We start from the raw sequence: 57,671 nt of genomic DNA, 5'->3' as shown, positions 1-57,671 counted from the left end.
TCTGACGATGGAGATGGACCAAGGGCATAACTTTAAACTCATGAAGCGCATCATGCTTGCAGCGCAGCAGGCAGAATACATCACATTTAAGTTAATGGTAGCAAGACAGGGCGACTAAAGGCTGCGAGCAGCGGAGTGGATTGGCTTTGACCCAACTGACACAAAAAAAATCTAATGCTGGCGTCCTGGCGCGCGGTCTGCTCTTAGCCTCTGTTATGGCTTTTGGTGCTTTTACACCCGATGCTATGGCAAACGATGATCGCTTCTCAGGGTACGAAATTAGGGTCATTCGCCCACGCTTCATGACCAAATCCAATCGCCTCGAGCTTGGCGGTCAAGGTGTCTTCATTTTGAACCAATCGTTCATCTATTCGCTCATGGCCTCGGGCCTGCTTGATTATCATTTCAGCGAATCTTTGGCCTTTGAGATCAACGGCGCCTTCGGACTGTCCTTCGATAAGCAAGACAAGACCCTCCTGAAGCGCGACTTTCAGATCACAACCCAGATTCTACGCACCTCCTACATGGCAGCGGGAGGATTCTTATGGACACCGATTTACGGCAAGACTCAGCTACCGACCGGGGATGTGGTTTATTTCGATTCTTTCCTGACATTCGAAGCCGGCATGACAGGTATCGCCTATGATTACGCTCAGTGTGTGGCGCCAGATGTGGAGAAGCCGGCTCCCACCACTAAGAGTTACCCAGGTGCGATTATCGGGTTTGGCCAGAAATATTTCCTTAGCGAAGATACTGCGATTCGATGGGACGTTCGCGACAATTTCTTTGTTTATCAGGTTGCCGATGGATCCTGTAATCCGGGTGTATCGACTGGAACAGATTTTCAACAAAACGTGACGTTGCAGTTCGGGATGTCGACTTTTTTCTAAAGTGTATGGTCATCAGAACGGATAGTGGAGAGCGCCACAGTGCGACATGTGTTTAAATACATCACTTGTTCCCTCCTAGCTGTGTCGCTTGGCGCTGGCCCAGTTTTTGCCGATTATCGCGCAGCTACTGCTTATTATGCGCGACGCGATTACATTTCAGCCGCCAATGCTTACTTTCAGGCATCCGGTTACCCCAAAGCCCCAGGTGAGAAGGAACGCTCAGAGTGGGGCTTAGCCCAAAGTCTGACGCGCCTTGGGTTTTACTACTCTGCTTCAAAATACTACTCGGTCATCGTTAGACGCGGACCTACCCAGAATAATGTCTATTTCGTCAAGGCATTGGAAGAGTTAGGGCGTATTAACTCAACGATCAACCTTGGGCAGTCACACATCGTTCAGCTGTTTAAAACCCGGATTGATCCGGCCCTTGTGCCGCAGCAGGCCGCAGGATTTTACTTCTACTATCTCGGAATCGAGGCGTTTAATCAGCGCAAATACGAGCAAGCGTTTGCTTACTTTCAAAAGGTGCCGAGTGGGCCTTATCTAATTAAAGCGCAGTTCCACATGGGAGTGGTCTCTAACTTAAGAGGCGCACACAGTAAGGCTATTTCGTATTTCGAGCGCGTCAGAGCAAGTGCAGATCGGGACGAGGACGGTGCATGGATCAGAGAGCAGGCTAACCTCAACCTTGCTCGCGTCCACTACGAGGTGAAGCGATACCGTGATTCTATTGAGTATTATGCTCAAATTCCACGTAACTCAGATAATTGGCTAGAGGCGCTGTTCGAGGCGGCCTGGGCATTTTTTATGATGCAGAAGCACAACAATACCCTAGGTACGATTCACACGCTGCATTCTCCGTTTTTCGAAAATCGCTTCTTTCCGGAAAGCTACATCCTCCAGGCGATTACCTTTTTACGGCTGTGCCGCTACCCAGCGGTAAAGGATTCGCTCGCCAAATTCAAAACGCGCTACAAAGGCGTCTTCGATGACCTGGCGCGGATGATTGAAAAAAACAAAGCCGACTCCAAGGGATTCTTTAAACTTGTTTACGACTACCGTACGGGTTCTTTAAACGAGTACAGACGGGCGTGGGCTATCCTTGACGCCTTATCGCGCACAGATGTTTACAAAGAAGCCGGACAAACGATTCGCTTTGCTGATAATGAACTTGCACGGTTGTCGCGCTACAGCTCGGTATGGGGGCGCACGGGCCTTCAGGATGATATCAGCGGCTTCCTGCGCAATAAGAAACAGGCTGCCGTGAAAGACGCAGGACGGCGTCTCTTTGACAAGGCAACCGGCTACTACGCTTACCTGAAAGAACTCTCGGACCAGACCATCGGTATCAACACCGAAATGGTCTTAGGACGTGTCGACACTCTGAGGGCGCAACTAAAGGTCGGTACGGCTGATAAAAAAGCTAACTTCATCGGCGGCCTGCAAGAGCTCAATGTGTCACAGGACCTGGAGTATTGGCCCTTTGAAGGTGAGTACTGGGAAGATGAATTGGGCGGCTACGTTTACAACCTCGACAGTAAGTGTGGCAAGGGAGAGGAAGGCGCAGCGCCTACAAAGTAGCAATAGATTTGTTTAGATGTTGCGACGATTAAATTGTGAGGAAGTGATCTTGAAAAGATTATGGCTAACGAAATTGATCCGCATTACGGCAGTTGCGCCGCTATTCTTGGCGCTGTCGGGTACGGTCTTGGCCATTAGTCAAAAGACAGCTCAAGTTAATCTCAATGACGTCAAACAAGAGAAAATCAAGAAGAAGGGCCCAGAAAAGGCGGCATCAAGTAAGCTGTCCGCCAACGAAGCCTTCATGGTGGCCACCGAATCAAAACTCATCGGCGAGATCAATAAAGCGACCAATTATCTTGCCAGTCAGTCCGAGCGGATGCCTAAGAAGAGTCAGACCCGTCTCGACATGAAGGAACGCTTGGTCAACCTGCGGCTCGAGGCTGCGGTTTATTACACCAACCAAGAGATGCGCAAATACGAAAAGGCCTGGGACGCTTGGGATCGCGGGGGGCGCAAAGGGCGCGAACCCAAGCTTGACGAGTCTGAATCTAAAACTCAGTGGCAGACGCTGGCCAAAGATGCCAAGAACCTATTGGCAGAGTTTCCGACGGCTAAAAATGCGGACGTAACCATGTTCAACATGGGTCTTGCCTATAACGTACTCAATAAAGGTACGGAGGCGGCCAAGATCTTCAGCCAGCTCATTACAAAGTTCCCAAATTCGCAAAAGGCTGGCGATGCCTACTACGCCCTGGGTGACTATTACTTCGAGGATATTCAGTACAGTAATGCCATGAGCAACTATAAGAATGCTCTGCGTTTTAAACAGGCAAAGTCGTACGCCTGGTCACTGTTCAAATTAGGTTGGTGTAGCTACAACCTTGGCCAGCACAAACAAGCATTAGCCTACTGGAAGCAGACCGTGACTGAGGCTAATCGCAACGGCAAAGCCGGAATCGCTCTACACGACGAAGCGCTACGCGACATGGTTTATGCCTTTGCCGAATTGCGCGAAATCGAACCTGCCATCGCCTACTACAAGGCCAATGGTGGCGATAAATTCATTGGCAAATTCCTTTTGCTATTGTCTGACACGTTCTCCGATCAAGGCCAGTTTGCCGAAGCGATCAAGGTATTGAGACGCTATCAGCAGGTAGCACCCCTGGCTGAAGATGTGCCGGACACCCAGAAGAGCATCATCGCTCTCTTTTACGAGCTTGGGCGATTCAATGAAGTTTGGGTGGAGCTGGATCGTTACCCCAGACTCTTCGGTCCCAATAGTCCCTGGGGAGACAAGCATAAAGACGACAAAAAACTATTTGATGAAACACAACAAACGATCAAAGATCAGATCGTCTACTACTCTAAACTGACGCACAAGAATGCGCAGAAAGACGACAACAAGCGCGGTTATGCCGAGGCGCTGCGTGGTTATGCTTTATTCCTCAAGAATTATCCCAAAGCCCGTGAAGTTGCCGAAATCAAGTACAACATGGCCGACATTTACTACTTCACCAAGCAGTACCGTGAGGCTGGGAAGCTTTATCTAGACATATGTCTCATGGGCAATGACCGCGCCCTGATCGTGGATCCCAAGACCAATAAATCGACCAACATCCACAAGCAAGCTGCTGAATACATGCTTGAGTCTTATTATCGAAACTTCGAACCGGAGCTCAAAGTTCTGGTCAAGCAAAAGGCCGACTTCTCGAAACCAGCGCGACCAATTACGGAAAACGGGCGTAATTTTGTTAAAGCATGTGAGTACTACACCAAAGCCTATCCGAACGACAAAAAGAACGTAAAGTCTTGCGATACTTATCTGACAGAGATTTTTTATCGCAGTAACGATCGCAAGATGGCCGAGAAATATCTCGTCATGTTGGCCAAAAAGTATCCGAATGAGCGTGAGGGTCAGGAAGCGGTAGAAAACCTCATCCCTCTTTACGCCAAGGACGAGAAGGCCCTAGCTGCTGTGATCACGGAGTTGCGCAAAATCCCGGCATACCAAAAGGGTAAAATTGGCGAAAAACTCGACAATCTCGATCGTGGCCTAGCAGTTGACGCAATCAAGTCGGATAAAAACGCCTGCTCGCGTGCGAAGAAAGCCGAGGATCTCTTTAAAAAGCGTCCAACCGCGAAGGATAGCGATGCGCTGATTTACAATGCTGCACTCGATTGGGAAAAGTGTAACAAAGCTACCGACGCGATTCGTGACTACTCGATAGTGCTCGAAAAATTCCCGAAATCTGAGGGAGCTAAGCCAGCGCTCCTAAGACTCGCTGTACTTCATCAGAACCGCTTTGAGCTCGGATCTGCTGCAAAACTTTTCCACGACTTTGCTCGTCGTTATCCGAAGGAAAAAGAGACGACGACGGCATTGGCTTATACCTGCGAGGTTGAAGCGGCGCTGGGGGCTGAAGCTGCAGTGCCCAGCTGTCTTGAGTTTGCTCAGGCCGATCAGGCAAGTGCTAAGATCATCTTCTTCCGTATGCTCAGGACCGCGTTCTCGGCGGGCGAAGAAGGCCGCGTGGCTCAGATGGCTAAGATCCTGGACGGTAAGTTTAAGTTGACGCCTGAGGAGCGCATTCAAGCCTACGCCGTTGTCATGAATACACGCGGTAGTGCGTCTGAAGCTGCCGCCAAGGAAATCATCACGACCTTCCAGAAGTCGGGCGGTAACGTTTCGGGAGAGGCCCTGCGTGCTGTAGGCGGTCTAGTATTCCGACGCGTCAACAATGTGATCGGACCTTTCCAAAGCCTGCGTCTTAAGGGCGGTACCGTCGATGCCCTGGCGGGCTCGATTCAACAAAAGGTGGGTGCTCTAGCAAAAATTCAAGCCGCCTACGACCAGGTGCTAGCTACGAAAGATGCTTACTGGGGCGTGGCCGCCTTTTACCAACTCGGTTATGCACGCGAGTTGATTGCGCGTGACCTCGAGAATCCTCCTGAAATCAAGGGTGCGCCCCATGCTGATGTGGTGAAGCAACTCTCGGGCGATGCACAGGCCGCGCGTAAGGAGGCCTTGGCCTTCTATAACAAAGCGCTAGAGGCGGTGGGTAAGTATCTGGTGTACAATGAATGGGCTGCCAAGGCGCTGAGCGGTGTGGCACGAATTCAAGGTAAGAAGATCAGCTTTGACGACCTGATAGTCCGCCCTGACTTTGTTGGTGCTGAGGTCCCCGAAAATGTCGCCCAAGAAGTCAAAGGTAAGGGGGATTGATGCCAGTGATCAGAGCACAATCTGTCTATGTGGCTATATCAGCAGCAGTCATGAGTTGGCTGTCGGCTTGTACCAGTGCTGAAAAAAAAGATGCTCCCACTAAGGGCGAGCAAGAACCGGTGAGTGCTGATAAGGACAAAGAAGATGAAGGGCCGGAAAAAGCTTCAGCCAACCGGGTCACTCTCACCAATAGCCTTGGAAACAATCCACTAACGTCACAAACCATCGCGGTCGCCAAGGCAGATGCTGAAATTGCGCGATTCAAGGCTGGCAAGGGAGAGCTCGCTCTGCAAGGTGTCATATCGACGCAACGCTTAGCACGCAAAAATCTTGGTGAAGTGCTTGCTACAGCCAAGAAGCTTGCCGAGACCCAAATGGAAAAAGGCGCGTCGCGTCAGCTAAGCGGTGAAGTAAAGCTTGAGATCGCGTTAGCTGCGCTGCAGGCACGTAATTTTTCTTTTGCCGAGTATCTACTACAAGATCTGACCGAGTCCAAAAATGTGCATGTAAAGGCTGGCGCCTACAATGCGATGGGTGTGGTGGCCCTTAAAGATGATCGGGTGCCAGAGGCTGTGCTGTATTTTAAAGAGGCATTAAAGGCAGTCCCAAGTTACAAGCCGGCTCATCTAAATCTTGGTTTTATAGCTCTCAAAGGTGGCGAGCTTGGCATGGCCAAGCAACTACTTGGTAAAATTGAAAACGATTGGTTCGTCTCGTACGGCCTCATTACCCTGCAGCGCCTCGATGGCGACGTTGGGGGAGCGATTGAGAACTGCGACCGAGTCTTGAAAAAGCAGCCTGAGCACAGCGCTGCATTGTTCAACTGTGGTTTGGTCGAATATCAAAACAAACGGAATTTAGCCAAAGCGAAAGAGTACTTTACCAAAGCCGGTAAAGCGAAGTTGACGGCTGAGGGTTGGAACGAAAAGGCCTTTCTCATGATCGCTCAGATTGACGCTGAGGAAGCCCTGGCCAAGCGCGAAGAAATGCAAGCGAAGGCAGCCAAAGCTGCTGCACATAAGGCAGCCGCAGATAAAGCCGCGGCCGAAAAGGCCGCGAATGAAAAGGCTAAGGGAGCTGGGGCGGCACCTCCTGGCGACAAGCCCAAAGCTCCGGCTTCGAAGGCTGAAGACGGTGGTGGTGACGGTGCCGACGAAGAGTCCGGTGGTGACGAAAAATAATAAGAATGCATCAGTTTAGTTTTGAGTCTTTTCATTTGTTGCGGCAAGCGGGATAATGAAAGTGATTACCTCCAACTACCCATTGAAGTTGACCGATCTGACCGTCTAAGTTCCGGTTCATAGCGCGGGAAGGATTCCCATGTCTCTTGAGTTGCGATTCACGATTCCAGGTCAAGTTGAGCGGCAGGTACCTGTCGATCAGCCTCCAATGAAAATTGGAGCATTGCTGTCGAACCAAGTTGTACTTCGGGCACCTGGTGTCGACCCCATTCACGCTTTGATAGAAGAGCCCAATCCAGGTGAATATGTAGTCACCGACTTGGGTTCGGTATCAGGCATCAAGGTCAACGATCAGCTTGTCGAGGTTGAATCACCGCTAAGGGCCGGTGATGTTCTCACCGTCGGAACCATTCAGATTCAAGTGGTGGGCCATGCGGCTGCGGCCGTGCCCCACGTAGACACCACTGACGGGCAGCGCCACGGTGCCACCGTGAAGGCTCCTGAGGACCGCGAACGACGCGAGGACTCGGTCCCTAGTCGTAGTCCCGAACCAAGTGAAGCGCGCGTCGAAGCATCCGAACGCCAACTGGACTTGCTATTCTCTCCACGTAAAGCTAAGCCCAGTGGAGACGTGCTCGAAGTCGTGGCCTACTGGGGCGACACCGTACTCGATGTGGAACTATTCCATCCATCGACCAAGGGTTACGACCGTGTCACGATCGGTAATCCTACAAAGTCTCACTTGATCGCTGCAGGCAGTTCCGACATAGAAGTACATCCCTTAGCCAGATTTAGTAGCAGCGGCTATAAAATCTCGCTCGTCGACGGTATGACGGCCAGGTTACGTAAAGGCGGCAAAGTCGACAAAGTGACAAAGCCTGGCGATATTTCCCTAGGCAGCCGTGACATCGCGCATATCAAGTACGGCGCGGTGAGCTACTTCCTGATGTTTGTGAAGCCACCGCCACTAGATTTCCCGAAACGCGGACTTCGAGACCCATTCTTCTTCGGGCTGATGTCTGTTGCGATGCTTTTCTACATGATCTTGATCCCTATCGCATGGATTCACGTCCCTGCAGAGAAGAAAGACGAGAAAGAAGACATCTGGCAGGTGGTTTCAGTCCCTGAAAAAGAGCCTGAAAAAGAAAAACCCAAGCCACCAGAGAAGCCAAAACCCGAGGTCAAGATAGCTGAAGTCAAAACGCCTCCGAAGAAGCCACCACCACCGAAGCCAAAACCGGAGGTGAAACCGGCCAAGCCGACGGAGACGGAGAAGCCAGTTCAAACCAAACCTGTTGAGAAGCCCGTTGAGCAGAAAAAGCCAACAGAGGTCTTAACAGAGAACAAACCTACTCCGGAGCCCAAACCAGCGGAGGCGAAGCCGGCGGGACCACCGTCGACTAAACCGAACCTCAATAAGCTGTCGGCTGGTATGCCCTCAACTGGTGCGAAGGATCCAAACTTCAAAGCCGCAGGTCCAACGTTGCCGAACACTGCTATCGGCAAGTCTGGTGGTGCGGTGGGGTCAGGCATGAACCAGGCTGGTGGCGCCATCAAAGGCAACAACAAAGCCAGTGTCATGGGTGTCGAGGGAGCGAACAACGACAAGCCGTCGGGCGTGAACCTGTCTAAACTCGGTTTAGGCGTCGGTAAGATCATGAGCAAGACGGGAGCAGGTGCGATTTCCTCGAACTTCAAGGACTCGGCCGGTGGTGCCGGTGGTGGTATGGGATCCGGAGCCAAGACTTACGGTCTGGGCGGCTTGGGTTCTGGCAAGTCCCTGGGTTTAGCTGGTGCCGGTGGCGCAGTTAACAACTTCGGCTCCGGCTCGGGAGGTTTACTGAGCGGTCAGGGCGGCACCGGTGGTCGCGGAGGCTCGGGACTTGGACCCGGGTTTGGTAACGGTGGCGGTGCCGGTGGTGCTGGTGGTGCTGGTGGTCACGGCAGAGCGAACGTATCGGTACCAGCAGGTGACCCGGTGGTATCGGGTGGATTGACCTCGCAGGAAATTATGGCGGTGATCCGGGCCAACTTAAACCAGATCCGCCACTGCTATGAGCAGCTTCTGCAGAGATCGCCCAGCGCTTCAGGTAAGATGGGAACCTCATTCGTGATCGATACCTCTGGCCGCGTATCTTCCGTCACAGTGTCGCAGGACACCATCAATGACGCGGTCATGAGAGGATGTGTCACCGATAAGATGAGGCGATGGGCGTTCCCCAAGCCTCGTGGTGGCCAGTCAGTATCAGTCAACTATCCTTTCGTCTTCAATCCACTCTAATTTGCAATGCGATGAGCGGGGGCTTCAGCCCCCGCTTTACCATTGTGAATCCCACTTGAGAGTTGCCTCTGCGAAGTTTACTTAACAATGTCGTATTGTTTATGACTTGTGCTGGACTGCTGCATCTACTAGGCGGATGCCAAACGGCTGCAGCCCGCCGTCACCACCGGGTGCAGCATACGCCTGGGATATTCACTGACGGTTTCGACGAGGCGGAGGAAGGCATCGACGAAAGGTCTAGCGAAAGTCGGCCACGTCGAGGACTACTCTTTGGTGACGGATACGATGCCCAGGAAAGTCTGGCTTGGCCCCTCGGTGGAGCCATTAGCTCCGGCTACGGCCGACGTGGTTTTAAATTTCATCACGGCATCGATATTCGTGCGACGACTGGTAGCGCGGTAAGGTCCGCTGCCCCAGGAGTTGTTGAGTTTGCTGGTTGGCAGCACGGTTACGGCAACGTAGTGATTATCAAGCATGCTAGGCTTAAGACGCTCTATGCTCATCTACGCCGTATCTTCGTTGCAAGTGGTGACCAGGTGCAACGACTCGAAGAGATTGGCGCCTCCGGACGCAGTGGTCGCGTCACCGGCCCACACCTGCATTTCGAAGTGCGCGACTCAAACGGTGATTCCATAGATCCACTTGCTGTGATGGACGGAAGGCAGTTACTTTCAAGCCGTCATTAAGTGGAGATATTCAGTGAGTCTAGATAGCGCTAGTAAGGCGATTTTTGGTCGTCGTCTGCCAAATTTTAATATCGCGGATCATTGGGGCCTAGGACTGCAATTGCTCATGGTCTCAGCCCCGATGGGTATGGTAGTGGGTGCCGCCATAGCAGGCTACGACTGGATCGTTAATACCTTAATTTGGGAGCGGCTGAGTGAGCATCTCTCGCCTGGCGTCCTATGCTTGATGCCTGTCGTAGCTATGATGCTTACCTACGCCATCGTCGCCCTGGGGCGCGTGGTCTACACCAGTATGGCTGATGAAGTCGTAAGAGCCTATCATAGTCCCAAGCACGGATTAGACTACCGGCGCGCGGGGGCAAAGCTGGCGGCTTCCGTTGCGACTATGGGTTTTGGGGGCAGTGCCGGGATGGAGGGCGCTAGTAAATGGCTGGGAGCTGTGATTGGCGGCGCCGTCCAGAGTCTGATCAATCGCGTCGGTCGCCTCAAGTTACTCCATGCGCGCGAGGAAGTGACGATGTTAGCGGGTGCAGCCGCAGGTATTAGCGCCATCTTTAGGGCGCCGCTCACAGGCGCTATCATGGGGATTGAATCACCGTACAAACATGACTTAGCGCACGAAGCACTGCTGCACGGTTTAGTTGCCGCAGCGACAAGTTATGTAACGTTTACGGCACTCGGCACGGCGACGCCGTACTTCCCGATTAAGGTCAGCTACGTGCTGAACTGGCGCGATCTACTTGTCTGTATCCCGCTTGGCCTTACGGCTGGGCTCGCTTCACATTTATTTTTAGGTCTTTTGAGTCGCATCAAAGCGGCAACTAAAGATTCGTCGCGGCCCAAGTGGCTCCATTATCTGGTGGGCGGGATCGTCCTGAGCTTCCTAGCGGGACTGACCTATGTCACTACGGGCGAACCGCTAACGCTGCAGGCAGGATTGCCGGTGGCGAGACGCTTACTTTACGGCAACTATCCACTTCTCGTTTGTCTCGTCATCTTCGTCACCAAACTTATTGCGACGGCAGTGACCTTTGGCTGCGGTGGGGTCGGTGGACTGTTTGTACCCTCAGCCACTATTGGAGCAGCTCTTGGCGCCATGTTTGATGTGTTGTTCCCGACGAGTCAACCTGGGTTGTACACGATGGTAGGCGTAGCTGCCTTCACGGGAGCTAGTTATAACAGCCTACTTTTTGCGGCTGTTTTTGTCGCAGAGGCGACGGGGAGTCCTGCCATGGTCGTCCCTGGACTCATCGCCTCATGCATCGCCTTTGTGACTTCAGCTGGTGTTTCTAACTCATCACACCAGAGGCATCATCGCTGAGCTGTTTCGGTGACCAGCCGTGTTGCACGCCTAGCCTTTAAAATCTGTATCATGGCCGGGGTCACCGAAAGCAAAATAATGGCGACGACCACGTAATGAAAATTCGATTTAATCACGGGGTTGTTACCAAAAATAAAGCCTAAGCTTAGAAATGGCACGATCCAAAGACCGGCGCCGATCAGGCTAAAAGATAAGAACCTGGCAAATCGCATCTGACCCACGCCGGCGACAAATGGGGCAAAGGTTCTTATGATGGGCACGAATCTCGCAATGATAATCGTTTTGCCGCCATGCTTGCGGTAAAAAGCCTCTGTTTGATCGAGGTAGCGGCGGTTGAGTATCTTGGCCGTATTGTTATTGAAGAGCTTGGCACCAAAATTTTTGCCAACCGTGTAGTTTGTCAGGTCGCCAAGAAGTGCAGCGACAAAACAGGTAAGAGCTAAAAGCGGCAGCTGCAGCGGTGAATCCTGTAGCGAGGCAAGGGCGCCGACTGCAAACAGCAGCGAGTCACCTGGTAAAAATGGCATCACCACCAGCCCTGTTTCTGCAAAAATGATGGCAAAGAGCACCACATAAAACCAGATACCAACACTAGCGAGGAGAGTCGTCAGATGGGCGTCCAAGTGTAAGACAAAGTCGATCAGAGTATGTATCAAGTCCACGAGCGTCTCCCCTTTGATAGTTCTCTCAATGCCTATGGTAAATGCTATGGTAAGACCTATTGCAAAAACTGTCCAAGTCCCGAGAAATGGTCACGACAAGGTCCAGGCTGCTTCTGTCTGGCGCACCGTTTCGACGCATTTTCTATGGCCTTTTTGATGGGTCGCTGACCAAGAAAGGGCTGGATCGCACTGGCAACTTTAGCGGCAGTGCGTGCATTGCGGCCTTGGAATCCATCCTCCAAGGTGGTTGCGTTCCGATAAAAATCTTTGACAAGTTGCGTGAGTCGGGCCAGTTGCTTGGGATTTTGAATACTGGCCGTCATGGTGATGTCGGCCTGAGTCCACTGAAGTTTGCTCGCGCGGCCTTTTGCCGCCTTACGAGCTTTCGCAATCAGTGCGAGGGCTGCCGTGTCATTTCCGGCTGCTTTTTCAAGGTGCGCCGCGGATGCTAGGAGGTACCAAGGTGTATCCGTGTGTTTGAGTTCATTGGCTAGTAGCGCTCTTGCACCATCTAAATCGCCAATATCCCGCAGCAAGGTGGCGGCTCCGGTGATCACGGCTTTTCTTTCGTAGGACGTTTTAGCGGCCTCGTCACTCCGTGCCACTTCACGCATGACGAGGGCGCGCAGCTCACTTGGCATCTTCTCGCCTGGATGCCGCGCGCGGTATACTTGCATGGGTGCGACGCTGGCCCAAAGGCGCGTGTCCAGGGAGCTTTCTTTGGCACCTGCTACCAAAGTGGCCGCCTTAAGCCAAAGCTGATCGGCATCTATCTCGTGGCTGTCATTAGTTGGGTAGGTCCAAACCAGAACATCAGTTGAGTAGGCGAATAGACTACGAGCCGCGATCGTTGCAACCGGATCGCTAAGTAGCCACTTCAGTTCTTGCGCTGCAAGCTTAGGCGCCTCAGATGCGCCCGCATCTTGCGGATGCGTGCCAGTCAAAGTCGTCAGTAGTAAAGCAACTAGCTTTGCTCGTTCCTCAGTTAGGGCGCGCGGGATGTTGATGACCAGAATCCTGAGTTTAGAGATGAGGTCACCGCTACGCGAAGCGTCGCTTTCCTCGTGCCATGGGACATTGGCGAGCAGTTTCCAATCATCTGGCGTCGCCGTGCCGGCAAGGCCTCGTTCGAGTGCGGCTTGCAAGCCGCCTGGGTGCTTGAGAGCGTTGACGAGAGCAGCCTCAAATTCGTCCATGTTGACGGCCGTGGGTAGTCGCATCAGCTCCTGACCATCGGGTGCCAAGAGCAACACCGTGGGATAACCTTGCACACGAAGTTTCTCGCCCCACGCCTGAGCCTCTTCGCTATCCCCGTCGAGGGCAACGGCAATCATGGGACGCATGAGCGTCGCAAATTTTTCTTGGCTGAATACTTGGCTTTTTAGTTCATTGCACGGAGGACACCAGACAGCTCCCCAGTAGAGTAATACGTGTTTATGTTTAGCCTTGGCCTCGGCTAGTGCCGCGGTCAGACTTCCGCCATACCAGGGTGACCCGGGTATTTGATGCGTTGGGGACGCGGCATTTTCTGAACTTGCATGGGCCCCCGACACCAGTGCTATATGAGCGGCGATTAACGCGACGAACCACTTGGTCGTTGTGGTCACTAGTCGACTTCGATTCATGGCACACTCCTTTGCAAGAGACGGCGCGTGCGGCGTCTCGAGGTTTGCGGCCTAGTACGGTACAAAAAAGGTCTAGTTTTTTATAGATGTTAGGTCAACAGGAGTTAGACGGTTATGACGGCAGAAAACCAAGCGACAGAGCCGGTGAAATTTGTGGAAGCCTCCCCCGATGACCATGTGCACGGTCCCGGCTGCCGCCACCACCATCACAACCATCACCAGGTCGAGACCTACGTGCGTGCCGAACCCAAGGTCGGCCGCAACGATCCTTGTCCCTGTGGATCGGGTAAAAAATCCAAAAAATGCTGTCACTGAACTTCGCTGCTTTTGGCGTAAGTCGCTGATTCAATTGGTTGACTCAAGTGAAATCTGAGTTTAGCCGATGCCTCCTTTAGGGGGGGCGGCAGGTCATGACCGAAGTCAAACTGTCTAGTGCTGAGAAGGCGGCTATCCTGCTCCTGAGTTTAGGGGAGGACGTAGCCAGTCAGATTATCGGGCACCTGCAGCCGGCCGAGGTAAGCCGCATCGCGGCAGCCATGAGTCGGCTGGGACAGGTTGACGGCTCGGTCGTCCAAATGGTGTCGGGGGAGTTTTACCAGACATTAGTCAATTACCGGCCGCAGCTGACCGGCACGCCGGAAGCCGCGCAGCGTATTCTGCAGCTAGCCGGGCGGTCGCGTGAGGCTGCTACCTTAGTGAGTGAGGCAGCGGTCGCATCTCAGGAGTTAGCTGAACTAGTTGGTGAAATGGCACCAGAGGCGATGGCCAAATGGTTACAGGCTGAGGCTCCTCAAACCATGGCTGTGGTGCTCGCGCACTGTCTACCCCAGCAGGCAGCCAAAGCGATCGGTTTACTGCCGCCAGCCCTGCAAACGGAGGCAGTCCATCGGTTGGCCAAGCTTGGTGATGTCGATTTGGCAAGTTTAAGAGCTGTCGCTGAGGCTCTGAAGGAGAGTCGCAGCCGTTCTCAGATCGCCGCACACGCGGTCGGGGGTCCAGCCAAGCTGGTTGGGCTGCTGCATGTCATGCCACAGGCTCAGGCTGAAAAACTTATCGTAGATATAGAGGGGCGTGACCCCACAATGGCGGCGCAACTCCGCAGGCAACTCTTCACTTTCGCCGATCTAACCCGCCTCAGTGATCGCGACATGCAGGCTCTGCTGGCCCAGGTGCCCGCGGCGACTTTGCGCCTGGCCCTGAAACAGGCAGACGACGCTACCAGTCGGCACATCTATAAGAACCTCTCCGAGCGTGCCGCAAAATTACTACGCGACGATGTCGCAGCTCTACCTAAAGTGCGCCTGCAAGAGGTTCAAGCCGCCCAGCAACAACTCGCCGATTTAGCTCAGGCTCTAGCGGCTGACGGCAAGATTACCATTATGAGTAAGGACGAAGTCTACGTTTAGTCTGTGGCGGAGCACAGTTGTACCGAAGCAAACTAATTTCGTAGATTTTTTTCGGACTGTGCATTAGTGACAGGCCTACGGGGCTAGCCATTAGGGTGACCAAAATCCTCAGCTTCGAGGCGCATTTGAACCAAGCGATTCCGGCAATCGAAATCAGCTCGCTTAAGTACTCCTACAAAGCAGGGCGGGAGATTCTTGATATTCCCGCCTTCAAGGTGAGTCGGGGCGAGCGAGTCTTTATTCACGGCCCAAGCGGCAGTGGCAAGACCACCTTGCTTGGGCTTCTGTCTGGCATCATTAGCCCAGACAGTGGCCAAGTCGCCGTCGATGGTGTCGCACTGGGCGGCATGAGTGCGCGATCGAGAGATCTATTTCGCGGCGATCATATCGGTTACATATTTCAGATGTTCAATCTGATTCCTTATCTTGATGTCATGGATAATATCATCCTGCCGTGTACGATCAGCAGAGCACGCCAGGCTAATCTTGCAGGAGCCTCGCCCACTGCAGCTGCCACGGCACTAGCAGTACGACTCGATATCAAACATCTCCTGCATAAGTCGGTAACTGAGCTTAGTGTCGGTGAGCAACAGCGCGTAGCAGCTGCCCGCGCTCTTATCGGAGCTCCGCGACTACTCATTGCGGATGAACCTACTTCAGCATTAGATGTCGATCACCGTGATGAGTTTATCGCGCTCCTCAGTTCGATTGCCGATGACTCCCAGGCGACGGTGATTTTTGTCAGCCATGACCAAAGTCTAGGGCGCCATTTTCATCGCAAGTGCTCGCTTCCTGCCCTGAACCGGATAGCGCAGCGTTTTAGGGAGCAACGTCCGTGATATTGTGCAAACTTGCATGGAAATCCTTGGCCATGCGGCGCCTAGTCACCAGCTTGACGATCCTGTCGATTGGGCTCTCGACGGCGCTTTTGATGCTTGTAGAACGGATTCGCGTCGGTGCCCATGCAAGTTTCACCGGCGCTATCAGTCAGACTGATTTGATCGTGGGCTCGCGCGGGGGCACTTTGCCGCTGCTGCTCAATGCTGTTTTTCATATCGGCAGTCCGACGGCTAACATGAAATTTGCTACTTTTAAAGCGATTCAAGCCGATCCGAAAACGGCCTGGGCGGTGCCGATCACGATGGGGGACAGTCACCGAAGCTACCGTGTTGTGGCAACGACGTCTGATTTTTTCAAACATTTTCAGACGCGACGTCAGCAAAAACTTGAGTTTGCCGCGGGGGGATTTAGTGCCGATGCCGGGAGTGGCGATCTCTTCGCCGCGGTCATTGGCAGTGCTGTTGCGCGCCGCCTAGATTACGGACTTGGTGAAAAGCTAGCGCTCAGTCACGGCGTGGGTGAGGTTTCTTTCCACAAACACGAGGATCATCCGTTCCATGTGACCGGTATTTTGCAGCCGACGGGTAGTCCGGTTGACCGAACAATCTTCATACCTTTAGCGGGACTCGAGGCCATTCATCATGGTTGGGAAGACGGAGCGCCTCCGCGACGTGATCAAGCACTAAGGACGTCTGAGTTGGCGGCAAAGAATTTTGCTATCGAAGAGATTTCGGCCGTCTTTGTTGGTGCTAAATCAAAAATGGATATTTTGACGATGCAGCGTTTTTGGAATGACTTCAAAACTGAGCCACTCACGGCAGTGATGCCTGGTGTGGCGTTGGACGAGCTTTGGCAGGGGTTAGCTTACGGCGAGGATGCTCTAAGGCTAGTTGCTGTATTTGTGGTCTTAGTCGGTCTCACCGGGATGCTGGTATCCGTTTACAATTCCTTAAGCGAAAGGCGTCGGGAGATGGCTATTCTCCGAAGTTTAGGCGCCACGCCCGGACTCATTTTCGGCCTCCTTGTCACTGAAGCTGGGATACTGGTCGGTTCTGGCGCAGTGCTAGGGATCATACTCACGCGGGTTTTACTATGGGTGATGCAGCCCGTTGTGGCTAATCATTTCGGGTTTCATCTTGCGGTTGAATCGTTCTCGTCCGTCGAGATTTTTTATTTTGGCGCCATAATGATGTGCGGACTCATTCTTGGTGCGATTCCCGCCTGGCGTGCCTATCGCCACAGTTTAAGTGACGGACTGGTGATTCGCTTATGATTCCTTTGCGCAAAAAAATGGTTCTTTGTTTACTAGCCGTGATTCCGGTGTTGGTGCTAGCTGGCTACTGGACTTGGCATATACTGAGCGCGGAGTCAGAGCCAGTACTGGCCGATGATGCCTACCAAGAAGTCGACTGGCTGCAGCTGCGTGAGCTTGATTTAGTGACGGGAAAGATCCCAGCAGCCTTAGCTAAACTTGATGGTCAACCGGTCAAGGTACCGGGATTCGTCGTGCCGCTTGAAGACGATGATCAGGGGCTTTCAGAATTTCTATTGGTACCTAGTCCTCAGGCCTGCATCCATGTGCCTCCTCCTCCGCCCAATCAAATGGTCATGGTGCGGATGAGCAGTGGTCAGGCACCCAAGCGTTCTTGGGGTCCAGTGTGGATCAGGGGGCGGCTCTATATCAGTACGACGGACAGCCAATATGGCAAGATTTCCTACAAGATTCGCGGAGATAGCGCAGCTAAATATGAATTAGCCAACTCCCAAGGCTAGGTCTCCACCTAAGTTCCGCCGACCACCCCTCCGATACGGAGTAGGAGGAGTGCAGCGTGATACGGACTTGGTTCAGAAATCCTCCCGATTGGGCATACCGACTGATGGCGATCTCGCCCGCGTTGGTTTTTCTGACCATTGCACTGGTTGCTCCTGATCCGGCCGGTTTTGATGGTACTTACTACCGTGCAGCGCGCTTCGTTGGGCCGTTAGACACGGACATCAGCTCGATTGACGACATAAAAAACCAACCGGAGTCGGCGTGGGAGGCTAAAGAAGCCAAGCATCACTTCGGAGTTATGGGCAGTGTGCGGCCTGTTTGGTACCGGATCCAAGTCCGCTCCCAGGCGGATCCAAAGCCAATCATCGCGGAAATTGGTTACCATCTGATCCGTAAAGTTGATTTTTATTTGGTTGAGGCCCAAGCCGTGGTTGCGTCGGCTTTCGGTGGCTTAGAGCGTCCGGGTCAAACCGAGTCGCCATTTGCTACCATCAAATTCCTCCCTAGTACCACTCAAGATCGTACTTTGTACCTGCGTCTCGAGACAGACGTGGCAATAGTGGCGCCTCTTTTCATAGGCGTGGAAGCGAACCATCGCGCCCTGATGACCCTTCGGAGTTGGGTCCACGCTGCTATGGCGGGGATTTATCTAAGCTTTTGTATGTACAACCTACTCCTACTCTTCACCGTACGTAAACTGATCTACGCGTTGTTGGTAGCCTCACAGATTGGCAACGCATTCTTCCCACTGTTTTTTAGTGGCCAGATTTTTTACATTTGGCCCGATTTCAGTCGCGATATTTCGGTGCACGTCCTGATCATCGCGGAGATCATTCTGATCCCTCAACTTCTACTGATGTTCCTGAACCACAGTTATGTCGTTAGAGACCTCGGCCGTCATCATCTCAGCTCGTGGGCAAAGTTTGTCATAGCCTTCACGGCTTTGGAGGTTGTGCTTGCCCCCATTTTTAGAGCGTCGCCGATTCTGATCGTGATGGTCACGGTAACTAATGTCGCTGTTTGTACAACAGCCATAGTTGATATCATGCGCTGGCCGATCAGAAGTCTGGTTTACTACAGAATGTTTCTGAGCGGATTTCTACCGGCGGTAGTGATCTCGATGGGTTCCTGGTTAGGCTTCATCCCAGCTAGTTATTTTGCCCATTATTTTGCCGATGCTGGCGTCATCTTTGGTTTCATCTTCCTGTCAGCCGCAGCCACGCATCGCATTCGACAGCTCGAGCTTAAGCATCGTGGCATCGTTCGGTCACTGCGCGGCGAAAGCAACAAATTAACGGAGTCGTTGACCGAATCAGAGCTTAATCTGGCACCGATTAGCAGTCGCGAAATTGATGTCACGATCATGTATATCGATATCATGGCGTTCTCGCTAGTTGCAGACCGTGATGCTTCTTCTGATATATTTGCCGACCTGTCCCGACGACTTAATTCACTGACGCGTCTGATTGTCGCCAACCATGGGGTTATCGATCGCTCGTTGGGTGACGGATTACTTTGTTTTTTTACGGGCAAAAATGAAAGCAGTGCCGGTCATGCCCGCGATGCCTTTCATGCCGCTGTAGCCATTCAAAATATGCTGATAGATGAGGCACTGCGGATAAAAAAACAAGGACAGTACGAAAAGGATTGGTTGCTGCCAGTGCGCATAGGCATCCATTCGGATACAGTGTTACTTGCTAACCTAGGTGGAGGCCTTCGCGTTGACTTTACCATGGTCGGCCATGGCGTCAATTTTGTCAGTAATCTTGAGCAAGCCTGCAGTCCTTTTAATGTAATGATAAGCGCAATGTGCTTCGAAAAACTGGTTGCAAGTGGACTTGAATCTGACGTTTTTTCTCCGGTCAATGTTTCCCTGAAACACCAAAAAAATCTGGCACTAGCTTATGAGTTTAGCTTGGAAAAGACACGGCCTGAGGATCTAAGGACTGCCATATCAGTGTATTTTTCGCAGGTTGGGGTTTTTCCTCGTGAGGCGCGCCATGCGCTTGTTAGCACACAGGTCATCACACTCAAGGCGCCGCATGCGAAGTTTCAGGTGTTAGATTTTTCCGCAAGTGGCATGCGAGTCATTTCCGAGCATTATTTTGCCCAAAAAGTGATTATGGAACTCGAGATTGATACGGGTGTAGAGATTCTTAATCAAAAACTCCGACAAAAATACATGGATCAGTTAGTGGTCGAGGTCCGATGGAGTCGTAAGACCGAGGCTGGATATGAGCATGGCATAAAATTACTTGGCGGCAATAGTAAGCAAGTAGATCTTCTCATTCATGTTTTTTCCACGCACATGAAAGTCGTCCGTGACGCCCCGTTAAGGGGGAATTATGGGACTTAAGTCATCAATGTTGGGAATATGGTCGCGTCTGCCAGCAGTATTTTTTTTGGGGTTGTTACTGCTGGTACCCGATTTTCGGAGTGACATACATCAATCAGTTCCTGTTAATCACTTGGTCTTAGATGGTACAACGACAGACATCGCGCAGGTCATCAGACTTCCCGCCTCGGCCTGGGAATCGACTGATGGCAAAAGCAAAATGAAGCCTGACGGTGGTAAGGTGATCCACTGGTATCGACTGGACTTGGATGAACTCCCTGAGCAAGAGGGGGATTGGATCGCGAGTTTACATGGGGCGAAAATCCTCGATTTTTCACGTATCGATTTTTATCTCGTATCCAATGCGGATATCGAACGCCATATCACTGTGGGAGATGATTACCCGGAAACATTCGCGAGTCAGTCGGACCATGGGTATCATTTTCAGTTTGGTTCTAAGACCGCTGCGTCGACGCTTTATGTGAAAACGGAGTCTCAGGGCGATGTGGCGGTGGTCCCCAAAGTCTATCGTGAGAGTGATTATCGAGTCTATGTCCGGAAATTAACAATTCAGTGGGCAATTCTTAATGGCTGTCTCATTGGATTTACCATTTATGTATTAGTCCTGTTCTTTATTTTGAGAGATTTATCTTTTGCCTATTTGGCAATGTGGTTATCGTCTAATGTAATTATCACACTATATTTTACCCATTTTACAAAAGTAGTACTGCCGCAGCTAGCGATCGGGCGCGGGTTCGAATTTCGTATGGCTGCGGTCGCGTTTGGTCTTTTCTTTGTATTCATCTATCTTTTTGCGGGGAGATTTTTTGACTATAGACGTAACTTCCCCCGCCTCCATCGTTACTTAAAAATCCATCTTTATGTTTCTATTGCTGTGGCAGCGAGTTTTGCCTTTGCCAGTCCAGATATCATTTTTAAAATCGGTCTGCTTGCCACCGGTGGTGCAATTGCGCGCAACTTAATCATATACCAGGGGTACATGAATAAGAGTTTCGTCTTTCTTTTTGCTACAGCGATATCGTTTTACTTAGTTGGTGGCGTGGTCTTTCTTCTCGCTGAAGTTGGAATCTTGGAGTCGACTCAGGTGCGGGAGTGCGCGCTGCATTTTGGGGCTATATTAAGTGCTGCCACATTTTCGTTGTCAATGAGTTTGCGTCTTAGATACATGGAGAATCGCCACAAGCAGATCATCAATGCGTTCCGCAAAGATGGTGATCTTGTGCGACTCAATGCACTGCTCAACGAGTCGTTTTCGGGGCATTTTAATACAAGTCAATTGGATATTTCGATGATATTCATCGATATTGCCTCTTTTTCTGAAATTGCTGTTGGTCAGTCACAAGAGAGAATTTATCAAGAGCTAGCCCTTGTCATGGATGATGTTTTCAAAATCATTGAGGAGCACAATGGTTCGATTGATCGTTCGATGGGTGCTGGGGTTTTGGCTTTATTCGGGTACAAGAGGGTAGGTAAGTCATTCGATCCGTCTTTGGATGCTTTTAAGGCGGCATCGCGGATTCAGGAAATGAATGTGAAACGAGCTCTCGATTGCGGCGACAGTAAGATGATCATGCCGCTGCGCATTGGCATACACACGGCAAGGGTGACGGTAGGTAATCTCGGTGACCAAGACCGTCTTGATTTCACAGTGATCGGCGCTGGTGTTAATTTCGCTAGCCGCTTAAAAGAGGCCTGCAGTCCCTACAAAATCATGGTAAGCGCAGCCGTAGCTGAGCAGCTCCAACTCGCCGAGGTAGATGTGTCCATGTTTACACCCATCTCCATTGCCGTCAAGCATCAGACCAAGTTACTACAGGCATTTGAATTTAATCCCTTTAGCGAGGCGAGGGATTTACTGCAGCGCGCCGAGACTGTGTTTTTGGACCGTATTGGTATGCGCTCGCTAGACCAGAGGTTTAGGCTCAGATCCGGTGGCGCAATCAGGCTCAAGAGCGACGTGGGTGAATTTGTTGTCCAGGATTTTTCGCGTTATGGATTCCGCGCGATCGGTGACCGGCTCCTGGGTCGTCAAACCATTATTTCAACGCGTATTGAGACCTCAGATCCGGCGGTAAATGCATTGTTAGCAGAAGCTTTACTGGCGGAATTCGCTTTGGAAGTGCGGTGGAGTAAACGGTCTGACAGCGGCAACGAGCACGGCTTCAAGATCCACGGTGGTGGATCCAGGCAGTGCGATTTTATATTTAGATCTCTTAGCGCAGCACTAGCCGGACATGAGATACATCAGGCGGTTGATGAGGTAGTTACTGAGGTGGCCTCTTAAGAAGAGGCATACGCATCTTAAGGCTATGTTTGCCAAGACGCAGGAACATCAATGCGGCAAAGATAAACCCATATATGAGCGGTTTGGTGATGTCTGCCTTGACTAGCCACCAATAATGAACAATCGCCAACGTGGTAACCAAGTACACGGATTTGTGTAACATCTGCCACCTCTTGCTCCCCATTTTCTTGATCTGGCGATCAGTTGAGGTAATGGCAAGCGGCACCATCAGGCAGAGTGCGGCAAATCCCGCCGTGATGTACGGTCTTTTTTTGACATCGATCATGGTACCGACAAGGCTTAGTTCTTGGTCAAAAACTAGATAAACACCGAAGTGCAGGGCCGCATAACCAAAGGCTGTAAGTCCAATGAGGCGTCGCATCAGTATAGCTTTGCGCCATTTGAGGAGGAGTTGCACGGGTGTCATGCATAGTGACAGGAGCAGGATCCGTAAGGCCCAATCACCAGTGACGTGAGTCATTCTCTCAACGGGGTTGGCGCCGAGATCATCGTTCATAAAAGCTAGTGCCAAATGAACTAGTGGCAACAAAAGTACTGATAGCAGCACTGTTTTCATCAACAGTAATTTTTGTTTTATGTTGGGACGCATCAATAATCTTTTTTGAGATCCATACCTTGGTAAAGGCCGGAGACTTGGTCGTAGCCATTAAACATGAGTGTCTCGCGTTTAAATAGCTCACCGATACGGCGCTCTTTGGCCTGTGACCATCGTGGGTGGTCAACTTTAGGATTTACGTTGGAGTAAAAGCCATACTCTTCGGGCGCCATCATGTTCCAGGAGGTTACGGGCTGCGCAGTCGTGAAAGTGATTCTGACGATGGATTTTATACTTTTGAATCCATACTTCCACGGAACGACAAGACGCAACGGCGCACCGTTTTGGTTGGGGAGTACTTCGCCGTACAGGCCGACGGCCAGAATGGTTAATGGGTGCATGGCTTCATCGAGGCGGAGACCCTCGCGGTAAGGCCAATCCAAAATTGGGCGCTTTTGGCCCGGCATTTGCTCGGGATTCTGTAGCGTCGTGAAGGCGACAAATTTGGCTTTGCTGCGCGGTTTAGCGGCCTTTATGACATCCGCCAAAGGAAAACCGATCCACGGAATCACCATCGACCAGGCTTCGACGCAGCGCAGCCGATAGATGCGCTCCTCAAGTTTTTGCGGTTTGAGGAAATCTTCGAGTTCATAGGTGCCGGGTTTTTCGCACTCGCCGTCGAGCACTAGTTTCCATGGTTTAGTGCGAAAGCCAGCGCTGAATCTCTTGGGGTCTTCTTTATCGGTACCAAATTCGTAAAAATTGTTGTAGCTCGTGACATCCTTGAGCGGGGTTAGTTTTTCATTAATGGCGAAAGCGTTGTTACGCGTCACACCCTCAAAAGTCTTCGCCGCTTGAGCCTGGTCACTCCAAAACGGGAGTGTTAAGCCAGCTGCTCCAGCTGCGACCGTGCCTTGAGCCAGCCCTGCCATGATCCTGCGGCGATTGAGATAAAGTCCTTTAGGTGTGACATCTTGCTCGCTGGCATGCGACTTGTCACGGATCTTGATCAACATAGCCGAGCTCCTATGATGGGCGGGCCGTTTGGATAGTGAGTCGTGTGGGTTTCGATTTTGGTTCGTTGGCCTATATGCTAAAAGTTTAGCATAGCGTGGAGGCAAATATGGCAGACATCACTATCTTCGATAAAATTCTAAGTCGAGAAATTCCAGCCACTATCGTTTACGAGGACGAATCCGTGTTGGCTTTTCGTGACATTCAGCCCCAGGCGCCAACCCATGTGCTTGTCATCCCTAAAAAGAAGGTGGCCAGGTTTAGCGAGTTGGGCGCACTCCCGGTGCAAGATGTCGGGGCTTTTTTCACTGGTGTGGCCAAGGTGGCTGCGCACCTCGGCCTCGATAAGAACGGCTACCGGATCGTTATAAACAACGGTCGCGATGGTCAGCAGACGGTCGATTATCTTCACGCCCATATCCTCGGTGGGCGTGGTCTCACCTGGCCTCCAGGCTGAGCTTCGAGTCTTAAGAACGTCGCGCTACTCTAGGATGCAGCGCGCTCAGGCGATCGTGGCACTGGTGACCTCCGCTAAGTAGCATGACGTCTATGCCCATCGCTGCGCCCACCTCGAGGTCGTGATCGGTGTCACCAATCAGCAGTACAGATTCTGGAGGATGAGAGATCACCTGCATGAGCTCTTTCCCCCGTTGCAGTTTTGACACGGCATGATGATCGCCTAGGCCATAAACGTGGACGAAGTGATTCCGGATGCCGTGGTTGTCGAGTAGCTTAAGCAAATCGCCCTCGTGATTAGCCGAGAGCATGGAGCAACTCACTCCGCGATCTGCTAAAGCGCCGAGAATATCGCGCACCCCGTCGTATAGTTGCGTGCGGGTGGCCATGCCCTCTTTGTAGCGCGAAATGAAGTGCTTGCTTAATTCCGCAAACGGCACCACATCATAGCGAAAGCCAAGCTCGGCGTAGTAGTCGACGATAGGAAACCGAAAACGCTTTAGATACGCGTTCTTATCTAGCTCCGGTAACCCATGGTGACTAAGCATGGCTGCAATGATTTCGATGCAAAAGTCGACGTCATCAAGGAGCGTCCCATTCCAGTCCCAGATGATGTGCTGTTTACCTTCGAGATGTGGCAGCAGATGCAGCATGATGATGCCCTAGCGATTGTGGTCGATGAAGCCCAATGATCAAAACTGACTTGAGATATTAGGGTGAGATATTGCCGTGAGATTAAATCCTGAGCAATAATTGCCTACTGACCAACTTAGATAACATAGATATTCTATAGAGGGAGATGTGAATCTTCAGGAGAGTTGTTGGAGCGGGAAAGGGGATTCGAACCCCCGACCTTCGCGATGGCAACGCGACGCTCTAGCCAGCTGAGCTATTCCCGCAACAAGGTAGGTGTTTAATTAGAGATCTTGCCCCGATATGTCAAGGTATTAAATGCAAGGAAGTTGGATAAATTGGTGGCGACGTTACCGCGAGACCAAAAATGCCGTAATCACGGCAGTTCCTGGCGTGCCGAGGAGCGTGGCGTCCACTAGGTCCGAGACCCAGCGGGAGCGGCGTCAGGCGGTCGTGAAAGATCGGCCGGTATCCCTTGAGCAACGCTACACGACACTCGAAAGTAGTTTGCAGGCCGACGAGATCTTTTTGCGTCTGAAGCAGAATCTCTATGCCGCTCTCGATGCGCAGGAGGGTGGCCGCACCGTCTTTCGTGAGAGTGGGCGTGTGGCGCCCGGGCGTCCTTACTTTTACCTGAAGCCTGCCGGTGAGAAGGGGTGGCTCTGGGAACGCCAGGGGGCCGGCTGGGTGATCACCAGGGCCGAGAAGATCATAGGCCGCAATCTCTTTCTCCGTGACGAAGAGCCTGTCGATGCGGTGGAGCTCTTCGTAGCCAAGGATCGAGTCGCCATGCCGCGGGTCCGCAGCCAGTCCCTGGGACAAGATCTCCTGGCCATGGCCGTTTACGAGCAGAAGTTAAGAAAGCAGCTAGCCTTTTTTTGACCGGCAAAGTCGAGTATCCTACCGTTAACAGGCAATTAGCAGGATAAGGGCGCAGGTTTGGCCCGCGCCGACATGGGGTGACTAGATCATGGAATTCAATATCGTCGACAAGCTCCTTGGTATCACCCTCCTGGGAACGGAATGGATTCTTTGGCTGCTCGTGGCGCTCAGTGTCATATCGGTCACGGTGATGCTGGAGCGTCTCTTGTTCTTCAGTCGCATGCGGATTGACTTCCCCGCGTTCACCAATGATCTGTCTAAGCTGCTCATTGAAAGGGACAGCGAGGGGATCAGGCGGCTGTGCGCCAATCGCGGCGCTATCGAGGCCCAGGTGGTACTCCGCGGCATCGACTACAGTGCGCGTGGGGTCACGGCGATGCGTGAGAGCATGGAAGGATTCCTGGTCGGCAATCGGCAGGTATTGGATCGCGGCTTGGTGGTGCTTGGTACGCTTGGTAACAACGCACCATTTATCGGTCTATTTGGGACTGTTATCGGAATTATCATGTCATTTAAAGAGTTGTCGGAAAACCCCGCCGGCGGGCCGTCCGTGGTCATGGCGGGGATATCCGAGGCTTTGGTTGCCACTGCTATTGGTCTCATGGTGGCGATACCCGCTGTGATTGCCTTTAACGCCTTCAACCGCGTCGTCAAGAGGCGCCTAGCCAATGCTGAAGCTGTCATGAAGATGGTACTTTCGTCCTACGAACACGGCTGAAAGGCCAGAGTTGGAGCCACCATGGCTGGTAGTGTTAGCGACAGTGATGACGAGATCACAGGGATCAACGTGACGCCTCTTGTAGACGTGATGCTGGTGCTACTGATTATTTTCATGGTGACGGCGACTTACATTGTCAACCGCTCCATCAACGTCAACTTACCTAAGGCCGATACGGGCGAAAACAGCGAGAAAACGAAGAATCTGGCCTTTGTCCTCGACGGCAAGAGCCAGCTCTATTTAGACGGCAAATCAATCTCGTTCGAGCAGGTGCCCGGACTCATCAAAGAGCAGCAGGCTAAAACCGGGGCTGGTCCGCTGAATGCGCTGATTTCTGCCGACAAGGAGACGCCGCACGGGGTCGTAATTAAATTGATTGATACGGTAAGAAAACACGGTATAACCGACTTCGCAATTAACGTCGAAACTAGCGCCGGTGGGTCCTGATCAGGCCACTGGCAACGTAGACGCGGCATCGCGTACCCCCAGGCCCTACTGTAGTGAGCTGACTAGCGGCGATGGGGGGATGTCACATATGGGAGCATCGTCGTTTGAAATTAGTCGCAGCGCAGTCGCAGCAGTCGGCGTCCGGAGGATCCGGCGGTAGATCGCGATTGACGCGCCATGATTGTCGGCGTCATTTAGCCGATCATGCTTTCCGCCTACGTAGCACAGAGTACGGAGACAAGTATCCGCAGTGGCCTGGCCAAGTCGGGCTAGAGATTGAGATGCTACCGGTGCTTGATCGCGGGGGGGCGCCAGTTCCGGCGCCGGTACCCCTGCAAGGTCCGGGCACTTCCATCGCTTCGGTCTTCCGTGGGTCGGCTGGCAGGCGCCCGTGGATCCTCGAAGATACCGACGGCGATAAGGGTGAGTCACTACTTCTGCGCGTGGCTTTGGACGATGGCGATCAGATCACGTTTGAACCCGGCGGACAGGTCGAGTTCTCGTCGCGACCCTATCCATGTTTGGCCGATGCGATGCGCCGCATGACGGCCGTGCAGGATGAGCTCGATACGCTATTTGGCGCCGCGGGGATTAGGCTCGTGCAGGTAGGCGTTAATCCGTGGCATACTCTGGCTGACTTAGGTCTGCAGATGCCCAAGCCGCGTTACCGCGCGATGGATCGCTACTATGCGGCGATCGGTCCCTACGGGCAGCAGATGATGCGCCAGAGCTGCACCCTCCAGGTGAATCTCGACTTTGGTCACGATGAATCCACCATGGTCAGGCGTTACATTGCCAGTCAACTTCTGGCCCCGATTGCCGCGGCGACTTTTGCGTTGTCCCCGGTCGTTAATCGGCAGCCAGCTGGCATCCGTGGTTACCGGACACGGATTTGGCGTCACACGGACCCAACGCATACGGGGATACCGACGGTCGCCACTTTGTCCGATGTTAGCGACGACAAGCTTGATCGTTATTTTAAGCGGGATGTCTTGATTGATGAATATCTTGAGTTTGCGCTGCGAGCCCAGGTCGTCTTCATTGCGGATCTTGACTACCGATGTCCAAATCTTAGCTTCGGTCAGTGGCTGGACCAACCGATTGACGGTGTAAGTCCTACGCTTAACGATTTCATCACTCATCTGACGCTGTTGTTTCCGGAAGTGCGGCCGCGCGGATTCTTGGAGTTGAGATCGGTAGACTGCCAGCCGCGGGCTTTTCAAGGCGTGCCGCCGGCCTACTGGACTGGTCTGCTGTACGACGATAAGACCTTAGATGCTCTGTTGGCGCTGCTCTTGCCCGAGCGCCAGCGTCTCAGCGAGTTGCTCATTAAGGCCGAAGATGGCTTGGCGCATCCGGCGCTAAGAACGCTTGCTCAGGCAGTTGCCGAGCTAGCGCAGTCCGGCTTTTCTGCTTTACCTCCTTGTTTCAAGTCGGATGGTGTTGAGCGCGAACTCCAAGCTTATGTCGGACATTTCACGGCCCGGGGGCGTACGCCGGCCGATGATGTGCTCGACCTATTGCGGCGCGAGAATGCGGCGTTCCCATCGTTCGCCGGCTATCAAGCCTTGGCGGGGGAGTGGGCTAAACTAGTTACATAAAGACGACTTGAAGGATTGCCGATGGCACCAAAAAACGCGCAAAAAAAAGTGATTCCCCTCGATGTCGATGAAGAGATGGAGCCCCAAGAGCCGGCTAGCGAGGGTCAGCACGCCTCCTGGGAGGAGATCAAAACCGGCGACGAGCTTGAGAATTACATCGAGGACATTGCGGACACAGTCCGGATAGGGCTTGATCAGAGTATTGCCATCTTAACGCCGTGGTTTTTTAACAATATGCCACGTGCCTATTATCAGACTACGCCGCGACCGGAAAAGGTGCGCCATCTTTCGGCCGTTATCACGGGCCATGTTTTCGAGACCAAACAAACCGTCGAGCTTTGGGACCGAGATCGGGCCAAAGTGACTTACATCGGTCCCGGTGGGGACCGCGCGATTTTGATCGATATGGCGCGGCGCCTCGCGCCGAATCCGCTCAAGATGGGATCGCTGTATTTTTCGCGCGATAAATTGCTATTCCTCTCGACCTTCCACTGCAAGGACCACAAGCCGCTCGATCGCGAAAATCGCCGCATCATGGAGAAGGTGAAAATTGCGCGTAGCATGCTGGTTGAGGAATTCCCCGATGACCTGACGCGGATCGATGCTTATCTCAAGAACTTGGATAACGACTTTGTCATGTACGCGACGGCAGGAAGGATACAGATCCTTTACCGTATGGTCCGCTACATGATTGACCACGAGGGTGCTCACACCTTCTTCGAGCCTGTGGACAACAGCCCTAACGCACGGCTGACGCTAGGCATGAAGAATGTCAATCCATCCCAGGTGCTCGAGGCCATTCTCGATTTGATCAATCGCTACGAATTTAACGTCGTGCGGGCGTTCATGGTGCGGTTTACGCAGGGCTATGACGAGCCGATTTCGGTGTTCCACATCATCGTCGGCAGGATGGACGAGGAACCCGTAGATTTCAACGCCGTACCGGTGATGAGGCTGAATAAGGCCTTGCGGACGTTGGGCTGGGTGGATGTCGATGATTACGGCGAGTTAACTAAGGCGCCGTACGGATTTTCTATCAACGCAACCAACCTGATACGCAGTATCGCCACCTGGGCGCATGTCATGCTTGGTAAGGAGAATCCGTACTACTACTCGCAGTACAAGGTCAGGACGACGTTCTTTAAATATAGTGATTTTACGCGCGAATTAGTCCAGCTCTTCCGGCTGAAGTTTGATCCCCTTAAGGAGCAAGAACGTAACGCTGGCGGCTATGCTGACAAGCGGGTGCTACTACTTGAGATGACTAAGGAAGTCATTGACGAGGTTGAAAAGACCATCTTGCTCGAGGCGATCAATCTCCTGGATCACACGCTCAAGACCAATTACTTTCTGCCCACTAAAACGGGTCTAGCCTTCCGCATCGCACCCGAGGTGTTGAGTAGCAAGTTTTATCCGATGCGGCCCTTTGGTATCTTTTTCATCGTCGGCAAGGACTACCGCTTGTTCCACGTGAGGTGGAAGGATATTTCGCGTGGTGGTCTCCGGGTAGTCATGCCACGCAACGGCTCTGATTTTGACTTCGCTCTGGCCGGCATGTTTGATGAGGTTTATGGGCTCAGTCATGCGCAGCAGCTCAAGAATAAAGACATCCCCGAGGGTGGATCAAAAGCGGTGCTGGTGCTCAAGCCAGGTGGTCATAGGCAGCAGGCGGTACGTGGTGCAGTGAATGCGCTACTTGATCTGCTAGTGGCTCGCGGCGAGTCAGATGAGCCTACAGCGGCCAGTATTAGCTACTACGACAAAGAGGAGATCATCTACCTCGGTCCGGACGAGAATATCACGAATGATTTGATCGAATGGATTCCGGTGCAGGCGGCCCGTCGTGGCTACAGGTATGCTGCGGCCTTCATGTCATCCAAGCCGGGAGCAGGGATCAACCACAAAGAGTATGGTGTAACTTCTGAGGGGCTAAATGTGTTCCTGGAGAACATGCTTAAGTACCTTGGTATCAATCCTCGTGAGCAGCGTTTCACAGTTAAGATGACTGGTGGTCCAGACGGTGACGTGGCTGGCAACGAGCTCAAAATTCTCCACCGTGAATACGGCGAGAATGCCAGAGTCGTTGCGATCGCCGATGGTTTCGGTGCCGCTCATGATCCGGAAGGACTCGCCTGGTCGGAGCTCCTAAGACTCTTTAAGCAGGGTAAATCAGCAGCTGACTTCAGTTCGTCACTGCTGAGCGCAGCCAAGGGAGCCTTTGTCATCAAGGCCGACACTCCTGATAACATCAGAACGCGCAACAATCTTCACTTCAACGTCAAGGCCGACGTCTTCATCCCCGCAGGCGGACGTCCCTATACGGTGAACGAGAAAAACTGGACCAACTTTATCGATAAGGAAGGTAAACCTACCTGCCGGGCTGTGGTCGAAGGCGCTAACATCTTCTTTAGCAGCGATGCGCGACAAGAGCTGCAAAAGAAGGGGATCTTGAACATCAAAGATTCAAGCGCCAACAAAACTGGGGTTATTTGCTCGTCCTACGAGATCATCGCTAGCTTGACGCTATCGACTGAAGAGTTTTTGGCGATCAAAGACATCTACGTCCAGCAGGTGATTGAAATTCTGCGTCAGAAGGCAGACCAGGAAGCCAAATTGCTCTTCAAGGAGTATGCGCTGAACGGCGGTCGTAAGACTTTGGTAGAGCTATCGATGGCGATTTCCCGCCAAATTAACGACGTCACAGATATCATTCTTGAGAATCTGACTAAGGAGCAAGATAAAGTCCTGGCGGATCATTTTTATCACGGGCTCATATACCGCCATGTTCCCAAGGTGCTGGTTGAGCGATATAAGGATCGGCTGCTTAAACGGCTACCGGCAGCCCATCAAATCGCCATCCTTTCGGCTTATATCGCAAGCTACATTGTATACCGCGAGGGGCTAGGTTGGTTGGACGGTGTACCGCCAGAGGCTAGATTTGAGGCTGCCCGGACGTACATGATGCAGGACCATGTCACCAGCACATTGCTGAGTAGTGTGGAAGAGTCACACTTGCCAGACAGAGATAAGATTGCCGCTATCCTGCGCATGAGTGCCACCAGGGATTTGACCATTATCGAGATGGAAAAGTCAGGCGCAGCAAAGTCCGGCCAACACTGATCTCAAACTAATGGACCAGAGGCCCACGCAGACATAGGTGCTGTGTGGGCTTTTTACTTAGGATGCGACCGGTAGTGAAGTTTCATTGTTATCGCGATTCACCCAAATGAGCATCTTGTCGTCATTGGACGGGATTCTATGGATGGCTCTGACACCGTTTTCGCCGAGATCAGCGATGAATGCTTCAAGGTCGCGCGGGCTGGTGCGCGTACCTCGGTGAAACACGCCGTCCGTGCCAATGATGACTGATAAGAGATCGTTGGGTGTAAATTGCACTTCGACCGGCCGAATCACCATGTTGCGATCGATGCCAATGATGCCACCCGGCTTCATGACACCGCGGAACCGACCATCGGTAAGCTTGGCGCATTTGTAATAGAGAGGGATGTGGCCGCAGGAGTAGTAACTCAACTTACCAATGCTAACTACGGCAACGCCAATCGTAGCGGTTTGAGGATGATCGACCACCATCGATCTGAGGGTGCTATTAACTTCTTCCAGCCATATTTCAGGCTTGAATTGAGTGCTAGACTCGGCGCGCGCCCAGAGCGCATGGATCGCGCGAGCTACCATCGCCGCCGCGATCCCTTTGCCCGTGACATCAGCGACGGCAAGAACCAAGTCACCGTTGGCCAGGACGCGGGCACCCATCCAGTCACCACTAAGTGATTGGTGTCGCTCTTGATACATATTCACCTGCATGCCGCGAAAGCGGATACTATCGATCTTGGAGCCTAAAGATTCCTGGACTTGCTGGGCGAGTGAGACCTCGCGCTCGAAAGCTTCGAATTTCAGCCGATCATTCTCAGCCATCATCTTCTGAGTGAAAAATTCATATTTAGATTGCTTGGCTAAGGTATGGAAGAAGAGACAGTTACTGCCAGCATTCACTAAGTCAGCAATGAGCAGAACGATCATCCATTGGGCCCAGCCCTCGCCCTGCCACGCGACGGCACCCAGCAGGAGGTGCATACTGAGATTGAAGATAACTTCACCGTGGTAGGAAAAATTGAACAGAATGAGGATACCGCCAGTGAGGAGATAGATAGAAGATCCCATCATTTTGTACCAGGTCCCGACCGAGTCCTGCCAAACTTGGTAGAAGGCTATAGCCGTACCGATCATAAAGAGCGGCGCGATCACGAAGGTGACAAATCTACTTTGTACCTGATCCATGCCACGAAATCGCTGCATATAGACACCGAGTGGAACCGCGCTAAAAAAGGTCAAAGCCAAAGTCAGATTGGCTGGATGGGATGCGAAAAGGTAACACAGGGTACCGATGACGGGACAACCAAACACAGCAAACCGATTTACGTGTGGCTCCATCCTGTCGACAGTTTGCCGCCTATGTTGATAGATGCGGCTGCGGATATCCGGCAGCTCATCAGGCGCCTCGCCGTAGAGCCTGTCAATCCAGGATCTAATTTCTTTGATGTATTTGGTGGTTTTTGTGATCAACTTAACTTTGCTCCCAAAACCAAATCACACACAATACTATCGGCAGATCGCCGTGAAAAACTGAGATAAGCAATGACTTAAATGCCATAGATGAGCACTCTGGTTTAAGGAGAGGGACAAATCTGCCGATCGTTCGGGTGGGAGGACCCAGCGATGAAATCCACTTGTTTTTTACCCTGGTTTTTGGGCGCAGTCGCATTTCTCAGTGCGTCATCGGCGCAGGCCAGAGTGCAGTTGTCGCCCTATGTCAGTATCCGGTCGACCTCCTCAATTAAGCCGCAGACCACTGATAAGAGCAAAGAAACAGCAACGTCCAAGCAGCGACAAGAGGCCGGTCTACGCGGAGCGATTTCTTTTTGGCGCCTGTTTAGTCTGCAGGCAAGTGTAGGACAGAGCAAACTAACGACCACGTCAAAAGTCCAGGATGCCAAAGACGAATACGGCGAAATTGATTTTGCCGAGGACATGAGTGTGTCCGGTGATAACCCTGATAACGACCTAAAGGTCACCGAAACGCAGCGCAATGCGCGTCTCTCATTGGCGATTGATCCCGGGTTTTGGATTTTTATTTTGCGTGCCAAGGCTGGAGTGACGGCGACGCAAAGGATTATCGATACCGAGGAGACCGGTAAGGAACCGGTTAATAAAATCTTTGGCCCGACCTATAAGCCTCATGCCGGTGCTGGCCTAGGTTTACGCTTTTCGCCAAAATTTTACGTCATGGCCGAGTACAACACGTTCCACTATGCATTCCCTAAGATCGAGCCCTTTGAGCGGGAAGTGGCTATGAGTTTTGCCATCGACTTTTGAGCCTTGGACTTCTGAAAATCAAATCTTCGACTGACCTACGTATTTACGGCAGGGCTCAGGAAGTGTTCCGTCAATACGGAGCGCCTGCAGCTCGTCCTGCTGATCGGCGGGTAAAGGACAGAGCGCCCGGTATTTAGGGCAAGCTGTGCGGTAGACAACGCGAAAAGGATAACCACCCTTGCCGTTATCCTTAACCATCTCGATCTCAAAAACCTTCCCGAACTGACGCTTGATGTCTTGCTCGCGCTGCCGTGCCGGAATGACGGCCTTCTCGGCCTCGTTGAGCATCTTCTGATACTCCACTGTTTGATCTAACACGGCGCGGGCGTTAGCAGCGGCCATGTCGAGTTTACTGGCTTTATCGATATCGTAGTTTTGCTTAGCGAGAGCCGACTCGATGGTGCTGAGTTCCTGTTTAGCTTTGATGCTAGCCGTTTTCAGTGCACTGAGTTGCTCTTTTAGAGTCGCGACGTAGGCCAGTGTCCGCTCGCGCTCGTCATAGGCCTGGACGTAGGCTCCAGCGACTATTTGCCGACAGCCTTCGCGGGCGTTGACCTGATATTCGACAGGCACCCCGGACGCTGTACTTACTAGCCATAACCATATTGCGTTTAGCATGATCATGTAAGAATTAAACCGCAATCTGTGGTCTGACGGCAAAGAAAAAAGTAATAATTTTGACATGAGGAGCGTATGCTTCTCTTAAGGGCTAATTTTTTTACGCGATTAGCCATTTCACATGGAAAAATGGGGAAATCCGGCCATGCAAATGAAAGCCAATTTTTTCACCGACACTCCCGATATCAAGTATCAATTGACGCGCCGTATTAATTTCGAGGAACTGTTTGCGGGGCTGACGGCAGAGGCGCGCGAGGTATCTGGATGCAGCACGGCTGAAGAGTATCGTGATCTTATTTTGACCTCGTTAGATTCGCTCGGTGAGTTGTGCGGCACGGAGCTTGCTCCCAGGGCAGCCCAGGTGGAGAAGGAACCCATTTACCTCAAGGACGGCGATGTCGTTCTGCCCCCAACGGTGGTCGATAATGTGCAGAAACTGCTGCAGCTTGGTGCCTCCAGCCTCAGCGCTGCACCCAAGTTTGGCGGGATGAATTTGCCATTCTTAGTTGAGGCCTGTGCCAACGAGTTGATCATGCGCGCCTGTCCCTCGACAGGTCTCAATATCGTTTGGTTCGGTGGTATTTCTGCGATTGTAGAAAAGTTTGCCAGTGAAGAGATCAAAGACTTCGTCATGAATCGCATTGTATCGGGCGAATGGTCCGGCAGCATGGCCTTGACCGAGCCAGATGCTGGTAGTGATCTCGGTAATGTGCGTACCTACGGGGAGCAACAGCCCGATGGCACTTGGCGCCTCTATGGTTCTAAGCGCTTTATCTCCAACGGTAATAGCCAGGTCTGTCTCGTTTTGGCCATGAATGCCAAGGGTGCTAAGGGGCTTAACAACCTTAATTTGTTCATGTGTTTGCGCAAGCCGCCTTTCCGCCTCGACGGACAGGAGGATCCCAAGGTCAAGTTCAACTACACGGTCAATAAGATTGAGGACAAGCTAGGGCTCCATGGATCTGCAACCTGCGAGCTCAACTTCGATGGCTCGGTGGCCTACCTTTTGGGTGAGAACGGCAAGGGCTTCCAGCACATGCTTCACCTCATGAACGATGCTCGTATCGTGGTGGGCTTTCAGGCGTTAGGTAACATGGAATCCATCTACCGACTGGCCAAAGAATACTGTGAGCAACGCAAGGCCTGGGGCGTACCCATCGCCCACCACGAGATGGTAGCTGAGAAGCTGCTCGACATGGAAGTTGATATTCAGGCATTACGCAGCGTGTGTTACCAGGCTGCCTACAATCAGTCCGTGATGTATCAATGCGAGAGTTTGCTCGAGGATAAAAGCCTCAGCGACGAGCGGCGTCATGAGATTGAGCGTAAAGCCGGCGTCGCGCGCAAGCGTGTACGTAAGATGACTCCGCTGATAAAATGGTACGGCGCTGAGCGGGCGATCAAGATGGCGCAAGAAGGCTTAGCGCTGCACGGTGGCTATGGATACACCCGTGAGTACCGTGCCGAGTGGTGGGTACGCGAGACGCCAATTTTGGCCATTTACGAGGGTACATCGCACATCCAGGCACTTATGTGTGTCAAGGATACGCTTAAGGACGTGATCCGTAATCCGACAAAATTCATCGAAACTTCGCTGGGTCTTAGGGTTCAGGCCTTTAAACCAGGCGATCCCTTGCGCAAGAAGCTCTATCGGGCTAAACAACTCGAGAGTGGAGCGATCATGTCTCTACTGCTGCGCCTTTTGAAGACCAATGTGCGCGAGACCATCTCAGAGGTTAAGCCTACCGATTTACTACGCATGGTTAAGTTGCTCAGTCGCGACTTGATCAAGATGGAGAACGTGGGCCCAGCACTACTTCATGCTGAGCGCATTTGTGAGATCAAATCTTTGGTCACTTTAGCTCAGTGTTTAGTTTGGGACGCGGAAGATGATCCGTCGCGGGCCTCTTACGCCGAGCGCTTTCTCAACAAATCTTGGCCGCGCCTCAATCAATTGAAGCTCGAGATTGAGGCCGACGACCCAGTTTTGCAGGCACGGCTCGACGCTTACAGGGCGGCAGCACCTGAGGGAGCGACCAAAGTTACCGGCTAGGTAGTTAGATGGAAAGCCCGATGGTCAGATTGGCGAAAGGTCCTTGGAACTGTCTGTTCAACCCAAACTCTATCCCAACCCCGGGTAGAGCGATGGCCGTCAGGTAAAAGTAAGTAGCGACCCCAAAGGAATCAAAATGAGTGGCGTACCCATTGGCACCGGACTGATGGAGTACGCCAAAATCATTAAATAGACCGATGGTCACGGTGCCATCGTCAAATGACTCTACGGGCACTTGATAGTCCATCGCTACGACTTGGTAGTGATCGGCCCAGACGCCGTAACGTTCGACGCCGCGGAATCCTTTGTTGCCGCCTAGCCTGTAGGCGTCCTCTTTAGCACCGCCAACCACTGTACCGCCGGCAACCTGGACTTGTAGGGCATGTTTTATGACAATGCGCTCAAAGCTAAATAGGTAGTCGGCATTAGCGGCGCGTTCCACTCCGTCACTGCGTGTGAGTTGATGGGTAGCATTCACTTTTAAAGACATGCCGTGATTGCCGTAGAAGTGGAAATCCTTGTCTGAGTATTCCGCCAATGCGTTTAGATAAGTGAATGTTTGATTGGTCGGAGGCGTAAATTGGCTATCCTGGACAAACCCGCGTTGCCGCGCACCTAGGTGGGCGTTAGTGACTAGGTTACTCCATCTGTAGCCAAAGCCGCCGAGGACACCGCTAGTTGATTCAATGAAACTGTCGACAATCTTACGCCCTTGGTAAAGACGCAGTTGCTGGTTCACATGGTCGGCTAGGATATCACCGCGCCAGTTACCGAAGTAGATGGCGGGATCTTGGTAGTAGCCAAAAAAGCTTGCGCCGACGTTGGATAGTGATGCTCCTCCAGCGAGAATCTTGCCCTCGCCACCAAAATTTGACTCGAGCACGATCAGGCCAACCTGACGTGAATTACCGGTATTCACTTGCAGATAGGGGATCGGAATCAGAGTCCAACGTTCCTGCACCTCAACATCGATACTGTTATTGGTGAAATCAATTTTGATCTTTTCAAACAGCTTTGTATTGATCATGCACTGCGTCAGGTAGCTATCTAGATACCCTGGCTGCTGCGGATAGGCGGCACCGTCTAGGCAATCACGGACAAGTTTTTCAAGGTAACTGGTATGCGTTCTTGTATGTCCGTGAATGGTTACGGACATCAGCTTCTTGTCGAGATTAGCATGAGCCAGCCCTGTCATGAGGAAACTCAGACAAAAACTTAGGGTAGGCAAGATCCACAGGTGGATCCTACGAGACCGAAGGAGACAGGTGAGCCAGCAAGACATGGTCGAAATTTTCAAATTAGGTTATAAATTTGCGTACGTTAGACCATCGGCCTAGGTTGAACCAGAGCTAAATTTAGGTCCATGGTCACCTGGCATGTAGCGGTCAAATAGACCCAATTTTCCGCCACTTACAAATTTGCGCCCGGTCCTTCAGCGGATCGCTGCGGCGACGGCGCTGAGGGTAGGTGCAATGGTCCGCACCTCATTTGTCGCGGCTTTGAGTGTTGCCTCGGGGTCCTTGAGCATATTCCCCGTGAGGATACATACGACATCATCGTGAGGCTTGATGATGCCTTGCTCCCGAAGTTTCGTAACTCCTGCCAGGCTAGCAGCACTGGCTGGTTCACACCCAATGCCAGCGCTATCGATCGCAGCCTTGGCACACATGATTTCGCCGTCACTAACCTCGGTAACTATACCGTTTGTGGCGCGCATCACGTTCACGGCCTTGGCGTAATTGACTGGTGCGCCGATCTGAATTGCCGTTGCCACCGTTAAGGCTTTGACTTGGTGCTGCTGACGAAACTGATCGCGGTAGCTCAGATAAAAGGGGTTTGCTCCCGCAGCTTGTACCGAGACGATACGCGGCAATTTACTGATCCATCCGGCTGCGTGAGCTTCGATGAGAGCTTTACCAAAAGCGCTGGTATTCCCGAGATTGCCTGCCGGAACAACTAGCCAATCTGGAGCTTGCCAGTCACGCTGCATCAGCAGTTCGAAAATAATAGTCTTCTGACCCTCGAGACGCATGGGGTTGAGCGAATTGACTAGGTATAGACCTAGTTTGGCTGCTGACTCTTGCACCAAACTCATGGCTGCATCGAAGTCACCATCGATAGCAAGGCAGGTAGCACCGTAGCCTATTGCTTGGGCCAATTTACCAGTCGAGATTTTGCCTGATGGCAAAAATACGATGGCTTTGAGGCCAGCATGCGCTGCGTAGGCGGCCAGTGAGGCGCTGGTGTTGCCGGTCGACGCGCAGGCGACGGCTTGGACACCTAGGTGTTTCGCCTGTGATACGGCTACTGTCATCCCGCGATCTTTGAACGATCCGGTAGGATTTTCTCCCTCATGTTTAAAGGCCAAGCGCTCGACACCTGCAAATGCCGCAAGCGCGGTCCGTGTGTATAGCCGCGTACGACCCTCGGGGTGTGTCACGATGTCGTTAACGGGGAGGCTCACCACGGCTTCGCGAAATCCCCACACACCACTCTGATCGAGAGTTTGTGAGCTAAGGAGGCGCATCGCCCATACTTCCTTGCTGACGCGCGCCGTCCATGGTTCCTGTCTAGCTACTTGCAGTAATGCTGTGCAGTCGCACCGGTAGCGCACGACATTGATAGGATAGGTTGCGTCACAGCTAATACATGCTAAATGCTCATTCGCGCTCAGACTCATAGACGGCGGGCTCCTTCTGCAGCAACCCTACCGACATGGTAGCCAGCATCGACGGGAAAGAATGCCGCCTGCATAGCTTTTGCCACAGAGATGGCCGTCGCCTCGTCACGAAGTAGGGCAAACACACTCGGGCCCGCGCCACTAATCGTGCATCCGAGGGCGCCAGCCGCCAAAGCGGCCTCTTTAACTGCGTAGAATGACCCAATCAATGCAGCGCGACGGGGCTCGGCATAAAGATCGACTAAAGCATGACGCGCTAACTCGTAATCTCCGGTTGCAAAAGCGGTGACTAAACTAGCTGTGTTGGCCATTTGCTGCACAAAATCTGCCTGCGTGACGAGTTGTGGTAGGACGGATCTCGCTTTTTTAGTTGTCAGGCGCACAGCTGGGCTTACGACCGCGACCCACCAGTCTCCTTTGATCGGTACACGAATCGCCTCAGCCGGTTCGTTACTGCGAGCTATGGTGAGACCACCGAGCAGGCTTGGTGCGATGTTGTCGAGATGACGACTGGAGATCAGATCTTCGCCGTCAAGGGCTGCGGCAAGAATCGTCGCCGTCGAGACTTTTTGACCGCTTGCCAAGGCTGCCGCAAAAGCTCCGCCGACGCTCGCAGCGGCGCTTGCACCGAGGCCACCTGCGAGCGGTAAAGCGCGATCGATGGACACTACGGCAAGGCGCTGTTCGCCAATACGGTGCAGCAGTGAGTTTGCGGCTACTGTGCAGCAATTGTCCTCGGCAGCCAACGGCACGGCATCTGCATCGCGGCCTGTCACCGAGGCGATACGGCTTGGCCCGTTGACTAGTTCGACAGTGATCTTATCGCCAATGCCATCGACAGCCAAGCCGAGCACGTCAAAGCCGGGACCCACGTTACCAATGCTACCAGGAACAAATACTGTTGCGACGGAAGACATAAATGGCCTCATGATTAGTTGCTAATTGGTAGCGTGAGTTTATCGGATGCCAGTGCCACAGCCAAAATATCGTTGAGCACACCCGCTGCTGTCACTTCGGCACCGGCACCAGGTCCAGTGACGATGAGTGGATTCAACGCATAGCGTCGCGTCGTAATAGCTACTTGGTTATCGGTGCCATGAAGGCGGCCAAGTGGCGACGCAATATCGACTTCTTCGCAACCGACCGTGACCTGGCCCTGGCTGATACGCGCGACATAGCGTAAGGTTTTATGGCGCGCCCTTGCTGCTTTGATGCGCTCGGCCCATTCATTATCTAGTTGTTTTAAGTTATCGAGAAATGTTTGCGGATTTGCATGACCCAGTTCATGGGGGAACAGAGCAGTCACGGTGATGTCCGCCAACTCGAGTCGCATCCCGAGCGTGCGAGCGAGTATCAGAGCCTTACGCGCAACATCGGTGCCACTCAAGTCATCTTGAGGATCGGGTTCCGTGTATCCAAGCGAGTGAGCGCGACGTACGGCATCGGAGAAGGCAGCGCCTTGCTCAATTTCCGACATCAAGTAGCCTAGAGTCCCGGAAAAGCATCCGAGAATAGTGGTGATCTCGTCTCCGGCTTCTTTAAGTTTGGCAAGAGTATCGAGGACGGGAAGTCCCGCCCCGACTGTAGCTTCATAGCGTAGCTGTACGCCATTTTTACTCGCTACCTTAAATAATTCGTCGTACCCAGCCTGGCTGATGGAGAGCGGTTTTTTATTTGCCAAGACTACGTGCCAGCCAGCCTGCAGGGCTGAGAGAATCAGAGGCGCACTATCCTCTGCCGTCACATCAATAAAGACACCGCGCCTAACCGGCAACTGCCAAAACTTTTGCTGCAGATCCAGCGCTAGGTTGGAGGGCGGCGTGGTCCCATTCTCAGCGTGTAGCCGGAGGCCTCGCTCTTTGAGGATCAGAATTTCCTCGATTTCTTTGCGACTGAAACCCGTGTCATGAGCGAGCACGCCAGAGCGATCGACTAGCCCTATACAACTAAGACTGAGACGCATCTTATCGCGGTAGTAGCTATCTTGGCTGGTGAGTTGGCGCAGCAAAGCGCGGCCGATTTGTCCGACGCCAAAGAGGGCCAGATGGACAGCGCTTTCAGCCTGAGGCGGGAGTGCTTTTAGTTTTTCTAGTCTAAACTCCCGGTGCAAGGCATTCAGCGCCGCTGCAACGCGGTCCGCACCGATGACGGCTGAAATATTGAGCTCACTGCTACCCTGGGCAATGGCCTCGACATTAGCCTCGGCGCGAGCAAGTGCAGCAAAAGTCCTGGCGGCAATACCAGGTGTCCCCTGCATACCCAGTCCAACCACAGCGAGGACCGCTTGATTGTCCTTGGTCTGGATCTCTTCGATCAGGTGGTGCTCAATCTCGTAACGAAAAGCTTCGCTCAGTGCCGCGACTGCGGCCTTCGCTTCACCGGTTGGCACCACAAAGCAGATGTTTGCCTCGGATGACGCCTGACTGATGACGGAAACGGAGATGCCGGCATGGGCGAGGGCAGCAAAGGTGCGTCCAGCGATCCCGGGCACGCCCATCATGCCCTTGCCCTCGATGGCGATGAGCGACTGCTCCAAAATGGCCGTCAACGCCTTAACGGGAAATGCTCCAGGCGGCACGTGACCAGCAATGAGCGTGCCTGGATGCGAGGGGTGAAATGTACTTTTCACCCATAATGGAATTTGGTGCGTGAGTAGCGGAATGATCGTTCGTGGATGCAAAACTTTGGCACCGTAGTAGGCAAGCTCAGCGGCTTCACGGTAATGCAGTTCAGGGACAATGCGTGCCTCGCTGACATGGCGTGGATCAGCGGTCAAGAGCCCTTCGACCTCTTTATAGAGCGTGACATTCTCAGCCTTGAGACTGTGGGCAATAACTGTCGCCGTAAGATCAGAGCCTCCCCGACCCAAGGTCACTAGCTCGTTATCCGGGCCTGATCCGATAAAACCCGGTACTACGACGACTTTATTTTTTTCCAGCTGTGGCACTACCAGCGTCTCAACCTTGGCCGTTGTCGCCTTCAGATCGGGGAATGGCATGCCGTACTGCTTTTCGACCTTAATTAAGCGTGGTGCATCAACGTATACGCATTCGATACCGCGTTCCTCGAGCACCTCGCAGAAAATCTGTGCCAACATTCTCTCGCCGCGCGCGGCGGTCATGTCTAGCACGCGTGGCGTGTGTTCTCTGAGTGTTGCCAAGCTGTGACAAATGGCTCCTAATTCGGTTCCGGCGGCGTCTATCTTCTGATCGATCTTGCGGCGCCTTGTTGTATTTTTAATAAGAGCTGCGGTTACGGATTTATGACGACTGACAAAAAGCTCCTGCTGATCCCGGTATGACTCACCCCTCACCGCTGCCTCAGCTGCGCCTAGAAGGAGATCAGTCATTTTCGCCATCGCCGAAAGCACCACGACGAGGCCCTGCGGTGATGCTTGCACGATCGCCGTCACATGCTCAATGGCGGAGTGATCTTGTACAGAGGTGCCACCAAATTTAACGACGCGGTAAGAGCTCAGGCGATGAGACATGGGAGTTTGCGACGCCTTTCTGAAAAATGCTCGCTTTTATTAACAGTTTAGCAGCAAAAGTGCCCGGGCAGGAGTGGTGTCTCCCCACTTTGGTGGTCGCAGGCTTGTTGTAACCGCATATTTTTATTGAAAAAACATTGTGTGTAATAGTTTTGCAAGAATATCCAATGGCAGGCATTCAAGTGGGAATTGCGGACACCTTTGCAACCAACGGAATATAGTGAGGATAGTCTACACTCTCCAAAATAAACTAAAGATTTTTAGTCGATATACCGATACGGGTATGACAGCGAGTAACCAGGAAGGTTTTCTCATAGTCAAGATCAAGAGGTCCCCGTGGTGTTTAGAGAACGACTACAAAAAGACTTGAGAGCGTTTGGCCTGTGCGCCTTGGTAGCTATCGCTAGTGGTTGTAGTAACCAAGAGGAGCAGGTCGGAATCACCAAAAAACGTAGTGGTGGTGTCGACCCACAGGGAGCGGCGTCGCTTGATGCGCGTAAAGCTCCCGAGGTTCAGGAAACGCCTAAGCTTGCTATTCCCGACCTGAAGGGACTGCTGAAGGCGAAGTACGCTGTGAACGTTCATCTTAAAGGTAGAAACGGTCCGCTCGGACTGCTTAACCTCCTCGACCTGAAACCGTGCTCGGGTGAAATCCAAATCGACGTCAACCCATCGATGCAAGCGCTTGAGACTGGCGACATTAGCCAGCTGCTCGTCATTAGCGCGGCCAACCCTATAGACTGTCCTGTCATTCAGAGCAAAATCGACATTGCCAAAGTTCTTGGTGGGCTATTTGCGTCACCAACGAACCAAAAGGGCCTACCGATTGCTAAGGACGGGGACGTTTTGGCTCTCAAGTCACTTCTCGGCGTGACCTACGAACCAGCAAGGCCGCTATTCCCCTCGCTGCTAGCCGGTAAAAAAGAGGATCTAGCCAAGCTTTCGGTGACAAGGCAGGTTACGGCAACGAGTGAAAAAGGGACCCACTCTGGGACCTGCTCGTTAACCATGGAAAATTTCGATGCAGCTTACACGCCACCGGGAATGAGTTTCACCTTCCCGAAGACCATGCAGTTTACCAACAGGATGAGTGGGTTTACGGGGCTAGATCCGCTCAAGGGTCTCCTATTCGAACAGCTTGGGTTCCGCCTAAGCGTCGCTCCGATTGCACTTGCCCAAATCACTGTGGGTGGCCAAGCCGACAAGCTCCTACCCATCGTTGCTACCGTGCCGGAACAGGCATTGGACGGTATTTTAAAGTCTGCTCTACCCCTACTCAAGGGGGTTGTCGCAAGTGATGGCATCGACAATCAATTAGTTATGAGTATCGCAAAGGATATCACCGTAACGATCACGATCGATCTGAAAGAACAAGAAGGTTTGGACCGCGTTAACACCACTCCAGATAAAGGTGAGACGTTTACCAGTGCCGTAGTTACTAAGTGAATCTTTGATCTGAGATTTTTCTACCTAGAGAATTGAGCGATGAACCGAGGAAAGATTAAAAAAATTGCTCTGACGCTAACCGTGGTCTTAACCGTTGGTTGTGGTGCCCCACTTAAGCGTGCCGGAGACGTTTCCTCTCTCTTTAGTAAAGCACCTGCGTCGATTGAGAATATCGCCGAATCCATATGCGCGGCGCTAGGCGAGCGTGATGTGGCTCCCACCACTAAGGATATGCCTCAGGAGCTAGTAGGCTGCAGCGAAGCTGGTCTCAAAGCCTCGGATCTCACTAAAGTAAAATCTTTCTCTTTCACCAATTTAGCTAGTGGTGAGTCTGCACAAGATCAGAAAAACTCCGACACCTTCAAGAAGTCTATCCGCACTCAAATTTGGCTGAATCGTAAAATCCCAGAACTACTTCCGGTAGCCACTCAGTTATTGAAAAGTGTGGACTTTGACGCGGAAGAGATTCAGCTACCCGAGAGCGCAATCAAGGATCTCAGTGGGTTGGTGCAGCCAAAGATCAAGTTTCTTGAGAAACTCAAGTTTAATTTTGATGAACTTAGCTTCAGCACCAAACTAAATGTCGTGACCACAGGCGCCGTAGCTGTCGATATTGATGTGTTAGTTGATGGTAAGGTCTTCAACAACGGTATCGCTGTAACGATCTCCACAGGTAAGCCTGAGCCAGCTTTCGAAAAGTCGTTTATCAAATCGTTTGATGTAGTCTTTCTTGCCATACCTTATGCCAATGACATTTATCTCGACATGGCAGTCAATATGAACATCTACAATATCGGTGTGTCGAGCGTGATCGACTCCCAGGTTAATTCTCTGTTTGGAACGGCTCTCAAAACCATGATGGACACCATCACCCAGACGGAGCGAAAATCATGAGGCTAAGTACAGTTACAGCTGTGTTTATGCTCGCGCTCACAATGGTCGGCTGCTATAGCGGTGACGAAGCAATCGTGCAAGGTCGCGGCAACCTACAGCAAAAAGGACCGACCCTTGGCGCGTCTGGCGATGCACAACTTGCAGACGCAGCAAAAAAGGTCGCAACTGCCACCTATTTTGTCGAGATTGAGACCGCCTCTGGTGCCCGTCCCTGTGAGGGCACGGTCACCCTCGATATCATGGCGAATTTCAATATCGCTCTGCCAGGATCCAAAGTGAACTGCGCGTCGCTATCCATAGATCTTGAAAAACTTTTAGGAGCACAGCTAAAGGGTGGCGCCTCGGCCATCGATCTGAAAAGCTTTCAAAGTGATGGCTTGATATTCTCAGCTAGTGAAATTCTTGGCGCCAAGTTTGATCCACCACGCCCCATGCTGGTGGGGCCTCTGATTCAGGATCCGAGCAAGTTTGCTAACTTATATAGGCATGTAGACAGTAAAGTCACAGTAGCGAAACCCGAGTCTGGACCACCGCTTGAGGCTACGGGATCCTTTGACGTGAAAGTGATCGAAGTTGGTGGCAAGTATAGCAACAAATTCCTCAAACAGCCGTTTGACCAAGTGTTGCACTGGACTCTGGATACCAGCGGGTTTCAGGGTGTGCCAGCTAAGTACGGCATGCTTTTTAAGAAGGCGGAATGGTACTGGAATGTCCGTCCCATCATGGTGCCGAAAATTATTATTACCTTGGAAGGCATCAGCGGTATGATAGAGAGCAAAGCCGTTGATGATCTGAGTGATTTGGTCGGTGAATTAAAAGTCATCGTGACGGTCAAAGATTACGATTTTAGCGGGGGATGACGGTGCCTGTCAGGAATCAGCAAGGCGCACGTGATAAAGCTGATGCTGATGCTGGTGATCAGGTGTTCAATCTCAGGCTACGTACCTTGTTTGCTTCTAAATTCATGAGTCTTGGTATCTTAGCCACCATCATCGGTGCACCTGCCACCCAGGCAACTCCCCTGCTTGGTGATTTTGGTGCCGCCATCAACAACACCGAGGCAGTGGTTGATAACCCAGCCAATGCGGGATTTCTCCCGTACAGTAGCGTCGCTTTAACTGGAGAAACCTTCAAGATTGAGAGCGTGGGTGCGCGGTACCCAGGACTTGATCCTATCTCCGTCAATAACAGCGGGGTCGCGATACCCCTGACTAGACCTGGCGCGATCGTAAAAGTGACGCCGCGCTTCGGTATCGGAGCGATAGTGGTACCACCCCTGCCCATACAGTTTGACGTGACAAAAAAACGGCTACCCATAGTGCTGCTTAATTCAAAATTTCAAGTCGACGCTAAGATCGGAGCAGAGCTGCTGGGATACGGGAGTTTTAGCATGGGCTACCGTATCGCTGACAAGTTTGGTATTGGCATTGGCGGCGAATATGGCGCCGCAAAATTCACCGCCAAGATTACAGAATCCTCGACCTCTTCAGAATTAGCTTCAGTCACTGGAAACGGAGCATTAGGCAGTTTGACCATAGGTAGTAGGCTTGACCTTATCGGTGGCCGCGTGGCTATCGGTGTGGCCGTAACAGCCTTACAGCTCCTCAAGGCCGATGTCGATCTTAAGTCGCCCTTGGTAGATACCAGTGGGGAGGCCGGAAATTTAGTTAAAGACGCGACCCAAGGCCTGAACAGTCAGCAGACTTTTAGTGGGGGGTTAGCGGGAATAAAGATCAATGTGACGCGGCGTTTAGTCATGATGGGCGAATTACGCTATACGCGCTCCGATCCGACGCAGGAGACCATTTCGCTCGTGACGTTCAAAAAGCAGCCAAAAGACGTCCAGGATACCGTAGCCGTGCGCACTGGTGGGATCATCAAGGTGAATCCTAGGCTCAATCTTCTTGGTGGGTTTCGCTGGGAGCCTAGTGCTGTGGGTGCAGGCACCACCGGCGCTAAGGCTAAAGGTGGCTACGGTAGTTTGGAGTTTTTGCCAGCAGCGGCGGGAATCATGCCGCTCAGTCCGTTCTACATGGTAGCCGGCGGTCTGCAGTTGGGACTCGTGCCAGGTGGGCGTCAGTCTGGCAGCAATAATCCGCCATGGCGTGTGGTTGTTGAGGGCGGATTCACCCTGACCGAGTCATCAGTCGGTATCGACGAAACCGGCGAGCTCCCAGGCGCCTATTACTACCGAAAGCTAGCGGGGATCGGTGGCATTCGTGTTTATTTTTGATCCGCCGTTGTTGGCATCGGCACTATGGCCGTTGCGAGCTCCATAAGGCCGGCCAAATCCCCTGGGTCATGCTCCCTTTCATGGAGTTGCCAAACACTTGGTGCCAAGGTTTGTAGTTGCTGCATGATAGATTTTTGGCCGTCGGCTTTGCGTTTGAGATAGCCAAGACTGCCTACGTGTTCATGAGACTCTAAGTCTGAGGCCACACCGATTGGTAAACATCTATTGATGAGTAGTGCACACGGCTTATAGCTCATCTTCACAAGTTGGGACGCCAGGTTTGTTATAGACCGCATCGCCGAGGGGGTGGGGACGCTGACCAGAATGAATCCCGTATCTGGCCTTTTGAGTAGCTCGACGGTCTTTTCGCCCGATTTGTGCAGTCCCTCGATGACATCCTGCATGAGGACTAGGAACTCAGCAAATTGCTTGAGGGGTTCGAATCCTGAGACGCGCGCAACGCCGCCCATGAGGCGCTCGCTGGCCGAGAATAATTTTCCAATACCAAGCCGACTAGCCAGAGTGAATGGCTTAATTAGCCAATTCATCACATGCGTATCCATGAAGCTACCGAGCATGTTAGGGCGAGCGAGGAAATCGAGTGCGTGGGTGTCCGGTGGCGTGTCTAGCACTACCAAGTCAAATTGCGGATCTCTAGCTAGGTCCATCAATTTGGCCAAGGCCATGTATTCAAGTGGTCCCCCAAGATTCGTTGATGCCGACTGATAGACAGTATTAGCTTTTATTTTTGCGGCTAATTGCGGACTCGGAGTATGACGATCAACGACCTGATCGAATACCGCCTTTTGATCCAACATTGCTGCATGCACCGTACCTGCACCCTGAAAATCCGCCGTCATCTGCAACGGAGCCAGCTCATTACTTAGGGGGATGCCAAGGGCCGTCGCTAGCCTTTTCGCTGGATCGATACTGAGGAGGGCCACTCTTTTGCCCCGAGTGGCCGCTGCGAGAGCCACGATGATGGACGAGGTCGTCTTACCGACGCCTCCCGCTCCCAATAGCACTAATACACGGTGACTATCTATCACGGTCGCTAAGTCTTGCATGATCAAGCCCTGTCCCCAGATGATCGGGTTGGATTGGCTGCCGTCAATAATTGACGCCCAAATCCGGGCGCTATGGGCTCGCGAATAAAGCCGACGTCAGGCAGGGACCAAATAGGTAAGGTCGCTAGGTCTGGCGATGCGACTAAGCCTTGGTGCAGCATAGCCGTTGCTTCCGCCGCAGCGGCATGGATTCGATGCGCGTACTCACTTGCCGGTGACGACTTCGCGACCTCAGTTGGGGGTACCAACGTTTTATTGAGAAAGACGCCGGCCAGGGTTACAGGTGCTCTCGCGTGTAGTTTCGGCAGAAAATCCAAACACTCGCTGACCACTAATTCTTCTGGCACGGTGACCACGACATTGCAGCATTTAGATTTGTCGCTGAGGAACTCTTTGACGCGCACAGTTTCTTTGACCATGGGTCCCCCTAACCCCATGTTAATAACTGAGTCCGGTGTCGTCATGAGATTGAGGAAGTGGCCCGATGCTGGCCCGTCGAAAATCACAAGATCGTGCTTAGGCCTCAGCTCACATTCAAAGAGTAGCCGTCCGAGTAGCATCACATCAGCCCAGCCGGGCACGGCATTAATCAGGCTCTTGACGACACGATTACTGAATACGGTGTCGTAAAGCCGACGCTGGCCCAAATGCTCGACGATATAATCGCGAAAATTAGCGACAGAATCGATATTGAGCACGTCCAGCCCCGACTGTACCGTCACAACCTTGTCGTAGGTGGAGGGTAAACCAAAGAGCGGACAGATTTGATCAAGAGCGGCGTTTTGGATGATGAGGACACGGCGCCCGGACTCAGCCACCATTTGGCCGAGGGCGGTGGCAATCAGAGATTTGCCGATACCGCCCTTGCCGGTGATGATCACTAATTTCTTCGCTAGGAGAGCGGAGTAATCATGAGAAGCTAAGGTATTATCCAAGAGGCTAACCCTCCATAGTGCCTCGGATCGATCCCTATAGCTTAATCGTCATCCTCGTCTTCGTCATCCTCGTCTTCATCATCATCATCATGCTTGGTTTTTTTTCCCGCAGGAACACGCCCATCGGCGATTTTTTCTTCTAGGAATTTAATGACCAACTGCCCATCCGCGCTGGCACCCCATGTGCGATCTTTGGGCGGCATGGTACCGCGCTGGATATCGGAAAGTACACCGCGACCGTGTCGCATAAGTTGCTCCTCGGTATCAAGCGCCAAACCGCCCTTGTGCTTACCCCCTTGATGACAGGCGCCGCAGGCTGAGGCAATGATCGGAGCTACAGCCTCGTAACTTGTGATGCCAGGTCTAGGTTGTGGCACTGGCTTAGGCTCTGGTGTTGGCTTAGGCTCTGGTGTTGGCTTAGGCTCTGGTGTTGACGGTGCTGGCGCCGGGGCTGGACGGTCGTCACTACCGTCCATGATGCAATTATTGGTGTCAAAACCGACCCGCCACGCTTGGCGCAGCGCGTGCGACAATTGGATCATGTGACTACATTTGACGCGATTGGCATGAATGTCGATATAACCGAGACGTGTCGTCAGGCCAAATAATGCAGAAAAATCTTCGATCTGATTGCGGGAGAGATCGATGACCAAAGCCTCGGTAAAGATCTCAAGCCCGTTAACGGATTTGATTCCCATATTAAAGCAAGGAATCTCCTTCACGTCGGCGACCGTTTCATACTGTTCCTGAGCGGCATAGGTCTTAATGCACGAGTCGAGCGCCGCATCGGGTAGCTGAAGGTCTGCAACTTTTGTGTCCAGCCCTACAACAGCTGCGGCATGGGCTGGGGAGCCAAGGTTTAAAGCTGCAGTGATGATCAAGCCGCCTAAGGCCACAAGTCTACCGTAGGCAGTGGGGGTTTTTAGCCTCATGGTGCACCTCAAAAGAGCCAAATATTGAACGATTGTTAGTGAAACAGAAGGCGACTGTAGCTGCGGTGAAATTGATTCTCAAGTTCAATTTGAGCGTCAACAAAGTTTGCAGTCATTGGGCAATGAAAAGTTCCTAGGCAGCGCAAACGCTCGGCGAGGTTGTTGGGGTAGTAGATTTTTACCCTTTGATTTCATGGTTTTATGTTTTTTAGACGCAGTCCGTCTCAATGGCATCGAATTTGTATGTCTAGAAAGATGGGTGTTGGAGTCATTAATTGCCCGATCAGGGCCTACAATGGAGTGTGGACAATGTCGGTTTTCGCGAGGTGGTTGCTTCCTGCATTACTATTGGCTAGCTGCTCGCCGACACAAGTTCTCCCAACTACCGGTAACTACGGTGGTGCCGAAGACGAGGGAGCTCGTGGAGCTAAAAAGTCTAAATCTAAAACCGGTGCTGACCAAGCTGCGGATCAGCAAGGCCCTGCTAGCACAGTCTCACTCGGGGCTGTGACGCCTCCTTCGGCGGCCGAACAGCTGATTGCGCAGGATGCTGCCGCTAACGGTGGGGCAAACATCATTTATGCAACGATCGGTCATCTGTCTCCAGATGGACAGCAAAATGAGAAACTGGCTACCGTCCGCGAAGGGATGGTTAAAGTCCTCAACAGCGTGTCGAGTCGTCCTGAGATCGTCAACCTGAAGGCTATCGATGCGGGGCAAACCGTATACCGTATAGACATGGCTGCCTATAACCAATCTGGTGCCATCAGTCGTCTTAAATCTGCCGATCAAGCTAGTAGTAACGTTTCAACGGTCGGCAGTGCAACTGTAGTCAAGGGTGATTGGCTCGTCTTTGCGCTGTCACGTCCTGAAGTTTATGATCCGATTATGAACCTTCCTCAACTAGGCCGCTTACTTGATGCGCGCCTCGGTGTGGATTGGAATCAGGCGAAATACATCAACGTCTCCAAATCCGAAGTAGCCTTTGCCGGCCGGGTGCTCGCACGAGTTCCGCTACAAATGGCTGGAAAGCCAGGTGGGTACTACTGGAGATCCTACGACTTCGTGCGTGAAGATATCCGCGACCGAGCCTTTAGAGATCCAAGCTCTGTGCGCGTGACCTCGGTTCCTGATTTTGTCGCTGGCGAATTCTTCTTCAGTCTACCAAACGGTCTCCAAGGTTACTTCCTCACTGGTTTCGGTGACCAACACCGCTACGATGTGCCAGCTGACCGCGCGGCAGGTGGTATTTCGCCGCCGGTTGCTAGTGATTATCGACGTCCCCAGGATGGTCTGAATCATTGTGTTGCTGGCAAGGCTCCTTGCGGCATCGTCATCAACGGCGAGTCCTGCATGACCTGCCATGCATCAGGTATCAACTTCCCGATTGAGTCCGCTGGGACCAACAATGCAACTATGGCGGAGATGACTGATCTCATTAACCAAGACCGTGCGCGATTTATCTCTGCGCTGAAAGAGATGGGTATTGATGAAGGCAAACCAGAGCCTATTCTCGGTTCTGTCAATATCTTCCGAGCTGACCGTGGCTACGCGGATAAGCGTAGGCAGGCCAGCGAAGTTTCGGGCCTTACCGGTAGATAGGTAGATAGGTAGATAGGTAGATAGGTAGATAGGTAGATAAGCTGCGATGATTCAGGGCGTTAACCGGCCTCCTAGGGGAGCTTGTTAACGCCCTTTCTCTGTATTGAAATCAAAAATAGTTTAATTTGAGCTACTTGAGGAAACGAAAAATTAAAATTATTTATCTAATAAATTCATATTATTAAAAAAATAATTCAATCTTTTCTGGGGCCCCGCCGAAACCCCTCCAGCTGGTTGTAGACGATCTACATGCCAGCCAATTATGGAGGAGACATCAATGATCGTTAGATCAAGGACGGGGGTGCTTGGCCGCCTCGGATTGCTGGCTAGCGCTGTCGGCATTGCTGCATGTAGCAGCGGTGCCGGCGGGATCAAGCCGCTAGCGGCGAGTTTTGGCGGCGCGGAGGTCGATGCCGACGACGACACCGGCGGTGGCCGTGGCGGTAAAAAGTCCCGCTTATCTGCGGACGCAGTGGACCGGAACTCGAACCTCGTCGATAACGGGGCAGGTGTAGGGCAGCCCACGGCGACGGTGCAGGACGCTTCGGCCATTGATCGGCTTATTGCCGATCACGCCGCCAAGAATCCGGGACGCAACGTCCTTTACGCGCGGATCGACCACTTGTCACACGACAAGTCGCAAACAGCGGAGCTCAATGTAGTACGCTATGGACTGACCAAAGTGCTCAATAGCGTATCGACGGCGCCGCAGATCGTGAAACTGAATGCGATCGATGATGCACAGACTGTGTTCCGTATAAACTTGGACGAATATGCGCAGCCGGGTGCGATCTCGCGGCTGAACACGGCCGCCTTTGCCCAGCAAAACATGCAGCAAATTGGTGGAGTCGCGGTTGCCAAAGGTGACTGGCTCGTCTACGCATTGTCGCGTCCGGAAGTGTACGATTACCTACTGCGCTTGCCGCAGCTAGGTCGTATGCTTGAGGCTACGCTGCGTGTGGACTACAACCAGGCCAAGTACGTCAACACCGACCGCTCCGACGTAACTTTTGAAGGGCGAGTCCTCATGCGTATGCCGCTAGAGATTGGCGGTAAACCAGGCGGGTACTACTGGCGGTCCTACGACTTTGGGCGCAAGGACGTGTTGCAACGTGGATTTGCTGATCCTAAGAGTCTGCGTAATACGGGAATCCCTGATTTAGTTGCCGGCGAGACGATCTACAGCCTACCCAACGGTATGCAGGCTTATTATCTGACTGGCTTCGGTGATCAGCATCGCTTTGACGTACCAGCAGGCGGTATCAGTGGTGGTACGCCAACGCTACCAGTTGCGACTGACATGCGTCGTCCTCAAGACGGGCTGCGCAATTGCGTGGGTGGTAAAGCACCGTGCGGTTATGTGATTAACGGCGAATCGTGCATGTCCTGCCACTCGGCGGGGGTGAATGCTCCGACTAATGCGGTTGGGACGCATGGCGCTTCGCTCGAGGAAATGAACGCTTATATCCGTCAGGATCGCGAACGCTTCACGAGTGCGCTGAGTGAAATGGGTTTCCCCGACGTGTCGGAAGAACCCATCCTATCTACCTGTCGCATCTTCCTTGCCGATCGCGCCGTTAGTGATAAACGCAATCAAGCGAGTGAAGTCCCTGGTCTCATTGGTCGTTAATCAGAATCTGATCAGCCTCAGTCGGTTGCCTAGCGCTACACCGTCAGGCTGACCAGCTTACTCTCCATCACCTTTACTAGGCCCTTATCAGTGATCTTTAGAGTTGGGATCACTGGTAAGGCCAGAAAGGAAAGCTGGAGAAATGGTTCGTGCAGCGTGCATCCCGCGTCCTTGGTCAAGGCCTTGAGTCGCTGAAGGATTGCCGTCACGGTATCGGGATCGGCATCGGTCATGAGGCCACCGATCGGCAGCGGCAGCGCCTCTTTGCGCCCATCCGCATGCACCACGACGATGCCTCCGTCGATGCGAATCAGCTCGTTCACCGCAGCGGCGATAAGCTCGTCACTGGATCCTATGGTGATGACGTTATGAGAGTCGTGATTGATACTCGTGGCTATAGCGCCAGACTTAAGGCCCATGCCTTTGGCAAAGCCGACGGCGCGACCGCCGCTACCATGGTGACGCTCGAGTACGGCAATCTTCAGGATGTCCTGACTCAAGTCTGGCTGAATAGAGCCACCTTTTACGGGGAGCTGACAGATGAGTTCATTAGTGAGGATCTGATGCGTGATGATCCCAATGACACGTGCATCCACGCACGACTGATTACTCGAGGCCGGTAGTCGAAAGTCAGCCGCGGTGACTGGAGCCAGGTTGAGATTGACACCGTCAAAGTGAGGCTTTTTTTGCCGTGAAATCGCTTGCAGATCGCTTTTAGTGACGGCCTCACCACTTTTAAAGACTTGGGTGATAGCTACACCATGACGCCAATCGGTTTGGCCCGATGCCATTCCTTTCGGGCTAACCAAAACAACATCGGCTTTATAACCCGGTGCCACCGCGCCGCGATCTTCAAGGCCGTAGGTTTTGGCCGTGGCGTAGCTGGCGGCACGGAAAATATCCTCTGGCTTGGCGCCGCGCGCCAGGGCCATGTCGATGATGCAGTTGATATGCCCACCCTCGGCGATATCAGCCGGATTGCGATCGTCACTGCAAAGACTTAATACGGGGGACGTGTAGGCGTTTAGTAGTGGCAGCAGAGCATGCGCATCCTTAGTGCACGATCCTTCGCGAATGAGGACATGGATGCCCTTGCTCATTTTCTCTTCGGCTTCATCCGCAGTCGTTGATTCATGACAGCTATGGATACCAGCGACACCGTAGGCGTTGAGATCTTTGCCGCGCAGTCCAGGGCAGTGGCCGTCACGTTTCTTAGCGCTAAAGTCGGACAGTTTAGTCATGATGTCACCCTCGCCACTGAGTAGGCCGGGGAAGTTCATCATTTCTGCTAGGCCTAGCACACGCGGATGATGACGGAAGAGGGCAATGTCGCCAGCCTCGAGCGAGGCACCGCTAGTCTCAAGGCCAGCCGCTGGCGATGTTGAAGGTACGCAGCTAGGCACCATCACGAAGACGTCAAGTAGCAAATCTTCGGAGGCCGCGAGGGCCCACTCGATGCCGGCCTTACCTTTGACGTTGGCAATCTCGTGGGGATCCCAGATGACCGCCGTGGTACCGCAGGGCAGTACCGCCTCCTCAAAGCGCGCCGGGGTCATGAGGCTGCTTTCGATATGTACGTGAGCATCGATGAAACCGGGCACTAAATACTTACCCGTACCGTCGATGACCGAATTGCCGTCGTAGTTCTCGCCGACGCCGATGATGACGCCGTCCTTCCAGGCGACATCACCGGTGCGAAATTTGCCGCTAAATACGTCCAGCCACTGCACGCCCCGGATGACCACATCAGCTGGCAACTCACCGCGGGCCGCTTTAATCAGGAGGCGCCTTTGGTCAATGGAGCTAAAGTCAGATTTTTTAAGCATGGCTAGTCTATCCCTCGTCTGTATCCGGCTTTAATTTGCGACCGGCTAGTCAAGGCACCGATCTGGTGCCAGAATACATTTGTTCCCAACTGTCCAACCATATAATCTCTCACCGGAGGGTGCCAAGTCCGATGAAAACGCTGCCCTTACTTCTGGCCCTTGCTCTCGGTGGAGAGGCTGAATTTACTCATGATAGCCTCCACAAGACTGGTAAATATCGTCTCGAACTCCCTGGCGACAAAGCAGCGTCTAAAGCTGGAGCTAGCAAAAGCGAGCCTTGGCTTCTTGTGTTTTTCCACGGAGCTGGTGGTGGGGGGAGCTACGACGCCTTTTTGCCCGAGCTGAAATCTGCTGCTACTGGCCGCAACGTAGCCGTCATGGCGGTCCAGGCACCCAATCACTCTAACTCTTGGGCGGATGCTTTTGATGGCCCGTCGCGGCGTCATGCCGCCTATATTGCCGATCTCCTGAAGCGCAAGGTTTACTCTGAGCACCGGCAGCTTTCGCCCAAGCGTACAGTATTTATCGGCATGTCGGCGGGGGCTACGTTTATTGGTGGCGATCTCCTACCTGATCACATCAAGGATTACCAAGGTGGCGCCATCCTGCTATGTGGCGGCGCTCCCCCAAGGTCGATGAGCGATGCCGCGGCCTTTCAGAAGTTAAGCGACGCGACAGCAAAGTCCTTCAAGATCTACTTCTCGATCAATGTCGGTGATTTTTTGGCTGAGCAGGCCTACGCCGGCTCCCAGTATTGGGAGTGGCGTGGGCTTAAGATGAAGATCAAAGATTTCCCCGGTAACGGCCACTGCGCGTTCGACATGAAAAAGGCGGTCGAGGAGGGGCTGGACTACATCGGGGTGCCTAAGGGCTAAATGTAACCGTCGTTTAGTCTTCGTCGATCTGCAGGATCGCCATAAAGGCGTCCTGTGGTATCTCCACCTTGCCTACGGATTTCATCCGCTTTTTGCCCTCTTTTTGCTTCTCGAGGAGCTTGCGCTTACGCGAAATATCGCCACCGTAGCACTTGGCTGTAACGTCTTTACGTAGTGCCGAAACGCTTTCGCGCGCCATGATTTTACTGCCTACGGCGGCCTGAAGAGCGATTTGGAACATTTGACGAGGCAAGATGTCCTTGAGCTTCTTACAGAGCGACCGTCCCCGCACAGGGGCTGTCGAACGGTGGACGATACATGAGAGTGCATCCACCGGCTCACCGTTGACGAGGATATCAAGCTTGACCAAATCACCAACGCGGTAGTCAGTCACCTCGTAATCCATCGAAGCATAGCCGCGCGAGATACTCTTGAGCTTGTCGTGGAAGTCGAAGATCATCTCGTTCATCGGTATTTCATAGGTGATCTTGACCCTCTTGGCCGAGAGATAGTCTAGACCTTTCTGGATACCGCGACGCTCGGTCAAAAGCTTGAGAAGACCACCGATGTACTCCTCCGGCGTGTGAATAGTCAGGAGTACGTAGGGCTCTTCGATGCGCTCAATCTTAGTCGGATCTGGCATCCGCGCCGGGTTTTCGATTTTGATTTCGGTGCCGTCCACGGTGAACACCTGATACACAACCGTCGGCGCCGTGAAGATCAGGTCGAGGTTATACTCACGCTCGAGTCGTTCCTGAATGATGTCCATGTGGAGCAGGCCGAGAAAACCCACGCGGAATCCCATCCCAAGGGCGATGGAACTCTCTACCTCAAAAGTCAGGGAGGCGTCATTAAGCTGTAGCTTTTCAAACGACTCGCGCAGCACTTGATAGTCACTCGAGTCGACGGGGAATATGCCACCAAACACCATTTGTTTGGCCTTCTGGAACCCAGCTAACGGTCCGGAGGCTGGTCGATCAGGATTCGTGATGGTGTCACCAACGCGGGTGTCGCCGACGCCCTTGATGGAGCCTGCCACAAAACCCACTTCACCAGCGACCAAGCCATCGACATCAACTTGACGTGGCGTGAGCTTACCGACTTTGAGCACCTCAAACGATTTGCCCGTCGACATAAACTGCATGTACTGCCCACGCTTAATCTCGCCAGCCATCACACGCACCAGGGAAACAGCACCTAAGTAGGGATCAAACCAGCTGTCGAAGATCAGCGCCTGCAGTGGCTCCGCCCGCTTAGGCTCAGGTGGTGGTATACGCTGTACAATGGCCTCGAGCACGTCTTGGATGCCGATGCGGGTCTTGGCGCTCGCCATGACAGCCTCACCGGCGTCGATCGCTAATTCTTCTTCGATTTCAGCCTTAACTTTATCGGGATCGGCACTCGGTAAATCGATTTTGTTGATCACCGGGATCAGCGTGAGGTTGGCCTGCATGGCTAGGGTGACGTTAGCGACGGTTTGCGCCTCTACGCCCTGACTGGCATCGACAACAACCAAGGCGCCCTCACATGCCGTCAGACTCCGTGACACCTCGTAGCTAAAGTCGACATGGCCGGGGGTATCGATGAGATTGAAGAGATAGGTGTGTCCGTCCTTGGCCTTGTAGTTCATCGAGCAGGT

The 57,671-nt window shown here is 52.6% G+C and carries 45 protein-coding genes, 1 tRNA gene and 1 pseudogene (1 of these 47 running past the window's edge); 30 read left to right on the top strand and 17 right to left on the bottom strand.

Features of this window, described 5'->3' with window-relative positions; translation table 11 throughout:
* The 8 genes and pseudogenes from FJ146_06590 to FJ146_06555 form a co-directional block, all read left to right on the top strand.
* On the top strand, nt 1–118 hold the 3' portion of the coding sequence (locus FJ146_06590; protein ID MBM4251619.1) for a hypothetical protein. The gene continues 383 nt to the left of window position 1, outside the view; the window shows 118 of its 501 coding nt (coding positions 384–501); its start codon lies off the left edge, out of view; its stop codon occupies nt 116–118.
* 28 nt (nt 119–146) lie between these two features.
* Nucleotides 147–890, top strand: a complete 744-nt coding sequence (locus tag FJ146_06585; protein MBM4251618.1) for an outer membrane beta-barrel domain-containing protein — start codon at nt 147–149, stop codon at nt 888–890.
* Nucleotides 891–929: 39 nt separating this feature from the next.
* On the top strand, nt 930–2,471 hold the full coding sequence (locus FJ146_06580) for a tetratricopeptide repeat protein (protein ID MBM4251617.1): 1,542 nt from the start codon (nt 930–932) through the stop codon (nt 2,469–2,471).
* Between the two features lie 16 nt (nt 2,472–2,487).
* Nucleotides 2,488–5,637: a tetratricopeptide repeat protein gene (locus FJ146_06575; GenBank protein ID MBM4251616.1), complete on the top strand. Its 3,150-nt coding sequence runs from the start codon at nt 2,488–2,490 to the stop codon at nt 5,635–5,637.
* A 989-nt stretch (nt 5,638–6,626) separates the two neighbouring features.
* Nucleotides 6,627–6,707 (top strand): annotated as a pseudogene (locus tag FJ146_06570) (calcium-binding protein).
* Between the two features lie 250 nt (nt 6,708–6,957).
* Nucleotides 6,958–9,099: an AgmX/PglI C-terminal domain-containing protein gene (locus FJ146_06565; protein MBM4251615.1), complete on the top strand. Its 2,142-nt coding sequence runs from the start codon at nt 6,958–6,960 to the stop codon at nt 9,097–9,099.
* A 101-nt stretch (nt 9,100–9,200) separates the two neighbouring features.
* Nucleotides 9,201–9,785, top strand: a complete 585-nt coding sequence (locus FJ146_06560) for a M23 family metallopeptidase (GenBank protein MBM4251614.1) — start codon at nt 9,201–9,203, stop codon at nt 9,783–9,785.
* A 13-nt stretch (nt 9,786–9,798) separates the two neighbouring features.
* Entirely contained in the window at nt 9,799–11,106 is a 1,308-nt protein-coding gene (locus FJ146_06555; protein MBM4251613.1) for a chloride channel protein, read from the top strand.
* On the opposite strand, the gene FJ146_06550 is transcribed toward FJ146_06555, so the two are convergent.
* Nucleotides 11,097–11,768 carry a DedA family protein gene (locus FJ146_06550; protein MBM4251612.1) on the bottom strand — a complete coding sequence of 224 codons (672 nt, stop codon included), beginning with the start codon at nt 11,766–11,768 and terminating at the stop codon, nt 11,097–11,099. The genes FJ146_06555 and FJ146_06550 overlap by 10 nt on opposite strands.
* A 56-nt stretch (nt 11,769–11,824) precedes the next feature.
* Nucleotides 11,825–13,393 carry a thioredoxin family protein gene (locus FJ146_06545; protein ID MBM4251611.1) on the bottom strand — a complete coding sequence of 523 codons (1,569 nt, stop codon included), beginning with the start codon at nt 13,391–13,393 and terminating at the stop codon, nt 11,825–11,827.
* 114 nt (nt 13,394–13,507) lie between these two features.
* Here FJ146_06545 and FJ146_06540 point away from each other — a divergent pair, with 114 nt between their 5' ends.
* The 7 genes from FJ146_06540 (at nt 13,508) to FJ146_06510 (ending at nt 22,053) form a co-directional block, all read left to right on the top strand.
* Nucleotides 13,508–13,708, top strand: a complete 201-nt coding sequence (locus FJ146_06540) for a hypothetical protein (protein MBM4251610.1) — start codon at nt 13,508–13,510, stop codon at nt 13,706–13,708.
* 95 nt (nt 13,709–13,803) lie between these two features.
* Nucleotides 13,804–14,799 carry a hypothetical protein gene (locus tag FJ146_06535; protein MBM4251609.1) on the top strand — a complete coding sequence of 332 codons (996 nt, stop codon included), beginning with the start codon at nt 13,804–13,806 and terminating at the stop codon, nt 14,797–14,799.
* 125 nt (nt 14,800–14,924) lie between these two features.
* On the top strand, nt 14,925–15,638 hold the full coding sequence (locus FJ146_06530; protein ID MBM4251608.1) for an ABC transporter ATP-binding protein: 714 nt from the start codon (nt 14,925–14,927) through the stop codon (nt 15,636–15,638).
* Nucleotides 15,635–16,912 (top strand): ABC transporter permease, encoded by a 1,278-nt coding sequence (locus FJ146_06525; GenBank protein ID MBM4251607.1) that lies wholly within the window; start codon nt 15,635–15,637, stop codon nt 16,910–16,912. Before FJ146_06530 ends, FJ146_06525 begins: the two co-directional genes overlap by 4 nt.
* Nucleotides 16,913–16,929: 17 nt before the next feature.
* On the top strand, nt 16,930–17,412 hold the full coding sequence (locus tag FJ146_06520) for a DUF3299 domain-containing protein (GenBank protein ID MBM4251606.1): 483 nt from the start codon (nt 16,930–16,932) through the stop codon (nt 17,410–17,412).
* A gap of 56 nt (nt 17,413–17,468) precedes the next feature.
* Nucleotides 17,469–19,769, top strand: a complete 2,301-nt coding sequence (locus tag FJ146_06515; protein MBM4251605.1) for a hypothetical protein — start codon at nt 17,469–17,471, stop codon at nt 19,767–19,769.
* The gene (locus FJ146_06510) at nt 19,759–22,053 is read left to right on the top strand and encodes a hypothetical protein (GenBank protein ID MBM4251604.1); all 2,295 of its coding nucleotides are present in this window, start codon (nt 19,759–19,761) and stop codon (nt 22,051–22,053) included. Before FJ146_06515 ends, FJ146_06510 begins: the two co-directional genes overlap by 11 nt.
* On the opposite strand, the gene FJ146_06505 is transcribed toward FJ146_06510, so the two are convergent.
* Entirely contained in the window at nt 22,034–22,663 is a 630-nt protein-coding gene (locus tag FJ146_06505) for a sulfoxide reductase heme-binding subunit YedZ (protein MBM4251603.1), read from the bottom strand. The two genes, FJ146_06510 and FJ146_06505, sit on opposite strands and share 20 nt — an antisense overlap.
* Nucleotides 22,663–23,625, bottom strand: coding sequence for a protein-methionine-sulfoxide reductase catalytic subunit MsrP (gene msrP / locus FJ146_06500; protein ID MBM4251602.1), 963 nt, complete (start codon nt 23,623–23,625; stop codon nt 22,663–22,665). Before msrP ends, FJ146_06505 begins: the two co-directional genes overlap by 1 nt.
* 107 nt (nt 23,626–23,732) lie before the next feature.
* Between msrP and FJ146_06495 the strand changes: the two genes are divergently transcribed.
* Nucleotides 23,733–24,080, top strand: coding sequence for a histidine triad nucleotide-binding protein (locus FJ146_06495; protein MBM4251601.1), 348 nt, complete (start codon nt 23,733–23,735; stop codon nt 24,078–24,080).
* Between the two features lie 10 nt (nt 24,081–24,090).
* Here the strand turns inward: FJ146_06495 and FJ146_06490 are convergent, their stop codons facing one another.
* Both FJ146_06490 and FJ146_06485 read right to left on the bottom strand, forming a co-directional pair.
* Entirely contained in the window at nt 24,091–24,732 is a 642-nt protein-coding gene (locus FJ146_06490) for an HAD family hydrolase (protein ID MBM4251600.1), read from the bottom strand.
* A 169-nt stretch (nt 24,733–24,901) separates the two neighbouring features.
* A tRNA-Gly gene (locus FJ146_06485) sits at nt 24,902–24,978 on the bottom strand.
* Between the two features lie 52 nt (nt 24,979–25,030).
* Here FJ146_06485 and FJ146_06480 point away from each other — a divergent pair.
* From FJ146_06480 to FJ146_06460, 5 genes are all read left to right on the top strand, one after another.
* Complete coding sequence (locus tag FJ146_06480) at nt 25,031–25,594, top strand: hypothetical protein (protein ID MBM4251599.1); 564 nt, start codon at nt 25,031–25,033, stop codon at nt 25,592–25,594.
* Nucleotides 25,595–25,682: 88 nt separating this feature from the next.
* A complete protein-coding gene (locus tag FJ146_06475) occupies nt 25,683–26,312 on the top strand; it encodes a MotA/TolQ/ExbB proton channel family protein (protein MBM4251598.1) in 630 nt (209 codons plus the stop codon).
* 21 nt (nt 26,313–26,333) lie between these two features.
* Nucleotides 26,334–26,759 (top strand): biopolymer transporter ExbD, encoded by a 426-nt coding sequence (locus FJ146_06470; protein MBM4251597.1) that lies wholly within the window; start codon nt 26,334–26,336, stop codon nt 26,757–26,759.
* 71 nt (nt 26,760–26,830) lie between these two features.
* Nucleotides 26,831–28,360: a hypothetical protein gene (locus FJ146_06465; GenBank protein ID MBM4251596.1), complete on the top strand. Its 1,530-nt coding sequence runs from the start codon at nt 26,831–26,833 to the stop codon at nt 28,358–28,360.
* Between the two features lie 21 nt (nt 28,361–28,381).
* Entirely contained in the window at nt 28,382–31,480 is a 3,099-nt protein-coding gene (locus tag FJ146_06460; protein MBM4251595.1) for a hypothetical protein, read from the top strand.
* Between the two features lie 57 nt (nt 31,481–31,537).
* Here the strand turns inward: FJ146_06460 and FJ146_06455 are convergent, their stop codons facing one another.
* Nucleotides 31,538–32,941, bottom strand: coding sequence for a hypothetical protein (locus tag FJ146_06455; GenBank protein MBM4251594.1), 1,404 nt, complete (start codon nt 32,939–32,941; stop codon nt 31,538–31,540).
* 153 nt (nt 32,942–33,094) lie between these two features.
* On the opposite strand from FJ146_06455, the gene FJ146_06450 reads away from it, so the two are divergent.
* A complete protein-coding gene (locus FJ146_06450) occupies nt 33,095–33,751 on the top strand; it encodes a porin family protein (GenBank protein ID MBM4251593.1) in 657 nt (218 codons plus the stop codon).
* An 18-nt stretch (nt 33,752–33,769) separates the two neighbouring features.
* Here FJ146_06450 and FJ146_06445 read toward each other — a convergent pair whose 3' ends face one another.
* Complete coding sequence (locus FJ146_06445) at nt 33,770–34,375, bottom strand: hypothetical protein (protein ID MBM4251592.1); 606 nt, start codon at nt 34,373–34,375, stop codon at nt 33,770–33,772.
* Between the two features lie 115 nt (nt 34,376–34,490).
* On the opposite strand from FJ146_06445, the gene FJ146_06440 reads away from it, so the two are divergent.
* Entirely contained in the window at nt 34,491–36,422 is a 1,932-nt protein-coding gene (locus FJ146_06440; GenBank protein MBM4251591.1) for a hypothetical protein, read from the top strand.
* A 4-nt stretch (nt 36,423–36,426) separates the two neighbouring features.
* On the opposite strand, the gene FJ146_06435 is transcribed toward FJ146_06440, so the two are convergent.
* The 4 genes from FJ146_06435 to thrA form a co-directional block, all read right to left on the bottom strand.
* Entirely contained in the window at nt 36,427–37,617 is a 1,191-nt protein-coding gene (locus FJ146_06435) for a hypothetical protein (protein ID MBM4251590.1), read from the bottom strand.
* 237 nt (nt 37,618–37,854) lie between these two features.
* Complete coding sequence (locus FJ146_06430) at nt 37,855–39,102, bottom strand: threonine synthase (GenBank protein ID MBM4251589.1); 1,248 nt, start codon at nt 39,100–39,102, stop codon at nt 37,855–37,857.
* Entirely contained in the window at nt 39,099–40,031 is a 933-nt protein-coding gene (locus FJ146_06425) for a homoserine kinase (GenBank protein MBM4251588.1), read from the bottom strand. Before FJ146_06425 ends, FJ146_06430 begins: the two co-directional genes overlap by 4 nt.
* Nucleotides 40,032–40,033: 2 nt before the next feature.
* Nucleotides 40,034–42,592 (bottom strand): bifunctional aspartate kinase/homoserine dehydrogenase I, encoded by a 2,559-nt coding sequence (gene thrA, locus FJ146_06420; protein MBM4251587.1) that lies wholly within the window; start codon nt 42,590–42,592, stop codon nt 40,034–40,036.
* 336 nt (nt 42,593–42,928) lie between these two features.
* On the opposite strand from thrA, the gene FJ146_06415 reads away from it, so the two are divergent.
* Genes FJ146_06415 through FJ146_06400 form a run of 4 tightly spaced genes read left to right on the top strand, consistent with a single transcriptional unit; the run spans nt 42,929 to nt 47,165 of the window.
* Nucleotides 42,929–44,038: a hypothetical protein gene (locus FJ146_06415; protein ID MBM4251586.1), complete on the top strand. Its 1,110-nt coding sequence runs from the start codon at nt 42,929–42,931 to the stop codon at nt 44,036–44,038.
* Between the two features lie 39 nt (nt 44,039–44,077).
* Complete coding sequence (locus FJ146_06410) at nt 44,078–44,932, top strand: hypothetical protein (GenBank protein MBM4251585.1); 855 nt, start codon at nt 44,078–44,080, stop codon at nt 44,930–44,932.
* Nucleotides 44,929–45,792, top strand: a complete 864-nt coding sequence (locus tag FJ146_06405; protein MBM4251584.1) for a hypothetical protein — start codon at nt 44,929–44,931, stop codon at nt 45,790–45,792. The genes FJ146_06410 and FJ146_06405 overlap by 4 nt, the downstream gene beginning before the upstream one ends.
* Before the next feature lie 2 nt (nt 45,793–45,794).
* Nucleotides 45,795–47,165 carry a hypothetical protein gene (locus FJ146_06400; protein ID MBM4251583.1) on the top strand — a complete coding sequence of 457 codons (1,371 nt, stop codon included), beginning with the start codon at nt 45,795–45,797 and terminating at the stop codon, nt 47,163–47,165.
* Here the strand turns inward: FJ146_06400 and FJ146_06395 are convergent.
* The 3 genes from FJ146_06395 to FJ146_06385 are packed head-to-tail and all read right to left on the bottom strand — an operon-like array spanning nt 47,156 to nt 50,099.
* A complete protein-coding gene (locus tag FJ146_06395; GenBank protein ID MBM4251582.1) occupies nt 47,156–48,238 on the bottom strand; it encodes an ArsA family ATPase in 1,083 nt (360 codons plus the stop codon). The two genes, FJ146_06400 and FJ146_06395, sit on opposite strands and share 10 nt — an antisense overlap.
* Nucleotides 48,235–49,167, bottom strand: coding sequence for an ArsA family ATPase (locus tag FJ146_06390; GenBank protein MBM4251581.1), 933 nt, complete (start codon nt 49,165–49,167; stop codon nt 48,235–48,237). The genes FJ146_06395 and FJ146_06390 overlap by 4 nt, the downstream gene beginning before the upstream one ends.
* A gap of 41 nt (nt 49,168–49,208) precedes the next feature.
* A complete protein-coding gene (locus FJ146_06385; protein MBM4251580.1) occupies nt 49,209–50,099 on the bottom strand; it encodes a hypothetical protein in 891 nt (296 codons plus the stop codon).
* Nucleotides 50,100–50,408: 309 nt separating this feature from the next.
* Between FJ146_06385 and FJ146_06380 the strand changes: the two genes are divergently transcribed.
* Together FJ146_06380 and FJ146_06375 are read left to right on the top strand one after the other, a co-directional pair.
* Nucleotides 50,409–51,701: a hypothetical protein gene (locus FJ146_06380; protein MBM4251579.1), complete on the top strand. Its 1,293-nt coding sequence runs from the start codon at nt 50,409–50,411 to the stop codon at nt 51,699–51,701.
* A gap of 277 nt (nt 51,702–51,978) precedes the next feature.
* The gene (locus FJ146_06375; GenBank protein ID MBM4251578.1) at nt 51,979–53,331 is read left to right on the top strand and encodes a hypothetical protein; all 1,353 of its coding nucleotides are present in this window, start codon (nt 51,979–51,981) and stop codon (nt 53,329–53,331) included.
* A gap of 35 nt (nt 53,332–53,366) precedes the next feature.
* Here the strand turns inward: FJ146_06375 and ade are convergent, their stop codons facing one another.
* The gene (gene ade / locus FJ146_06370) at nt 53,367–55,157 is read right to left on the bottom strand and encodes an adenine deaminase (protein MBM4251577.1); all 1,791 of its coding nucleotides are present in this window, start codon (nt 55,155–55,157) and stop codon (nt 53,367–53,369) included.
* A gap of 131 nt (nt 55,158–55,288) precedes the next feature.
* Here ade and FJ146_06365 point away from each other — a divergent pair, with 131 nt between their 5' ends.
* On the top strand, nt 55,289–56,032 hold the full coding sequence (locus FJ146_06365; protein ID MBM4251576.1) for an alpha/beta fold hydrolase: 744 nt from the start codon (nt 55,289–55,291) through the stop codon (nt 56,030–56,032).
* A gap of 13 nt (nt 56,033–56,045) precedes the next feature.
* Here FJ146_06365 and lepA read toward each other — a convergent pair.
* Nucleotides 56,046–57,671 (bottom strand): elongation factor 4 (gene lepA, locus FJ146_06360; protein ID MBM4251575.1); only part of this gene is annotated, 1,626 nt, incomplete at its 5' end.

The organism is Deltaproteobacteria bacterium, from assembly GCA_016874735.1.
Classification (GTDB): domain Bacteria; phylum Bdellovibrionota_B; class Oligoflexia; order Oligoflexales; family CAIYRB01; genus CAIYRB01.
This window is presented reverse-complemented; position numbering and strand designations above follow the sequence as displayed.

What these genes read in the sequence shown, in the direction of transcription:
- FJ146_06575 (MBM4251616.1), top strand. Translation starts at nt 2,488, where the DNA reads ATGTTGCGACGATTAAATTGTGAGGAAGTGATCTTGAAAAGATTATGG.
- FJ146_06565 (MBM4251615.1), top strand. Translation starts at nt 6,958, where the DNA reads ATGTCTCTTGAGTTGCGATTCACGATTCCAGGTCAAGTTGAGCGGCAG.
- FJ146_06560 (MBM4251614.1), top strand. Translation starts at nt 9,201, where the DNA reads ATGACTTGTGCTGGACTGCTGCATCTACTAGGCGGATGCCAAACGGCT.
- FJ146_06545 (MBM4251611.1), bottom strand. Translation starts at nt 13,393, where the DNA reads ATGAATCGAAGTCGACTAGTGACCACAACGACCAAGTGGTTCGTCGCG.
- FJ146_06540 (MBM4251610.1), top strand. Translation starts at nt 13,508, where the DNA reads ATGACGGCAGAAAACCAAGCGACAGAGCCGGTGAAATTTGTGGAAGCC.
- FJ146_06535 (MBM4251609.1), top strand. Translation starts at nt 13,804, where the DNA reads ATGACCGAAGTCAAACTGTCTAGTGCTGAGAAGGCGGCTATCCTGCTC.
- FJ146_06520 (MBM4251606.1), top strand. Translation starts at nt 16,930, where the DNA reads ATGGTTCTTTGTTTACTAGCCGTGATTCCGGTGTTGGTGCTAGCTGGC.
- FJ146_06510 (MBM4251604.1), top strand. Translation starts at nt 19,759, where the DNA reads ATGGGACTTAAGTCATCAATGTTGGGAATATGGTCGCGTCTGCCAGCA.
- FJ146_06505 (MBM4251603.1), bottom strand. Translation starts at nt 22,663, where the DNA reads ATGCGTCCCAACATAAAACAAAAATTACTGTTGATGAAAACAGTGCTG.
- msrP (MBM4251602.1), bottom strand. Translation starts at nt 23,625, where the DNA reads ATGTTGATCAAGATCCGTGACAAGTCGCATGCCAGCGAGCAAGATGTC.
- FJ146_06495 (MBM4251601.1), top strand. Translation starts at nt 23,733, where the DNA reads ATGGCAGACATCACTATCTTCGATAAAATTCTAAGTCGAGAAATTCCA.
- FJ146_06490 (MBM4251600.1), bottom strand. Translation starts at nt 24,732, where the DNA reads ATGCTGCATCTGCTGCCACATCTCGAAGGTAAACAGCACATCATCTGG.
- FJ146_06480 (MBM4251599.1), top strand. Translation starts at nt 25,031, where the DNA reads ATGCAAGGAAGTTGGATAAATTGGTGGCGACGTTACCGCGAGACCAAA.
- FJ146_06475 (MBM4251598.1), top strand. Translation starts at nt 25,683, where the DNA reads ATGGAATTCAATATCGTCGACAAGCTCCTTGGTATCACCCTCCTGGGA.
- FJ146_06470 (MBM4251597.1), top strand. Translation starts at nt 26,334, where the DNA reads ATGGCTGGTAGTGTTAGCGACAGTGATGACGAGATCACAGGGATCAAC.
- FJ146_06465 (MBM4251596.1), top strand. Translation starts at nt 26,831, where the DNA reads ATGGGGGGATGTCACATATGGGAGCATCGTCGTTTGAAATTAGTCGCA.
- FJ146_06460 (MBM4251595.1), top strand. Translation starts at nt 28,382, where the DNA reads ATGGCACCAAAAAACGCGCAAAAAAAAGTGATTCCCCTCGATGTCGAT.
- FJ146_06450 (MBM4251593.1), top strand. Translation starts at nt 33,095, where the DNA reads ATGAAATCCACTTGTTTTTTACCCTGGTTTTTGGGCGCAGTCGCATTT.
- FJ146_06445 (MBM4251592.1), bottom strand. Translation starts at nt 34,375, where the DNA reads ATGATCATGCTAAACGCAATATGGTTATGGCTAGTAAGTACAGCGTCC.
- FJ146_06440 (MBM4251591.1), top strand. Translation starts at nt 34,491, where the DNA reads ATGGAAAAATGGGGAAATCCGGCCATGCAAATGAAAGCCAATTTTTTC.
- FJ146_06435 (MBM4251590.1), bottom strand. Translation starts at nt 37,617, where the DNA reads ATGACAGGGCTGGCTCATGCTAATCTCGACAAGAAGCTGATGTCCGTA.
- FJ146_06430 (MBM4251589.1), bottom strand. Translation starts at nt 39,102, where the DNA reads ATGAGTCTGAGCGCGAATGAGCATTTAGCATGTATTAGCTGTGACGCA.
- FJ146_06425 (MBM4251588.1), bottom strand. Translation starts at nt 40,031, where the DNA reads ATGAGGCCATTTATGTCTTCCGTCGCAACAGTATTTGTTCCTGGTAGC.
- thrA (MBM4251587.1), bottom strand. Translation starts at nt 42,592, where the DNA reads ATGTCTCATCGCCTGAGCTCTTACCGCGTCGTTAAATTTGGTGGCACC.
- FJ146_06410 (MBM4251585.1), top strand. Translation starts at nt 44,078, where the DNA reads ATGAACCGAGGAAAGATTAAAAAAATTGCTCTGACGCTAACCGTGGTC.
- FJ146_06405 (MBM4251584.1), top strand. Translation starts at nt 44,929, where the DNA reads ATGAGGCTAAGTACAGTTACAGCTGTGTTTATGCTCGCGCTCACAATG.
- FJ146_06385 (MBM4251580.1), bottom strand. Translation starts at nt 50,099, where the DNA reads ATGAGGCTAAAAACCCCCACTGCCTACGGTAGACTTGTGGCCTTAGGC.
- FJ146_06380 (MBM4251579.1), top strand. Translation starts at nt 50,409, where the DNA reads ATGTCGGTTTTCGCGAGGTGGTTGCTTCCTGCATTACTATTGGCTAGC.
- FJ146_06375 (MBM4251578.1), top strand. Translation starts at nt 51,979, where the DNA reads ATGATCGTTAGATCAAGGACGGGGGTGCTTGGCCGCCTCGGATTGCTG.
- ade (MBM4251577.1), bottom strand. Translation starts at nt 55,157, where the DNA reads ATGCTTAAAAAATCTGACTTTAGCTCCATTGACCAAAGGCGCCTCCTG.
- FJ146_06365 (MBM4251576.1), top strand. Translation starts at nt 55,289, where the DNA reads ATGAAAACGCTGCCCTTACTTCTGGCCCTTGCTCTCGGTGGAGAGGCT.